Origin of the sequence: Pseudomonas sp. 2822-17 (assembly GCF_002742485.1) — a bacterium.
Lineage (GTDB): Bacteria > Pseudomonadota > Gammaproteobacteria > Pseudomonadales > Pseudomonadaceae > Aquipseudomonas > Aquipseudomonas cyclaminis.
The window spans coordinates 287,314-344,984 of record NZ_LJRZ01000300.1; the positions used below are offsets into that span (position 1 = coordinate 287,314).

Sequence of the window (57,671 nt, forward strand, 5' to 3'; positions counted from 1 at the left end):
TCAACGAATCCGGCAGCGGCAATGGCCGCATCAGCCCCACCTGGATCGACTCATCCACCAGCGACTCAGCCACTTCGGTGCTGCTCATTTCCTGAAGGTTCAGGTGCACCGCCGGGAACGCCTGGCGAAACGCAAAGATCGCCTGGGGAATACTGGCGTTGAACGGCGCGGACGAGGTGAAGCCAATCTTCAGCTCCCCCAACTCACCCAACTGTGCGCGCCGCGCTACATCCGACGCCTTATCCACTTGGGCCAGCACCAACCGTGCTTCGTGCAGGAACAGGCGCCCCGCCTCACTCAGTTCAACCCGACGATTGGTACGCTCGAACAACCGCGCCCCCACCTCCTGCTCCAGCGCCTGGATCTGCTGGCTCAGTGGCGGTTGCGAGATGCCCAGCACCTGCGCGGCGCGGCCAAAGTGCAACTCTTCGGCGACGGCGATGAAGTACCGCAGATGACGCAATTCCATGCAAACCCCATTAGGTCGTAAAAGCTATCAAACAGGTCGAGCAATATATTGGAAAGAATCATTAGCCAGCTATATTCTTTTTTGCATTGCCAGCCCTGACAGGCTTTTGCCCCCCGAGGTCCCCGTGAAATCTGCTGTCGCGCCACTCGCTCAAGACGTCCCGCCTACTGCACTGGATGAGGTGGTGGCTCAGCTCAATGACGTGTTCATCGAAAAAGGCACGCCTATGTTCATGCGCACAGTGCTGGCGCTGTTCTCTGGCGGCTTTGCCACGTTTGCCCTGCTGTACTGCGTGCAGCCGATGATGCCGGCGCTGTCCCACGAGTTTTCCATCAACGCTGCGCAAAGCAGTCTGATTCTGTCGGTGTCCACTGCGATGCTGGCGTTGGGCCTACTGATCACCGGGCCGATTTCCGACACCCTGGGGCGTAAACCGGTGATGGTCGCTGCGCTGTTCTGTGCGGCCCTGGCCACAATTGCCAGCGGCCTGATGCCGAGCTGGGAAGGGATTCTGCTGATGCGTGCGCTGGTGGGGCTGTCACTCAGCGGCCTGGCCGCCGTGGCGATGACCTACCTGAGCGAAGAGATCCACCCACAACACATTGGCCTGGCCATGGGCCTGTACATCGGCGGCAATGCCATCGGCGGCATGAGCGGTCGCCTGATCATCGGCGTGTTGATCGACTTCGTCAGCTGGCACACCGCGATGCTGATTATCGGCGCCCTGGCGCTGATCGCGGCCACGGTGTTCTGGAGAATCCTCCCCGAATCGCGCAACTTCCGCGCCAGCAGCCTAAAGCCGCGCAACCTGGTGGATGGCTTTGTCATGCACTTCAAGGACGCGGGCCTGCCGTGGCTGTTCCTGGAAGCCTTCCTGTTGATGGGCGCATTTGTGACGATGTTCAACTACATCGGCTATCGCCTGCTGGCCGCCCCGTACGACCTCAGCCAGGCCGTGGTCGGGCTGCTGTCGTTGGTGTACCTGTCGGGCATCTACAGCTCGGCGAAAATCGGCTCCCTGGCCGACCGCCTTGGCCGCCGTCGCGTGCTGTGGGCCACGATTGTGCTGATGCTCTGCGGCATGCTGCTGACCCTGTTCTCCCCACTGTGGCTGGTGGTGCCGGGCATGCTGATCTTCACCTTCGGCTTCTTCGGCGCCCACTCGGTGGCCAGCAGCTGGATCGGCCGCCGTGCGACCAAGGCCAAGGGGCAGGCGTCGTCGTTGTACCTGTTTTGCTATTACGCTGGCTCCAGCGTCGCGGGCACTACGGGTGGATTCTTCTGGCACCTTGCCGGGTGGAACGGCATTGGTGCGTTTATCGTGGCGCTGTTGATTGGCGCGTTGCTGGTGGCGTTGAGGCTGGCGAAGTTGCCGCCGTTGGCAGGTGCAAAAAGCGCGTAACACCTGCGCCTCTGGCGGTTCTGCCGGGCCAAGGTACACTGACGGCATTCGTCAGTCTTGGTAAAGGAAAGCCAGAATGCGCCTGGACCAGCTTCATATTCAGAATTTTCGTTGCTACGGAGATGTCACTTTTGACTTTCAGCCGGGGTTTAACCTCGTGGTGGGGGTTAATGGGAGTGGCAAGACTTCGTTGTTGCAGGCGGTGGCGGCAAGCTTTTTCAACATCTCCAGATGTTTAGGCCAAAGTGAAGGCCTGTTATCTGAGCTTGACGTTCGCTCAACAGTTCTGAGGTTCGAGGACCGTTATCGATTTGAAAGGGCTTACCCAATAACGTTGACAGCCACCGGTGACTTACTCGAACTTCCTACGTGGGAGGTAAGCCAAGTTCGGCAAGGTCATATACCTAATTTAGATACTGCTATGGCGGTATACATCGCAGACGAAATCAATACTTCAAGTTCAGAAACCCCTGTGGAACTTCCTCTGTTTGCTTTTTACCGAGCAAATCGTCGATGGATTTCTACTGATGTGTCGGCGGAGTCGGCGATTGCCGAGCAGCCCTCCAGACTAGCTGCCTATAAAAATTGGTATGACGCTTCTGTAAGCCTAAAAGACTTTGAAAGCTGGTTTATAGGAAAAACACTTGAGCGACTCCAAAGGATGTCTCGCGTCCAGAGCACCAATCCATTCGGTGATGAGCTCGACTGGGTTAACGCAGCCTTGAAGTTTGCCCTGCCCAATGCAAATGGCATCGAATATGACCTTGAGATTCGGAGCCTTTTGGTTAATTTGAACGACAACACCACATTACTGTTCAAAAATCTGAGCGACGGGCAACGTGGAATGATCGCGCTTATTGCCGATATAGCACGCCGCATGTGCCTTCTTAATCCGCAAAAAGGACATACCGTCTTAGCAGAAACCTCCGGAATAGTGGTGATTGACGAACTGGACATTCACCTGCACCCAGATTGGCAACGGACTATCGTCTCAGCGCTAAAAAATGCATTTCCAAAAATCCAGTTCATCGCGGCAAGCCACTCTCCCCAGATAATCGGCGGACTGCGACCTGAAGAGATTATGCTCCTGAACAACGGCGACACTTCACATCCTCGCGTTTCATACGGTCTTGACTCCAGCCGGGTTCTTGAAGAGATCATGGGAGTATCCGAACGAGAGCCCGAAATAGAAGCGCTCCTTAGCGAGCTGTTCAGCACCATCGAGGACAACGAATTGGAGAAAGCTAAAACTCAACTCCAGGCGCTCAAGGAACTGGCGCCCGACCTCCCCGAATTTGCAGGTGCTCAAGCGTTGATCCGCCGCAAGGAGATTCTCGGAAAATGAAACAAGTGTTCAAGGGAACTGAACCGGCTTCTTTTACCCAGTGGAAAACTTCAACCAATGACGACTGGGTGCCGACTTACTCAACGCTGCGACATCCGCAAAAACGTGAACTGCACGACAGTCTTTTACTGGAGCAAGGCGGCTTTTGTTGTTACTGCGGCAGAGACATTGATACTGGATCCAGCCATATCGAACACTTCCGCCCACAAGAGCATTTCGAAGAGTTGGCGCTTGAGTACCAAAACCTCCACGCCTCCTGCATCAGAGAAACCAAGCCCGGCTCTCCGTTACATTGCGGACATCTCAAAGGCAACTGGTTCGACAATGCAGCGCATATCTCACCAATGGAAGACGGTTGTGAACAGCGTTTCCGGTATCTGCTGAACGGGCAGATTCAGGCAACCGATACAAAGGACTCTCCCGCCGTAAAGATGATCGACGTCCTCGCCCTGGATATCGCCTACTTGAACAATCGCCGCCAGAACGCCCTTGAACACGTCTTTGATCCCGACTTTCTTTCCCAGGCCAGTGATGAAGACTTCAAAACTATCATGACGGCTCTGCGCGCAACCGCACTCAGTGATCAACAAGCCTTCGATCATGTCGTTGCACGATTTGCCGAGCAAATCCTCACTCCCTGATCCTCGTACTCACCGCCGGGTGTCTTTTCAAAAGACATCCGCGCCATCACCCGCTTTCCCCTGCGCTCATGCAGCACCACCGCACCAATATGCATGACCAACATCAACAACAACCCCACGCAAGACAACACATGCACGCGGGTGTACCAGGCAATGCGTGCCGGGTCGCTGTCGAACGGCATGATGGAGACCAGGTTAAAGATATTGATCGGCCGATCCATCATCAGCACCCCTGTGGCCAACACCACTGCCAACACCAGGTACATGGCCTTGTGGACCAACAACGCGATGTATTCCTGCGGTGAGCGCTTGATGGAGAAATCCAGGCCATGGGAAAACGAACAATAGACCCGCAAGGCGAAGACAGGGATGTAGAGGGTAGTCAACGACACATTGAAAAAGCCGACCCATGCCTTGACCGGCGCGGGCACCGTAAACACGGCCACGAAGAAACCCGACAACAACGCCCACAAAATGACGACGGCCGAGATCCAGTGCAGCAACTTCTGGCGTGTTGAGTAGGAAACGGTAGTCATCTGGAATCACCTGACAATTAACGCCAGTGGCTGGCGGGTGGAAGCGTCGGGTAGGATTTTTACCGAGACGAGTTACCGAGGCTGTAGGAAAAATCCCAAGTAACTCAAATTACCAAGACCGGGCTTAACGAACGCTGAAACGCAACGAGCCCCGCTTTGCCAGGCAAAACGGGGCTCGTTTTTCAGGAGGGAAGCTTACTCGTGGTATTGCGCGGACAGTTCATGCACCGCTCGCAGGAACGCGCCGGCATGCTCCGGGTTCACTTCCGGCGTAATGCCATGGCCGAGGTTGAACACGTGCCCGGTACCTTTGCCATAGCTGGCCAGGATGCGACCGACTTCGGCGCGGATCGCTTCCGGCTTGGCGTACAGCACGGTCGGGTCCATGTTGCCTTGCAGCGCGACGCGGTTGCCCACGCGCTGGCGGGCTTCGCCCAGGTCGCAGGTCCAGTCCAGGCCCAAAGCATCGGCACCGGCGTCGGCGATGCTTTCCAGCCATAGGCCGCCGCCTTTGGTGAACATGATCACCGGCACTTTGCGACCTTCGTGTTCGCGGATCAGGCCGCTGACGATTTTGCGCATATAGGCCAGGGAGAACTCCTGGTACGCCGCCGCCGACAGGTTGCCCCCCCAGGTATCGAAAATCTGTACCGCTTGCGCACCGGCCATGATCTGGCCATTGAGGTACGAGGTGACGGACTGTGCCAGCTTGTCCAGCAGCAGGTGCATGGCTTGCGGATTGTCGTAGAGCATGGCCTTGGTCTTGCGGAAGTCTTTCGACGAGCCGCCTTCGACCATATAGGTGGCCAGGGTCCATGGGCTGCCGGAGAAGCCGATCAGCGGCACGCGGCCGTTCAGCTCACGGCGGATGGTGCTCACGGCGTCCATCACGTAGCCGAGGTCTTTGTGTGGATCCGGGATCGGCAACGCTTCGATGTCGGCCAGGGTACTGACGACTTTCTTGAAGCGCGGGCCTTCGCCTGTCTCGAAGTACAGGCCTTGGCCCATGGCGTCGGGGATGGTGAGGATATCGGAGAAGAGGATGGCCGCATCCAGTTGTGGGAAGCGGTCCAGTGGCTGCATCGTGACTTCGCAGGCGAACTCCGGATTCATGCACAGGCTCATGAAATCGCCGGCTTGAGCGCGACTGGCGCGGTATTCCGGCAGGTAGCGACCGGCTTGACGCATCATCCACACAGGGGTGACGTCTACAGGTTGCTTGAGCAGGGCACGAAGGAAACGGTCGTTCTTGAGGGCAGTCATGTCGGCATCCGCAAAAAAAGTGCGGGCATTTTCTCAGAGCCAGACGCAAAAGGCACGGAATGCGCCGTGCCTTTTGTCTATCGGGTCAATTTGTCGCGGTGTCTTGAACACACCGGAAAAACAAATGTGGGAGGGGGCTTGCCCCCGATTGCAGTGTGTCAGTCTCAGTATCTTTAACTGAACCACCGCTATCGGGGCCAAGCCCCCTCCCACACTTTGATCCCATTTCAACCTGGGATCGGGGTCAGACTTGCAGGTAATCCAGGATGCCTTCGGCGGCGTTGCGGCCTTCGAAGATCGCGGTAACTACCAGGTCAGAGCCGCGCACCATATCGCCACCGGCGAAGATTTTCGGGTTACTGGTCTGGTGCTTGTACTGGCCTTGTTCCGGGGCCACAACGCGACCCTGGCTGTCGGTCTGGATCTGGAACTGCTCGAACCACGGCGCCGGGCTTGGGCGGAACCCGAAGGCGATGACCACGGCGTCGGCCGGGATGATCTCTTCGGAACCGGGGATCGGCTCGGGGCTGCGACGGCCACGGGCGTCCGGCTCGCCGAGACGGGTCTCGACCACTTTCACACCTTCGACGCGGTCTTCACCGACGATGGCGATCGGCTGGCGGTTGTAGAGGAATTTCACGCCTTCTTCCTTGGCGTTCTTCACCTCTTTGCGCGAGCCGGGCATGTTGGCTTCGTCACGACGATAGGCACAAGTCACCGACTTGGCGCCCTGGCGGATCGAGGTACGGTTGCAGTCCATCGCGGTGTCACCACCGCCCAGCACCACGACCTTCTTGCCTTTCATGTCGACGAAATCTTCCGGCGACTTTTCAAAGCCCAGGTTGCGGTTGACGTTGGCGATCAGGAAGTCGAGCGCGTCATACACGCCCGGCAGGTCCTCGCCGGCAAAGCCGCCCTTCATGTAGGTGTAGGTGCCCATGCCCATGAACACGGCATCGTATTCTTCGAGCAGTTGCTCCATGGTGATGTCTTTGCCGATTTCGGTATTGAGGCGGAACTCGATACCCATGCCGGTGAAGACTTCACGACGGTGGCTCAGCACGGTTTTTTCCAGCTTGAACTCCGGGATACCGAAGGTCAGCAGGCCACCGATTTCCGGGTTCTTGTCGAACACCACCGGAGTCACGCCGCCACGCACCAGTACGTCGGCACAGCCCAGGCCCGCCGGCCCCGCACCGATGATGGCGACGCGCTTGCCGGTCGGCTTGACCTTGGACATGTCCGGACGCCAGCCCATGGCGAAGGCGGTGTCGGTGATGTACTTCTCCACCGAACCGATGGTCACCGCGCCGAAACCGTCGTTAAGGGTACACGCGCCCTCGCACAGACGGTCCTGCGGGCACACCCGGCCGCACACTTCCGGCAAGGTGTTGGTCTGGTGCGACAGCTCGGCGGCGGCGAGGATGTTGCCCTCGGCCACCAATTTCAGCCAGTTGGGAATGAAGTTGTGCACCGGGCACTTCCATTCGCAATACGGGTTACCGCACCCCAGGCAGCGGTGGGCCTGGTCGGCCGAGTGCTGGGGTTTGAAGGGTTCGTAGATTTCCACGAACTCTTTTTTGCGTTGACGCAACAGTTTCTTCTTCGGATCTTTGCGCCCGACATCGATGAACTGGAAGTCGTTATTCAGACGTTCAGCCATGTTAAAACCTCATCAAACTCTTCAGGCGCATATCACTGCGGATTGGCACGGATGCTGGAAAGCAACGATTTCAGGTTGGCAGCCTTGGGCTTGACCAGCCAGAAACGACGCAGGTAATCATCGAGGTTTTCGGCGAGGTTACGACCCCATTCGCTGCCGGTTTCCTCAACGTACTCGTCCAGCACGTGCTGCAAGTGGTTCCGGTAGGACTCCATGGCTTCGCCGCTGATCCGCTGGATCTCGACCAACTCGTGGTTGACCTTGTCGACGAAGGTGTTGTCCTGGTCGAGCACGTAGGCGAAACCGCCGGTCATGCCCGAACCGAAGTTGTAACCGGTCTTGCCCAATACCGCGACAAAGCCACCGGTCATGTACTCGCAGCAGTGATCGCCTGTGCCTTCCACCACGGTGTGGGCACCGGAGTTACGCACGGCGAAACGCTCACCGGCAGTCCCGGCGGCGAACAGCTTGCCACCCGTTGCGCCGTACAGGCAGGTGTTGCCGATGATGGCACTTTCCTGACTCTTGTAGACGCTGCCTGTTGGAGGAACGATCACCAGCTTACCGCCGGTCATGCCCTTGCCTACGTAGTCGTTGGCGTCGCCTTCCAGGTACATGTGCAGGCCGCCGGCGTTCCACACGCCAAAGCTCTGACCCGCAGTGCCCTTGAAGCGGAAGGTGATCGGCGCTTTAGCCATCCCTTGGTTGCCGTGCTTGCGTGCGATTTCGCCGGAGATGCGTGCGCCGATGGAACGGTCGCAGTTGCAGATATCCAGGACGAACTCGCCACCGCTGGCGTCGCTGATCGAGGAACCGGCCATGTCGACCATCTTCTCGGCCAGCAGGCCTTTATCGAACGGCGGGTTGCGCTCTACGCCGCAGAACTGCGGTTTATCGGCCGGGATGTGATCGCTGCCCAACAACGGCGTCAGGTCCAAGTGGTGCTGCTTGGCGGTCTGGCCCTGCAGGATTTCCAGCAGGTCGGTACGCCCGATCAGCTCTTCCAGCGAACGCACGCCCAGCTTGGCCAGCCACTCACGGGTCTCTTCGGCGACGTAGGTGAAGAAATTCACCACCATGTCGACGGTGCCGATGTAGTGATCCTTGCGCAGTTTCTCGTTCTGCGTCGCGACGCCGGTGGCGCAGTTGTTCAGGTGGCAGATGCGCAGGTATTTGCAACCCAGGGCAATCATCGGTGCAGTGCCGAAGCCGAAGCTTTCAGCGCCGAGGATTGCAGCCTTGATCACATCGAGACCGGTTTTCAGGCCGCCGTCGGTCTGGACACGGACCTTGCCGCGCAGGTCGTTGCCACGCAGGGTCTGGTGGGTTTCGGCCAGGCCGAGTTCCCATGGCGCGCCGGCGTACTTGATCGAGGTCAGCGGCGATGCGCCGGTACCGCCGTCGTAGCCGGAGATGGTGATCAGGTCGGCATAGGCCTTGGCCACACCGGCGGCAATGGTGCCCACGCCGGCTTCCGCTACCAGTTTCACCGACACCAGGGCCTTCGGGTTGACTTGCTTGAGGTCGAAAATCAGCTGCGACAAGTCTTCAATCGAATAGATGTCGTGGTGCGGCGGTGGCGAAATCAGGGTCACGCCTGGCACTGCATAACGCAGCTTGGCGATCAGACCGTTGACCTTGCCCCCTGGCAGTTGCCCGCCTTCACCGGGCTTGGCGCCCTGGGCAACCTTGATCTGCAGCACTTCTGCGTTAACCAGGTATTCCGGGGTCACACCGAAACGACCAGTGGCCACTTGCTTGATTTTCGAGCTCTTGATAGTGCCGTAGCGCGCCGGGTCTTCGCCGCCTTCGCCGGAGTTGGAACGCGCACCCAGGCGGTTCATGGCTTCGGCCAGGGCTTCGTGCGCCTCAGGCGACAAGGCGCCCAGGGAGATACCGGCGGAGTCGAAGCGCTTGAGGATCGATCCCAGCGGCTCGACTTCACTGATGTCCATCGGCGTGTCCAGGGTCTTCACCTTGAACAGGTCGCGAATCATCGACACCGGGCGGTTATCCACCAGCGAGGTGTATTCCTTGAACTTGGCGTAGTCGCCCTGCTGCACGGCGGCTTGCAGGGTGCTGACCACGTCCGGGTTGTACGCGTGGTATTCGCCACCGTGTACGAACTTGAGCAGGCCGCCTTGCTGGATCGGCTTGCGCGCGCTCCAGGCTTCGGCTGCCAGGGCTTTCTGTTCGGCTTCGATGTCGACGAAACGCGCACCCTTGATGCGGCTTGGCACGCCACGGAAGCTCAGGTCGCAGACTTCTTCGGACAGGCCGATGGCTTCGAACAATTGAGCGCCGCGATAAGACGTGACGGTGGAGATGCCCATCTTCGACAGGATCTTCAGCAGGCCTTTGGTGATGCCTTTACGGTAGTTCTTGAACACCTCATAGAGGTCGCCCAGTACTTCACCGGTACGGATCAGGTCGCCCAGCACTTCGTAAGCCAGGAACGGGTACACCGCCGAGGCGCCGAAGCCGATCAACACCGCGAAGTGATGCGGGTCGCGGGCGGTGGCGGTTTCGACGAGGATGTTGGAGTCGCAGCGCAGGCCTTTTTCGGTCAGCCGGTGGTGCACTGCACCGGTGGCCAGTGAAGCGTGGATCGGCAGCTTGCCCGGCGCGATATGGCGGTCGGTCAGCACGATCTGGGTACGACCGGCGCGCACGGCTTCTTCGGCCTGGTCGGCGACGTTGCGCACAGCGGCTTCAAGGCCGAGGGCTTCGTCGTAGTTCAGGTCGATGATCTGGCGGTCGAAGCCCGGGCGATCCAGGGTCATCAACGAACGCCACTTGGCCGGCGAAATCACAGGCGAGCTGAGGATCACGCGGGAGGCGTGCTCAGGCGATTCCTGGAAGATGTTGCGCTCGGCACCGAGGCACACTTCCAGGGACATCACGATGGCTTCGCGCAGCGGGTCGATCGGTGGGTTGGTCACCTGGGCGAACTGCTGGCGGAAATAGTCGTACGGCGTGCGCACGCGCTGGGACAGCACGGCCATCGGCGTGTCATCGCCCATGGAACCGACCGCCTCGTAGCCTTGCTCGCCGAGTGGACGCAGCACCTGGTCGCGCTCTTCGAACGTGACCTGGTACATCTTCATGTACTGCTTGAGCTGGTCGACGTCGTAGAAAGCCGAACCGTGGTCGTTGTCTTCCATGGTCGCCTGGATGCGCAGGGCGTTCTTGCGCAGCCATTGCTTGTACGGGTGACGGGACTTCAAGCGGTTGTCGATGGCGTCGGTGTCGAGGATCTGCCCGGTTTCGGTGTCCACGGCGAGGATCTGGCCAGGGCCTACGCGGCCTTTGGCAATGACGTCTTGCGGCTTGTAGTTCCACACGCCAATTTCCGACGCGAGGGTGATGAAGCCGTTGGTGGTGGTGACCCAACGCGCCGGGCGCAGACCGTTACGGTCGAGCAGGCACACCGCGTAGCGGCCGTCGGTCATGACCACGCCGGCGGGGCCGTCCCACGGCTCCATGTGCATCGAGTTGTACTCGTAGAATGCACGCAGGTCCGGGTCCATGGTTTCGACGTTCTGCCACGCAGGCGGAATGATCATGCGCACGCCACGGAACAGGTCGATGCCGCCGGTGACCATCAGTTCGAGCATGTTGTCCATGCTGGAGGAGTCGGAACCAACGCGGTTGACCAGCGGGCCGAGTTCTTCCAGGTCCATCAGGTCATTGGCGAACTTGGTGCGACGGGCCACGGCCCAGTTGCGGTTGCCGGTGATGGTGTTGATCTCGCCGTTGTGGGCGAGGAAGCGGAACGGCTGGGCCAGCGGCCATTTCGGCAGGGTGTTGGTGGAGAAGCGCTGGTGGAACACGCAGATCGCGGTTTGCAGGCGCTCATCGCTCAGGTCTGGATAGAAGGCGGTCAAGTCCGCCGGCATCATCAGGCCTTTATAAATGATGGTCTTGTGGGAAAAGCTGCAGATGTAGTGGTCGGTATCGGCGGCGTTAAGCACCGACGAGCGGCGACGGGACGTGAACAGCTTGATCGCCATGTCCTGGTCGCTCAGGCCGTCACCTGCGATGAACACTTGTTCGATCTGCGGCAGGCGCTCCAGGGCCAGGCGGCCGAGCACGCTGGTGTCGATGGGCACTTTGCGCCAGCCGACAAGCTGCAGTCCGGCAGCGGCGATCTCGCGGTTCATGTTCTCGCGAGCAGCTTCGGCTTTGACCGGGTCCTGGTTGAAAAACACCATGCCCACGGCGTACTGCTTGGGCAGGTCGACCGCAAAATGCTGTTTGGCGACAGCGCGCAGGAATTGGTCGGGCTTTTGAATCAGCAAGCCGCAACCGTCACCGGTCTTGCCGTCGGCGTTGATCCCACCGCGGTGGGTCATGCAGGTCAGGGCCTCGATGGCCGTTTGCAAAAGGGTATGACTGGGCTCGCCCTGCATGTGGGCTATCAGGCCGAAACCGCAGTTATCCTTGAATTCATCGGGTTGGTACAGACCTGCTTTCATAGACACTTTCTCACCAGGCTGCCTCTTATATCGAGGCAAATTTCTTTTCAATTCAACCGGTTACCTTCCACGCCGAACGTACGCCGGCTTAGCGGGGGCAAAAGGGAGGTCATTGTACACACCGACACAGACGCTCACAAATTTAGCGACGAAATGTCGCAAATCTATGTCGCATTTATGAAAGGTTTAAAGCGATATGCTGTGCTAGTCAAAACTTTTTTAATTCTGACCGCTACGACTCAAAAGCTACTGTGACGCAGACACCACAAAGCGCGCGGCCTGTAAGGGCAGCACGCACTTGCGGATTTTTTTGAGGTGCCGGGAGGGCGGCCTGGGTAAGGCCGCCGAATCTTCAGCGAGTTGTTGCGAGTTCTTGTTGAACGCTGGCAACAGTGCGAGGCCAAGGTTTACCAGCCTGGACCTTCGCTGGCAAGGTTTTGATCGCAGAATCAGCTGCGGCACGGCTTGCGAAGTTGCCGTAGGTGATCACGTAGAGAGGCTTGCCGTTGAGCACTTTCTTGAAATAACGGTACTCGCCGCCCTGCTCTTTCACGAACGCCTGGGCGTTGGCTTCGGAGCTGGTGCCGAGGATCTGCACCACGAAGTTGCCGGTCGGCTGGCTGGCGTACCAGCTGCTGCCGGCGGCGCCTGCCTTGGCGACGGTGGCAGGTTTTTCCACAGGCTTGGTCACTGGCGCAGGCTTGGCTGCCGGAGCGGGCGCTACGGGCTTGGTGACAGGTGCAGGCTTGGCAGTTGCGATGGTTGGCGCCGGTGTCGGCACGGCGGCTGGCTTGGTGGCAGGCTGACCCGCTGGCACGCCCGCAGGTGGCGCGGTGGTCGTGACGGTCGGTGGTGTGGCGCTGGAGCCCTCTACCGGTACGCCGTCGTCGCCTTCGGAGATCCCACCGGCCTCTTCGGCGAGCGGGCCGCGCATCACAGGCTGACCCACCATTGGCAGGTTGGTCGGTTGGCCGGAGTTGGCGAACTCGACATTCGGCGTAGGCTTGCCCAGTGGCAACTGCGCCTGTTCGGTTGGCGCGCTGGCGGTGGTCGGCGCCTTGTTGCGACCCGGGATCAACCAGGCGGCGGCAACAGCGACCACGACAACGGCAGAAATCGCCAGTACGTGCTTCTTAGGCATAGTGAACCCCATCTTTGGACGCTTGACCGCGGAGCGGCTGGCAATCATGGCTTCGATCATTGCATCGCGGGCAACCTGGTTGATGGTGCCAGGCCAGCCGTCGGAGCTTTCGTGAATATCAGAGATCTGATTTGCCGTGAAAAGTTCGATACCGGCCCCGGCGCCTTCGAGGCGTTGAGCCAGGTATTCGCGGGTTTCCTCTTCTTCGTACGGCTGCAATTCGATGACGTGGAACAGCTCCTGATCACCGCTGATCTGCTCCAGATCGGCGATCAGCGACGACTCACCGAACAGGAACACATGGGGACGACCTTCCGGCGTACCAGCCGCCAGCGCCAACAGCGCTTCCAGGGCGGATTCGTCGAGCTGCTCGGCGTCATCCACCAGCAGGTAGACTTCCTGGCCGGTGAGGCCCAGTTGCACGATCTGCTTGAGGATCGCGCTCGGTTCGGCAGTGGACACGTCCAGGGACTGTGCAACCTGGCGCAGCACGCCAGCCGCATCGCCGTTGCCACGGGCCGACACCACCACACTCTGCACCGATTGCTTGTTGGTACTGGCAACCAGGGCTTGGCGCAGCAAGGTTTTGCCGCTGCCCAACGGGCCGGTTACAACCAACAGCAACTGGCTGTAGCGTGCGAGGTGGTGCAGTTGCCCGAGCACCGGCTTGCGCTGGGCCGGAAAGAATTTGAAACCAGGCACCCGCGGAGCAAAAGGGTCGTGGCTTAAGTGGTAATGGCCGAGGAACGCCTCGTCGGCATGCAAACTAGTCATCGGGATCTTATTAACCTTTAAGCTGGGCCAGGGCGCGGTAATCCGCTCCCAGCGTGGCCTGTAAAATCTCTTTCGGATAATCGTCGGTCACCACCGCTTCACCCATGTGGCGCAGCAGTACCAGTCGCAGTCGACCGTCGATCACTTTCTTGTCTATCGCCATATGTTCGAGGAAGTCCGCCTCGGTCATTTCCTCAGGCGGAATCACCGGCAGGCCGGCGCGCTGGAACAGGCGGATACCGCGATCACGCTCCTGGGCGCTGATCCAGCCCAGGCGTTGCGACATCTCAAGTGCCATTACCGTGCCAGCCGCTACGGCTTCACCATGCAACCACACACCATAGCCCATGTGCGTTTCGATCGCATGGCCGAAGGTATGGCCCAGGTTCAGGGTAGCCCGTACACCGGACTCCCGTTCGTCAGCATTGACCACCAACGCCTTGGCGGCGCAGGAGCGGGAAATCGCTTCGGTCAGTGCGACCTGGTCGAGGTCGCGCAGGGCGTCCACGTGTTCTTCCAGCCAGGTCAGGAACGGCTCATCGCAGATCAGCCCGTACTTGATGACTTCCGCCAGGCCCGCAGACAGCTCGCGCGGCGGCAAGGTGTTGAGGGTCGCGGTGTCGATCAGTACGGCCTGGGGCTGGTAGAACGCGCCGACCATATTCTTGCCCAGCGGGTGATTGATGCCGGTCTTGCCGCCCACCGACGAATCGACCTGGGACAACAGGGTGGTCGGCACCTGGATGAAGTCCACACCACGCTGGTAGCAGGCTGCTGCAAAGCCCGCCATGTCGCCGATCACACCGCCGCCCAGGGCAATGACAGTGGTGCGGCGATCATGGCGTGCGGTGAGCAGGCCATCAAAAATCAGTTGCAGGGTTTCCCAGTTCTTGTGGGCTTCGCCGTCGGGCAGAATCACGGAGATCACTGAGTACGCCGCCAGGCTGCGGCTCAGACGCTCAAGATACAGCGGCGCGACCGTTTCGTTGGAGATGATCGCCACTTGCCGCCCGGCAATATGCGGTGCGAGCAACTCGGGCTGGTCCAGCAGACCTTCGCCAATATGGATCGGGTAGCTGCGCTCGCCTAGATCGACCTTAAGTGTCTGCATGTGTCCCCGCGTTGAAGATTTGTTGACGATCGGCAGCGTCGAGATCCGACACCGCCTAATGGCTCTACGCCACACCCTGCAGGGTGATAGCGCGCCGCCGAGAATAGCGCATTTCGAGCTTGTCTTTAACGGGGTGGCAGCCGTTGCAGGCGCTCAAGAATGTCGAGGACCACCATCCGCGGAGGCCGCTCATCGGTTTCCACCACCAGATCGGCGATTTCCCGATACAGCGGATCGCGGAGCGTGAGCAGGTCGCGCAAGGTTTTTTCCGGGTTGGCCGTGCGCAGCAACGGGCGATTGCGATCACGAGCGGTGCGGCCCACCTGCTGCTCAACCGACGCATGCAGATAGACCACCCGACCACCGGCATGCAGCGCACGACGGTTTTCATCGCGCATCACCGCGCCACCGCCGGTGGCCAATACCACGCCATCGCAGCCGCAAAGCTCGGCGATCATCGCCTGCTCACGATCACGAAAGCCCAACTCGCCTTCCTTATCGAAGATCCATGGGATATTGGCACCCGTGCGCAATTCAATTTCCTTGTCGGAATCTTTGAATGGCAGGCGCAGCTCTTTGGCCAGCAAACGGCCGATGGTGCTTTTTCCAGCCCCCATCGGTCCTACAAGAATCAAATTTCGCACAGAATCAACGACTCACAGCAATCGCCTGGTTATTCATAATACGCGGAGTCAGGAATACCAGCAGCTCGGATTTTTTATCCGCCACCACATCGCGCCGGAAAAGGCGGCCAAGATACGGCACATCGCCCAAAAATGGCACTTTATCTACCACTTTGCTTTGGGTATTGGAGAAAACCCCGCCAATGACGATGGTCTCGCCATCCTTGACCAGCACCTTGGCGTTGACCTCGTTTTTCTTGATCGGCGGTACGTCGTTGAGTTTGTTGAGGTAGTCGGGCTCATCCTTGGTGACCTTGACCACCATGATCACGTGATCATCGGGGGTGATTTGCGGGGTGACCTCCAATGACAGGGAGGCCTCCTTGAACGACACTGACGTAGCACCCTGGGAGGTGGATTCCTGGTAGGGAATTTCGGTGCCCTTCAAAATGCGTGCGGTTTCCTTGTCGGAGGTGACCACCTTGGGCTGCGAGACGATTTCGCCATTACCGGTTTTCTCCATGGCGGTCAGTTCCAGGTCCAGTAGCAGGTTGTCGGTGATATACGCGATACCAAGACCTGAGGTACCCGTGAGCGAGCCCAGATCTACAAACGGCGAGCTGGGCGGATTTTCCGGGGCTTGGGCTCCGTCCGGAAGAGGCTTCTGGATACCTCCGGCAGCCCAATTGCCTCGATTGAGTCGCCCGCCCCAGCGCGCACCCAGGCTTTTGTCGTAATCGACATTGGCCTCGACAATCCTCGCCTCGATCATCACCTGGCGCACCGGGATGTCCAATTGCGCGACGATCCGCCTTAGCTCTTCCAGCCGCTCACCGGTCTGGTAGGCAATGATGTTATTGGTGCGGTCATCCACGGCGACTGAACCGCGCTCATCCGTCGTGCCTTCAAAGCCGCTCACCGACTGGAAAAGCTTGGCCAGGTCTGACGCCTTGGCGTAGTTGACCTGCAACAACTCACGGCGCAGCGGCGCCAGGTCGGCCATCTGCTTACGCGACTCCAGCGTCAGCAGTTCACGAGCAGCCAGTTCCTCAGCGGGCGCCACCAGCAGGACGCCGGCCTTTATGCGCTTGTCCAAGCCTTTGGTTTGCAGCACCAGATCCAATGCCTGATCCCAAGGCACGTCCCTGAGGCGTAGGGTGATGGAGCCTTGCACGTCGTCGCTGGCCACCAGATTGAGGCCTGCCACGTCTGCGATTTGCTGCAATACAGCGCGCAGGCCGATGTCCTGGAAGTTGAGACTCAGCTTGTCACCTGTATAGACACCCGACAGCGCATTGCCGGGGGGCGGTAGCTGGATGAGATCCACACGATTGGGCACAGCAGCAGCCATCGGTGCCGTGAACGCTATCCATAGCGCCACACCGAAGGACGAGAAAGTCCTTTTCATTGTTTGATTCCGTTATGTGTTGAGGTTTAGTACGAGGGTTCGCGGGCGCTCCAGCCATGCACCCTGTTCATCGGGGAACAACTCCACCAATTCTATGTGGCCGTCATGAATCGCCGTGATCCGACCGTGATCCGGCCCCAGGAAATCCCCGACCGCCAGGCGATGCACCGTCGACGCCTGGCGCAGCAGGACGAAGAGCTGCGGCCCACGAGACAATGTGCCGACCATGCTGAACTGATCCACTGCGAGGCTTTCCAGAACACCACGCGGTCGAGCGGGGTCTGGGGCGACAGCTGCCCGGCCAGGTGCATGATCGACATGCAAGGCAAGGGGCTGGAACGGATCACGAAGACCGGAGGCGTTATAGACAAAGGATTGCCCTTGCATGGCAGGCGCACGTCGTTTAACGCCTTGCTGCCTGTGCCAATAGCTCTTAACCACCAGATCAAGGCTCAGCAGCTTGCCATCTCGTCGCAGCGCAACATCATGCACCGTGGCGAAACGTGACAGGCCACTCAGGGCACTCACAAACGTCGCGAGGTCGTGATAGGCGCCGGTAACACCGAGTTGAACGGGCTGCTCGCTATAGACCGGCCGAGGCTGCTCATCCAACGGCGCAATGCTCTCTATCACCAACCCATTGGCCAATGCCAACCGCGCAATATCCTCCAGCAAACCGGGCATTTCGGACTCACCAGGCAATTGCTGCAAAAGCCCGCTGACCTGCTCCTGCATCAGTTGGAACTGGCGAGCCTGCTCTTCAAGGCTGTTGACCAAGACAGTTTTTTCCGCGTGTTGCTGCTGCAAGGCAGCTTCCTGCATCTCGACCTGATGCAGCCGCTCCCGCGACGGGCCCAGGTATACAAGGTCGCCCACCGCCAGTACCACAGCGGCCAGCGCACAGCCCAGCAGAACCCTGCCAGGTAAGGGCCATTTTGCAGCGTGGTGAGTCAGCGCGGAAAATTCGAGCCTGGGCAGGCTCATGGCTGGGCCTCGGAGGATTCTCCCTGGCGCACCATCAACTGGAATTCATTGTTACCGCGAGTGCCCTCGGTTCGCACATGCTGCAGGCGTGTGGAATGGGCGCCTTCGGAGGCTTCAAGGCGACGCATCAACTGGGCAATGTCCTGGCTGGACTCGGCACTGCCGCTGATACTCACGGTATCGCCCTTGGCCACAACCTCATGCAAGTGCACGCCATCAGGCACCGCACGGGCCAGTTGATCCAGCAACTGTGCGCCGGCAGAGCGATTATCGTGCAGGTCCTGCACAACCTTCATGCGTTCTGCCAGTTGCTGGCTTTGCATCTGCAGGTCGTCAATGGTCTTGATGCGCGAGTCCAGGACGGCGACGTCCTTGGCCGCATGATTGTTTCGTGTCACCTGCCGGTCGATGGCCTGGTCGATCACCTGATCCGCCAGCCACACCGCTGCGAGCGCCACGCAGGCAAACGCCGCCAGCAGCATCAGGAAATATTTACGCCGCCGTTCCGCCAGCGCCTGGCGCCAAGGCAAAAGATTGATTCGTGTCATCCAGCGAAACTCCTCAGGGCCAACCCGCAAGCGACTCCCATCCCTGGGGCATCCACGACCCACTGTTTACCATCGACTCGATGGCCCGGTGTGAAGCTGGCGAAATCCTGACTGCAAGCGCGCGCCAATGCAAACCCTTCGACATCGACCACACCGGCAACCAGCCCCGCCAGGGCCAAAACTGCTTCACGGGCCTCGACATGCTCCTTCAGACATGCCGCCAGCAATACTTCGACCCGAGTCGGATCCTGCTCCGACATCCCCTGCACCTGAAAGTCCAGCGCCACCTCCTCCAGCGGGTAAGGGATGTATTGATCCGCCTCCGCTTGAATCCTGCGCGCCATTTCGTCGTCGTCGAGCCCCGCCTGCACTTCGATTACCCGCGTAATGACCGAAGGGCCCGCCACGGCAACCGCCGCCTGCCTGGCAGACGTATGCAGCCTGGACACAGCCAGGTGCAGCGCCTGCCCTATGCCTTCCAGGTCCAGCAAGGTGCCGTCGACTACCGCATGAGCCGGCAGCCCTTGTGTGGCGTAGCCTTTCACGATGTAACCGCTGGCTGAACGGCTCAATTCAACCACTTTGATCGCCGTTTCATTGATGTCGACACCCAGGACGGTGTCGACTTTTCGCCTGAAAAATCCCTTTCCCATAAAACTCCCTAAAACTTTGCCTGTCATACCGCCTGATTGCTGTTGTACACCCTGCATTCGGTCGACTTGTTCAAGCGCCGCGAATGACGCCCCAAGGCGAAAAATGCTTTAATGCCCAGCGTTTTTCCCCGCTTTTATCTGCAGCTCGGGTTGATCCATCGTTTGCCATGCATGCCCCGACGCGTAACCCATTCTTTTCTCTGGAAATCCAAAAGCCTTGATTCGTCTGCTGAAGTTTTTCGGGTACTCCATTGTCGCGATCGTCTGCGGGCTGCTGCTCGTACTCAGCGGGGCCTACCTCTACCTTAGTCCGGGTTTGCCCTCCGTAGAGGCACTCAGAAGTATCCAGTTGCAGATTCCTTTGCGGGTCTACAGCAGCGATGAAAAACTGATCGCGGAGTTCGGCGAAATGCGCCGCACACCGATCCGTTTTGCCGACATTCCGCCCAATTTCATCAGCGCCCTGCTGTCTGCCGAAGACGATAATTTTGCCAATCACTATGGCGTCGACCCCAGCAGCCTGGTGCGCGCCGCCACGCAATTGGTAAAAAGCGGACACATTCAATCGGGTGGCAGCACGATCACCATGCAGGTGGCGAAGAATTTCTTCCTCACCAGCGAACGCAGCTTTTCGCGCAAAGCCACCGAGATCCTGCTGGCATTGCAGATCGAACGTCAGCTGACCAAGGACGAGATCCTTGAGCTGTACGTCAACAAGATCTACCTGGGCAACCGCGCCTACGGCATCGAAGCCGCGTCCCAGGTGTACTACGGCAAGTCCATTCGCGACGCCAGCCTGGCGCAGATGGCGATGATTGCCGGCCTGCCCAAGGCGCCTTCGCGCTTCAACCCCCTGGCCAACCCGGCGCGCAGCAAAGAGCGCCGCGACTGGATCCTGGGGCGCATGTACAAACTGGGCAAGATCGACCAAGCCGCTTATGAGAACGCGATAGCCGAGCCGCTGAACGCCAGCTATCACGTGCCGACGCCGGAAGTGAACGCCCCCTACATTGCCGAAATGGCGCGTGCCGAGATGGTAGGCCGTTATGGAAGCGAGGCCTACACCGAAGGTTTCCGCGTGACCACGACGGTTCCGAGCGACTTGCAGGACATCGCCAATGACGCAGTGCATTCGGGCCTGATCACCTACGACCAGCGCCACGGCTACCGTGGCCCTGAATCGCGCCTGCCGGGCAAAACCCTCAGCGCCTGGACCACCGAGCTGGGCAAGCAACGCGCAATCAGTGGCCTGGAGCCGGCCATCGTGACCCAGGTGAAGAAAGACGGCGTGCAGGTATTGACCCGTGCCGGCGAAGCCCATGTCGCCTGGGACAGCATGAAGTGGGCGCGCCCATTCCTGAATACCAACAGCATGGGGCCGATGCCCAAGCAGCCGTCGGACGTGGCCCAAGTGGGTGACCTGATCCGCGTGTTACGCCAAAAAGACGACAGCCTGAAATTCAGCCAGGTACCGCTGGCCCAAGGCGCGCTGGTCTCGCTGGACCCGCAGAACGGCGCAATCCGCGCCCTGGTGGGTGGCTTCGCCTTCGAGCAGAGCAACTACAACCGCGCCACACAGGCCAAGCGTCAGCCGGGCTCAAGTTTCAAGCCGTTCATCTACAGCGCCGCACTGGATAACGGCTACACCGCTGCCAGCCTGGTCAACGACGCGCCGATCGTATTTGTCGACGAGTACCTGGACAAGGTCTGGCGCCCGAAGAACGACACCAACACCTTCCTCGGCCCGATCCGTATCCGCGAGGCGCTGTACAAGTCGCGCAACCTGGTATCGATCCGCTTGCTGCAGGCGATGGGCGTTGGCAAGACCATCGACTACATCACGCGCTTTGGCTTCAACAAGTCGGACCTGCCGCCGAACCTGTCCCTGGCCCTCGGCACCGCGACGCTCACACCGATGGAAATCGCTACCGGCTGGAGCACGTTTGCCAACGGCGGCTACAAGATCACGCCGTACCTGATCGACAAGATCGAAAGCCGCAATGGCGATACCCTGTTCACCGCCAACCCGCCGCGAGTGCCGGGCGATGTGGTCAACGGTGTGGCAGCCACTGACGGGCTGGCAGCGCCGAGCAATGGCGGTATCACCATTGAGCCAACCCCAGGCGCTGCGCCAGCCGCAAATGCTGCTGCACCGGAGCCGCAGGCACCCGCCGTGGCCGAGCGCATCGTGGATGGCCGGACCACTTACATCCTTAACAGCATCCTCGAAGACGTGATCAAAAAAGGCACCGGCCGCCGTGCCCTGGCCCTGGGCCGTGCGGACATTGCGGGCAAGACCGGTACCACCAACGAATCCAAGGATGCCTGGTTCTCCGGCTATAACGCCGACTACGTGACCACCGTGTGGACCGGTTACGACCAGCCGGAAAGCCTCGGCCGCCGCGAGTTCGGCGGCACGGTCGCGCTGCCGATCTGGATGAGCTACATGGGCGCGGCGCTGAAGGACAAGCCGCTGCATACGCAGCCGGAGCCGGAAGGCATCCTCAGCCTGCGGATCGACCCGGTGAGTGGCCGTGCGGCATCGCCAAGCACGCCGAACGCGTACTTCGAGCTGTTCAAGAGCGAAGACACGCCGCCTTCGGTCAATGAGCTGGGTAACGGCGTTGCACCGGGCAGCCCGCTGCCGGCGGACGAGGCGGCGCCGATCGACCTGTTCTAACCTGGACCTCAAGCCTACGCAGAACCAAATGTGGGAGGGGGCTTGCCCCCGATAGCCGTGGACCAGCCAACTCATCGAGTGACTGACACACCGCCATCGGGGGCAAGCCCCCTCCCACATTTGATCTCCACAGACACACCCCAGCAAAAAGCCCCGACTCTCACGAGCCGGGGCTTTTTGTTGGTGCGCTACAACGGCTTAGCCGTTGAACACATCATCCACGCTTTGCAGCGGGTAGTTCTTCGGATACGGCAGGGTGGCCACACCGGTCTCGATGGCGGCTTTGGCCACGGCATCGGAGATCAGGGTGATCAGGCGCTTGTCCATTGGTTTCGGAATGATGTACTCACGGCCGAATTCCAGCTTGGCGCCGCCGTAGGCGTCGCACACGTCCTGAGGCACTGGCAGTTTGGCCAGTTCACGCAGGGCGTTGGCGGCAGCCACTTTCATCTCTTCGTTGATGCGTTTGGCGCGAACGTCCAGGGCACCACGGAAGATGAACGGGAAGCCCAGAACGTTGTTGACCTGGTTCGGGTAGTCCGAACGGCCGGTGGCCATGATCACGTCGCTACGGGTGGCGTGAGCCAGTTCCGGAGCGATTTCCGGATCAGGGTTGGAGCAGGCGAACACGATCGGGTTGGCCGCCATGGACTTCAGGCCTTCAGCGCTCAGCAGGTTCGGGCCGGACAGGCCAACGAACACGTCTGCACCGTCAAGGGCGTCAGCCAGGGTGCGCTTGGAGGACGGGTGGGCAAACATCGCCTTGTATTGGTTCAGGTCGGTACGCTCGGACTGGATCACGCCCTTGCTGTCGACCATGTAGATGTTTTCCAGCTTGGCGCCCATGCTCACGATCAGCTTCATGCAGGAGATGGCCGCAGCACCGGCGCCCAGGCAGACGATCTTGGCGTCGGACAGGGTTTTGCCAGCGATTTCCAGGGCGTTGATCATGCCGGCCGCGGTAACGATCGCGGTGCCGTGCTGGTCATCGTGGAATACCGGAATGTCGCACTGCTCGATCAGGGCCTTTTCGATCTCGAAGCACTCAGGTGCCTTGATGTCTTCCAGGTTGATGCCACCGAAAGTGATGGAGATGCGCTTGACGGTGTCGATGAAGGCCTGCGGGCTTTCGGAGTCGACTTCGATGTCGAAAACGTCAATGCCGGCGAAGCGCTTGAACAGCACGCCCTTACCTTCCATCACTGGCTTGGATGCCAATGGGCCGAGGTTGCCCAGGCCGAGAATCGCGGTGCCATCGGAAATCACTGCAACCAGGTTGCCCTTGCCGGTGTACTTGTAAGCCAGCTCAGGGTCACGAGCGATTTCACGTACGGGCTCAGCCACGCCAGGGCTGTAGGCCAACGACAGATCGCGGGCAGTGGCAGTGGCTTTGGTGAGCTCTACACTCAGCTTTCCTGGACGAGGATGGGCATGATATTCGAGAGCGGCAGTTTTCAAATCAGACATATCGGCATTCCGCTTTTACTGTTGGTCGACGGACCGCCGAGGATACTCGTGTCGTAAAGCCCCTACAAGACTGGGCAGTCACGGGTGTCAAGGCCCTGCAGCGACGTACTTTAGTCTAAAGCCACGGGATACAAGGGCTAGACTGTTCACAATCGACTTAAAAAATGTCTACAATTATTTATTCAAACGTCGTTTTAATCATGCCGGAATCGGTCAGCGGCAACAGCCAGCGCGCCTGACCGCGTTTCAGGCCGCCGCGCCTGGCGCGATTCTGCACCCAGCCACGCGCCTCGACTGTCTTGCCTTGCAGACCATTGAGCAAGCTGCTGTCGAATTGTCGGGCCAGATCGGGTGCAATGCGTAATACCAGTGAACCCTGCAATTCGATCCAGACACCGCCGCGATTGCGCTCGATCTTGCTCACACGACCACTGACCAAGGCAAAGCCGGATTGCTTGAGCTGTGCCACGGGTTGCACCGGCGATTGCCGCCAGAGGCCCAGACCTGCCTGACGGGCGCTGTTTTCCGCAGCCTGCTGGCAGGCGACGAGATCCACATTGGGCGCGACCCCCACTTGGAATCCCAGGCCCTCAGCCAGCAATTGCGCCTCCAGGTTCTCGCCGTTGGCACCATAAAGGTGGGCCAGGGTACGACCGTAATGGTCTTTGGGTTCACGCCCCGGTACCAGGCCAACGCGGCCGCCGCTGGCAGCCACCAATGCCTGCAGACGCTGGCGTGCGGCCACAGCATACGGCTCGTCGGTGCGGCCCCTTTTACCCGTCTCCGGCGCATTGAGGCCGATCATCCGCACGCTCCGGCCATCCTTGAGACGCACCGTATCGCCATCCACTACACGCTGCACGTCGACCTGGGCCGCAGACGTCGGTACAGGGCAAAACACCTGCGCGTGGGCGGCCGACAGCCAAATCCCAGGCATAAAAAAGGCGCCCGCAAGGGACGCCTTTTTTAACAGCTGGCAAAAGCCCATAAGGCTCTTGAGCCTTACTCTGCTGGAGTAGCAGGCTTCTTGCCGAAAGCACCAAAGCGATCTGCGAAGCGCTGTACGCGGCCGCCGGTGTCCAGAGTCTTCTGCTTACCGGTGTAGAACGGGTGGCACTCGTTGCATACGTCAGTACCCAGTGGCTTGCACAGGTTCGAGCGAGTTTCGAACTTGTTGCCGCAGCTGCAGGTTACTTCGATGGTTTCGTACGCTGGATGGATATCGGCTTTCATGGCACTTCCTCGGGCTAGCGTGCCGCCACTCGACACTATTGTCGAATACCGCACGTAATTAGGCCGCGGATTCTACCAGACCTTTTTAAACGCGCAAGCGGACCTTACGGCCGATTCCCCACATAAAAGCCCCTTTCATCAGAAAACCGTGGCATACCCAAGCCTTCCCCCGTCTGCTAGGCTCCCGCCCTTGCTCATCACCCTCCTTACTATGGAACCCCGCGTGCCCGACGCCATTTTGCGCCTAGCCCTGCCCTCGCCCCTGCGCCGCCTGTTCGACTACCGGGCCCCGGCCGGGGTGCTGCGAGCGCAATTGCAGCCAGGCATGCGCGTGCGCGTACCTTTTGGCCGACGGGAAATGATCGGCGTCCTGATAGAAGTCGCCGATCACAGCGAAGTCCCCGCCGAGAAGCTCAAACCGGCCCTGGCGATCCTGGACGCCACCGCGCCATTGCCACCCGCACTGTTCAAGCTGTGCCTGTGGACCGCCCAGTATTACCAACACAGCCTGGGCGACACCCTGAGCTGGGCGCTGCCGGTGCTGCTGCGCCAGGGCGAGTTGGCCGAAGCACGCCAGGAACGATTCTGGTCGACAGTGCCCGGTGCACGCCTCGACGACCCGCGCATCGCCCGCGCCCCGCGCCAACGTGAAGCCCTGGCCACGCTGGCGCAGCATCCCCACGGCGTGGCGCATCAGCTCTTGAGCAAGCTGATGCTGAGCAAGGACAGCCTCGACCTGCTGCTCGCCAAAGGCCTGGTGCAGGTGGAAATCCGCAAGCACGCCCCCGATCCACGCCACGAACACTGGCTGGCCCAGCCGGAATTGCCGCTCAACCCCGAGCAACGCGCAGCGTATGAAGCGATTCGCGCAGGTTTCGACAGTTTCCATGCGTTCCTGCTGGCCGGCGTCACCGGCAGCGGCAAGACCGAAGTCTATTTGCAGTTGATCCGCGAAACCCTGCAAGCCGGCAAGCAGGCGCTGGTATTGATCCCGGAGATCAACCTCGGCCCGCAAACCCTGGCGCGTTTCGAGCAGCGCTTCAATGCGCGCATCGCCCTGGTGCACTCGGCGGTCAACGACCGTGAACGCCTGGAGTCCTGGCTGGCGGCGCGGGATGGCGAGGCCGACATTATTATCGGCACCCGCTCGGCGCTGTTCACGCCGATGAAGAACCCGGGCCTGATCATCATCGACGAAGAGCACGACGGCTCCTATAAACAGCAGGAAGGCCTGCGCTACCACGCCCGCGACCTGGCGCTGGTTCGCGCACGCCAGGAAGGCATTCCGATTGTGCTCGGTTCTGCCACCCCGTCCCTGGAAAGCCTGCACAACGCCTACACCGGTCGGTATGGCCTCCTACGCCTGAATGAGCGTGCCGGCGGCGCCAAGCAACCACGATTCCTGCGCCTGGACGTCAAAAGCCGTCCGCTGGACAGCGGTATTTCCGGGCCGATGCAGCAAGCCATCGGCCAGACCCTCGCCGCCGGCCAGCAGGTTTTGGTATTTCTCAACCGCCGGGGCTTTGCACCGACGCTGCTGTGCCATGACTGCGGCTGGATGTCTGAATGCGAGCGCTGCGACGCACGCATGACCGTGCACCAACGCCACGGCGAACTGCGCTGCCACCACTGCGGCCATGTAGAACGGGTGCCCCGCCACTGTCCGCAGTGCGGCAAAGTCGACCTGCGACCAGTGGGCGCAGGCACCGAACGTGCCGAAGAACGCCTGGGCATTCTGTTCCCGGATTACCCGGTACTGCGGGTCGACCGCGACAGCACGTCGCGCAAGGACGCGATGAATCAGCTGTTCGCCACCATTCAGAAAGGCCAGCCGTGCATCCTGGTGGGTACGCAGATGCTCGCCAAAGGCCACCACTTTCCACGGGTGACCCTGGTGTCGATCCTCGACGCCGACGGCGGTTTGTTCTCCGGCGACTTCCGCGCCAGCGAGCGCATGGCGCAGTTGATCGTGCAGGTCGCGGGTCGCGCCGGGCGCGCAGAGGAGCCGGGCAAGGTGATTATCCAGACGCACCTGGCTGACCACCCTTTGCTGATCCAACTGACCGAGCAGGGCTATTTCGCCTTCGCCGAGCAGGCACTGAGCGAACGCCGTTCCGCCGGCCTGCCGCCGTTTGCACACTTGGCGCTGCTGCGTGCCGAAGCCCACAAACCGGGCCAGGCTGAAGGTTTTCTGGATGAAGCCTGCAGCATCGCCGAGGGTTTGCTCGGCGAACTGGGCCTCACCGGCATCGAACTGCTCGGCCCGGTGCCCGCGCCCATGGAGCGCCGTGCCGGACGGTATCGCGCTCAACTACTCTTGCAGGCAACGTCTCGCGCACCGCTGCATCGACTATTAAGTAGCTGGTTGCTTGCCCTGGAGCAAATGCCCAGCGGCCGACAGGTGCGATGGTCGTTGGATGTAGACCCGGTAGATTTGTATTAACCCACGCCACAGGTCCCGCGAAGGTTGGCAAGCCCGCCCTCGCCACGGATAATGCCCAGTTTTTCCACCTGCGCATCGCGCGCCGCCGCTTGCGGTCGAAAGAGAACACCATGAAAGACACCATTCGCCAGCTGATCCAACAAGCCCTCACCCAACTCGTCAACGAAGGTGTGTTGCCTGAAGGCCTGACGCCGGCGATCCAGGTGGAAAACACCCGCGACAAGACCCACGGCGACTTCGCCAGCAACATCGCGATGATGCTGTCCAAGCCGGCCGGCATGAAGCCACGCGACCTGGCGGAGAAAATCATCGCCGCACTGCCGGTCGACGAGAGCGTGACCAAGGCCGAAATCGCCGGCCCTGGGTTCATCAACTTCTTCCAGAACACCCAGGCATTGGCTTCGCGCCTCGATGCCGCCCTGGCCGACGCGAAGATCGGCGTGCGCAAGGCAGGTCCCGTTCAGCGCGTGGCCATCGACCTGTCGGCACCCAACCTTGCCAAAGAGATGCACGTCGGCCACTTGCGTTCGACCATCATTGGCGATGGCGTGGCACGGGTCCTGGAATTCCTCGGCGACACCGTGATCCGTCAGAACCACGTGGGCGACTGGGGCACCCAGTTCGGCATGCTGATGGCCTACCTGCAGGAAAACCCGATCACCAGCAACGAGCTGTCGGACCTGGAAAACTTCTACCGCGCCGCCAAAAAGCGCTTCGACGAGTCCGAAGAATTCGCCGACCGCGCCCGTGGCCTGGTGGTGAAACTGCAGGCCGGAGACCAGGAATGCCTGGAGCTGTGGGGTCGCTTCCGGGACATCTCGCTGTCCCACTGCCAGGAAATCTACGAACTGCTCAACGTCAAGCTGACCATGGCGGACGTGATGGGCGAAAGCGCCTACAACGACGACCTGATCAATGTAGTCAACGACCTCAAGGCCAAGGGCCTGCTGGTCGAGAGCAACGGCGCGCAGTGCGTGTTCCTCGAAGAATTCAAGACTGCCGACGGCGAGCCGCTGCCGGTGATCATCGTCAAGGCCGATGGCGGCTATCTCTATGCCACCACCGACCTGGCGGCCGTGCGCTACCGCAGTGGCGTGCTCAAGGCCGATCGAGCGCTGTATTTCGTCGACCAGCGCCAGGCGCTGCACTTCCAGCAGGTGTTCGAAGTGGCGCGCCGTGCGGGCTTCGTCACTCACCCGATGCTCATGGAACACATGGGCTTCGGTACCATGAACGGCGCCGATGGCCGTCCGTTCAAGACCCGCGACGGCGGCACCGTAAAGCTGATCGACCTGCTCAACGAAGCCCAGGACCGCGCCTACAACCTGGTGAAGGAAAAGAACCCGGAACTGGCCGAAGCTGACCTGCGCAACATCGCCCGCGTGGTGGGCATTGGCGCAGTGAAATACGCCGACCTGTCCAAACACCGCACCAGCGACTACAGCTTCAACTTCGAGCTGATGCTCAACTTCGAAGGCAACACCGCGCCGTACCTGCTGTACGCCTACACCCGCGTGGCCGGCGTATTCCGCAAGCTGGGCAAGGACTTCAGCGAAGTCGAAGGCCGGATCGTGCTGGACGCACCCCACGAACAGGAACTGGCCGCCAAACTGGCGCAATTGGGCGAAGTGCTGAACAGCGTCGGCGAAAAAGGCACGCCGCATATCCTGTGCACCTACCTGTATGAAGTCGCCGGCCTGTTCTCCAGTTTCTATGAGAACTGCCCGATCCTCAGCGCCGACGACGAAGCCCAGAAGCAAAGCCGCCTGCGCCTTGCCGCATTGGCCGGACGGACCCTCAAGCAAGGCCTGGAGCTGTTGGGCCTGGAAACTCTGGAGCGTATGTAAGTTGGCCGCCAAGAAAAAACCTGCACCCAAGCGCGGCGCCAGTCGCTACCAGGCCCCGGCAAAGAAGCCGATTCCGGGCTGGTTGTGGATGGCCATCGGCCTTTCGGTCGGTGCGTTTATCGTGTTCCTGATGAAGCTGGATCCTGGCCAGGGCGATGACGTCAAACGGGTCAAACAGGAGCAGCAGAAAGCCACGAAAATCGCTGAAGCCAATAAGACGGCGCCGAGCCCGACTGCACCCGTGAAGCCGAAGTACGACTTCTACACGCTGCTGCCCGAATCGGAAGTGATCGTACCGCCCGACGCCGTGCCGGAGAAAACCCTGCCGACGCCACAAGTGCCGACCACTCCGGTTACGCCGGCTGAAGCCGCGAAGATCGACACCGCCCGCGCTCAGGCGGCACTGGCCGGCATCACCCCGCCGCCAGCGCCGCCAGTTGCCGAGACCAAAGCGGCGCCGGTGACCAAATTCTTCCTGCAAGCGGGCTCGTTCCCGAAACAGGCGGATGCGGATCGCGTACGTGCGCAGATCATTCTGCTGGGGCAAACGGTGACGGTGGAATCCGGCACGGTAAAGGACGCGACCTGGTATCGCGTGTTGGTAGGGCCGTTCAGCAACCGCGAACAATTGACCGTAGCGCAGAAGCAATTGGCTGGCGCCGGCTTTAGCAACCTGTTGTTACAACAACGCCAGAGCCGCTGATTCAGGCTCAACAGGGGTCAAATGTGGGAGGCCCCCCCTCCCACATTGGTTTCTCGGTGTTCGCGAAAGTGTGTCAGACCCATAGACACCATTCGTCCGCCCTAACCACCCAAGGTTGAAATCACCCCCACCACCCCCATATCAGTTTCCATCAGGGCATTTTCGCCCCGCTGCGTGGAGACTCTCCCCTTGACCACCATCGTTTCAGTACGTCGCCACGGCAAAGTCGTCATGGGCGGCGACGGCCAGGTTTCCCTGGGTAATACCGTGATGAAAGGCAACGCGAAGAAAGTCCGTCGCCTGTACCACGGCCAGGTGCTTGCCGGTTTTGCTGGCGCTACCGCCGACGCCTTCACCCTCTTCGAACGCTTCGAAGGCCAGCTGGAAAAACACCAGGGCCACCTCGTACGCGCCGCCGTCGAACTCGCCAAAGAATGGCGCACCGACCGCTCCCTCAGCCGCCTGGAAGCCATGCTGGCTGTAGCCAACAAAGACGCGTCCCTGATCATCACCGGTAACGGCGATGTGGTTGAACCCGAACACGGGCTGATCGCCATGGGTTCCGGTGGTGGCTACGCTCAAGCCGCGGCCAGCGCACTGTTGAAGAAAACCGATTTGTCGGCCCGCGAAATCGTCGAGACTGCCTTGGGTATCGCCGGTGACATCTGCGTGTTCACCAACCACAACTTCACCATTGAGGAGCAGGACCTCGCCGAGTAAGCCGTAGGCTTGTTCCCGCTTGAGGCCGCCAAACACTATGTCCATGACTCCCCGCAAAATCGCCCACAAACCCAACCGCCATATCATCGGCCAGGACGATGCCAAGCGCGCCGTTGCCATCGCGCTGCGTAACCGCTGGCGCCGGATGCAACTGCCCGAAGAACTGCGCGTTGAAGTGACGCCCAAGAACATCCTGATGATCGGCCCGACCGGTGTCGGTAAAACCGAAATCGCCCGGCGCCTGGCCAAGCTGGCCAATGCCCCGTTCATCAAGGTCGAAGCGACCAAGTTCACCGAAGTCGGTTATGTGGGCCGTGACGTCGAATCGATCATCCGTGATCTGGCCGACGCTGCCCTGAAGATGCTGCGCGAGCAGGAAGTGACCAAGGTCAGCCACCGCGCCGAAGACGCTGCCGAAGAACGCATCCTCGATGCCCTGCTGCCTCCTGCGCGCATGGGTTTCAATGAAGACGCGGCGCCGTCGTCCGATTCCAACACCCGTCAGCTGTTCCGCAAGCGCCTGCGCGAAGGTCAGTTGGATGACAAGGAAATCGAGATTGAAGTCGCCGAAGTCTCCGGCGTCGACATCTCGGCACCGCCTGGCATGGAAGAAATGACCAGCCAGTTGCAGAACCTGTTTGCCAACATGGGCAAGGGCAAGAAGAAAAGCCGCAAGCTCAAGGTGAAGGACGCGCTGAAACTGGTGCGCGACGAAGAGGCCGGGCGCCTGGTGAATGAGGAAGAACTCAAGGCCAAGGCCCTGGAAGCCGTCGAGCAGCATGGCATCGTGTTTATCGACGAGATCGACAAGGTGGCCAAGCGCGGCAACTCCGGCGGCGTCGATGTGTCCCGCGAAGGCGTACAGCGCGACCTGCTGCCGTTGATCGAAGGCTGCACCGTGAACACCAAGCTGGGCATGGTCAAGACCGACCACATCCTGTTTATCGCCTCCGGTGCGTTCCACCTGAGCAAACCAAGCGACCTGGTGCCGGAGCTGCAAGGCCGACTGCCGATTCGCGTGGAACTCAAGGCACTGACCCCTGGCGACTTCGAACGCATCCTCAGCGAACCGCACGCCTCACTCACCGAGCAGTACCGTGAGCTGTTGAAAACCGAAGGGCTGGGCATCGAGTTCCAGGCGGACGGCATCAAGCGCCTGGCGGAGATCGCCTGGCAGGTCAACGAGAAGACCGAGAACATCGGTGCTCGCCGCCTGCACACGCTGCTGGAGCGCCTGCTGGAAGAAGTGTCCTTCAGCGCCGGTGACCTAGCCGGTGCGCAGAATGGCGAGGTGATCAAGATCGACGCCGAATACGTCAACAGCCACCTGGGTGAATTGGCGCAGAACGAAGACTTGTCGCGCTATATTCTGTAAGCCTCACACACAACTGCTTTGCTTCAATGTGGGAGGGGGCTTGCCCCCGATGGCGGTCTGTCAGATAGATGTATGCTGACTGACACATGGCTATCGGGGGCAAGCCCCCTCCCACATTTTTAAGCCGGTTTATTCAGGATCACCTCATATGGCTAAGTTTCCTACTGCTGTAAACCTGCACAAAACCTCCAACACTCTCGGCCTCACCTATGGGCCCGATGAGGTGTACCAACTTCCCGCCGAGTTGCTGCGCACCCACTCGCCTTCCGCTGAAGTCCAGGGCCACGGCAAACCCATCCTGCAATTCGGCAAGCTCAACGTTAAGTTGATCAAGGTAGAACCGGCCGGTCAGTACGCACTGAAATTGACCTTCGACGACGGCCATGACAGCGGACTGTTCACCTGGGACTACCTCTATCAGTTGGCCGTGCGTCAGGACGCGCTGTGGGCTGATTATCTCGCCGAGCTCAAAGCCGCCGGCAAAACCCGCGACCCGAGTGAGTCGGTCGTGCGGCTGATGCTCTAGTCCAGGCCTCTCGCTCTTTAGAGGGCATTTTCTAATTTCATCTGTTTGAATGCCCTGTCGCGTGGTCAATGATTGGCCCGCTTGCGAAAAAAATTAAACTCGGGTAACCAATGGAACTGGCAAGTTCCCTGCATTTGACGATGCGGTATCAACGGTCACCCGAGTCGCAGTACCAGGCTTGTGTTGTGTATCGAAGGTGGTGCACAGCGGTACCCGGTACTCGTCTTTCGGACAATGGAGCGTCGTAGATGAGTAACAAGAACAACGATGACTTGAAACGCCAGGCCTCGGAAAACACCCTGGGGCTGAACCCGATCATCGCGTTACGTAAAAAGGATTTATTGGCCTCAGCGAAGATGGTGCTGACCCAAGCCATCAAGCAACCGTTGCACAGCGTCAAGCACGTCGCGCATTTTGGCATTGAGTTAAAAAATGTGATGTTCGGCAAATCCGAGCTGGTACCTGAGAGCGATGACCGTCGCTTCCACGACCCGGCCTGGAGCCAGAACCCGCTCTACAAGCGCTACCTGCAAACCTACCTGGCGTGGCGCAAGGAACTGCACGACTGGATCGGCGACAGCAGCCTGTCGGACCAGGACATCAGCCGTGGCCACTTCGTGATCAACCTGATGACCGAAGCCATGGCCCCCACCAACAGCGCGGCCAACCCGGCGGCGGTCAAACGCTTTTTTGAAACCGGCGGCAAGAGCCTGCTCGATGGCTTGTCGCACCTGGCCAAGGACATGGTGCACAACGGCGGCATGCCGAGCCAGGTCAACATGGGCGCCTTTGAAGTGGGCAAGTCCCTGGGCACCACTGAAGGCGCGGTGGTGTTTCGCAACGATGTGCTGGAGCTGATCCAGTACAAGCCGATCACCGAACAGGTGCATGAACGCCCGCTGCTGGTGGTGCCGCCGCAGATCAACAAATTCTACGTATTCGACCTGAGCCCGGATAAGAGCCTGGCGCGTTTCTGCCTGCGCAACGGCCAGCAGACGTTTATTGTCAGTTGGCGCAACCCGACCAAGGCCCAGCGCGAATGGGGCCTGTCGACCTATATCGAGGCGCTCAAGGAAGCGGTCGATGTGGTCACGGCGATTACCGGCAGCAAAGACATCAACATGCTCGGCGCCTGCTCCGGCGGCATTACCTGCACCGCCCTGCTCGGCCACTACGCCGCGCTGGGGGAGAAAAAGGTCAACGCCCTGACCCTGCTGGTCAGTGTGCTGGACACCACGCTGGATACCCAGGTGGCGCTGTTCGTCGACGAGCAGACGCTGGAAGCGGCCAAGCGCCATTCCTACCAGGCCGGCGTGCTCGAAGGCCGCGACATGGCCAAGGTATTTGCCTGGATGCGGCCCAACGACCTGATCTGGAACTACTGGGTCAATAACTACCTGCTGGGCAACGAACCGCCGGTGTTCGACATCCTGTTCTGGAACAACGACACCACGCGCTTGCCGGCCGCCTTCCACGGCGACCTGATCGAGTTGTTCAAGAACAACCCACTCGTGCGGGCCAATGCTCTGGAAGTGTGCGGCACGCCGATCGATCTCAAGCAGGTTACCGCCGACATCTACTCCCTGGCCGGCACCAATGACCACATCACACCGTGGCAGTCCTGCTACAAATCGGCGCAGTTGTTTGGCGGCAAGGTGGAGTTTGTGTTGTCCAGCAGCGGGCATATCCAGAGCATTCTCAACCCACCGGGCAACCCCAAGGCGCGCTACCAGACTAGCGACAGCCTCGCGGGCAAGCCACTGGAATGGCAGGAGAACGCGACCAAGCACACTGATTCGTGGTGGTTGCATTGGCAGGCGTGGCAGGCGGAACGGGCGGGCAAGCTGAAGAAAGCACCGACGACATTAGGCAATAAAACCTACGCCGCAGCCGAAGCGGCACCGGGCACCTATGTACACGAACGCTAAATTGAAATGCGGTCAAGTGTGAGAGGGGGCAAGCCCCCTCCCACATTTGGCCTGCATTCCAACCGTCACATCTCACAGGGCTTGAGCATGCCGCAACCGTTCATCTTTCGTACCATCGACCTGGATGGCCAGACCATCCGTACGGCGGTACGCCCAGGCAAGCCTCATTTGACGCCATTGCTGATTTTCAACGGCATCGGCGCCAACCTTGAGTTGGTGTTTCCGTTCGTCCAGGCATTGGACCCGGACCTGGAAGTGATCGCCTTCGATGTACCGGGCGTGGGCGGTTCGTCGACGCCCAAGCGGCCCTATCGGTTTCCCGGCCTGGCCAAGCTCACCGCCCGCATGCTCGATTACCTGGACTACGGCCAGGTGAATGCCGTGGGGGTGTCCTGGGGCGGTGCGTTGGCGCAGCAGTTCGCCTACGACTACCCGGAACGCTGCAAGAAGCTGATCCTGGCCGCCACCGCCGCCGGGGCCTTTATGGTGCCCGGCAAGCCGAAGGTGTTGTGGCTGATGGCGAGCCCGAGACGATACATTCAACCCTCCCACGTGGTGCGAATTGCGCCAATGATCTACGGCGGCTCGTTCCGCCGCGATTCCAAGCTGGCCGCCGAACACGCCAGCAAAGTGCGCTCGGCCGGCAAGCTGGGTTACTACTGGCAGCTGTTTGCGGGGCTGGGATGGACCAGCATTCACTGGCTGCACAAGATCCGCCAGCCCACGCTGGTGCTGGCCGGGGACGACGACCCGCTGATCCCGCTGGTCAACATGCGCATGCTCGCCTGGCGCATTCCCAACGCGCAGTTGCACATCATCGATGACGGCCACCTGTTCCTGATCACCCGGGCCGAAGCCGTGGCGCCGATCATCATGAAGTTTCTGGAGGAGGAGCGCCTGCGCGCTGTGATTCATCCGCGACCGGCAGTGTAAGGACCGCACCGCCGCGCAACTTGCCAGGAACCGACTATGGTTCTGAATTGGCGTGCCTGTTGATGGCTTGACGAAGGAGTGTTGGCTCATGCGAGAAAGACCCGTGACGAACCCGGCGCCCACACCCGCCGCGTTCATCAACGCCCAAAGTGCGATCACCGGCCTGCGCGGTCGGGACTTGCTCTCCACACTGCGCAGCGTCGCTGCCCATGGCCTGCGCAACCCGGTGCATACCGCCCGGCATGCCCTGGCACTGGGCGGTCAACTCGGGCGGGTGCTGATGGGCGAGACGGTGCACGAGCCCAACCCAAGGGACAGCCGCTTCGTCGATCCGACCTGGACGCTCAACCCGTTCTATCGGCGCAGCCTGCAAGCCTACCTGAGCTGGCAGAAACAGACCCGCCACTGGATCGACGACAGCTCCCTGAACGCCGATGACCGCGCCCGTGCGCACTTCGCCTTCGCTTTGCTCAACGATGCGGTATCACCCTCCAACACCCTGCTCAACCCGCTGGCGATCAAGGAGTTGCTCAACTCCGGCGGCAACAGCGTGGTGCGCGGCGTGAGCAACCTGTTTGAAGATTTGCTGCACAACAACGGCCTGCCGCGCCAGGTCAGCAAACACGCCTTTGAAGTGGGCAAGACCGTCGCCACTACCCCAGGCTCAGTGGTGTTTCGCAATGAGCTGCTGGAGCTGATCCAGTACAAGCCCATGAGCGAAAAACAGTACGCCAAGCCGCTGCTGATCGTGCCGCCGCAGATCAACAAGTACTACATCTTCGACCTGAGCCCGGCCAACAGCTTTGTGCAGTACGCCCTCAAAAATGGCCTGCAGACCTTTATGGTCAGCTGGCGCAACCCGGATGTGCGCCACCGCGAATGGGGCCTGTCCACCTATGTGGCGGCGCTGGAAGAAGCGCTCAACGTCTGCCGCGCGATCACCGGCGCCCGCGAGGTCAACCTGATGGGCGCCTGCGCCGGTGGCCTGACCATCGCCGCCCTGCAAGGCCACTTGCAGGCCAAGCGCCAACTGCGCCGCATCTCCAGCGCCAGCTACCTGGTGAGCCTGCTGGACAGCCAGATCGACAGCCCCGCCATGCTGTTCGCCGACGAGCAAACCCTTGAAGCCGCCAAGCGTCGTTCCTACCAGCAAGGTGTGCTGGACGGCCGCGACATGGCCAGGGTCTTTGCCTGGATGCGCCCCAACGACCTGATCTGGAATTACTGGATCAACAATTACCTGCTGGGCAAGGAACCACCTGCCTTCGACATCCTGTACTGGAACAACGACAACACGCGCCTGCCCGCCGCGCTGCACGGCGACTTGCTGGACTTCTTCAAACACAACCCCCTGAGCCATCCCGGCGGCCTGGAGGTGTGCGGCACGCCCATCGACTTGCAGAAGGTGACAGTGGACAGCTTCAGCGTGGCCGGGATCAACGACCACATCACGCCGTGGGACGCGGTGTACCGCTCCACGCAATTGCTGGGCGGCGATCGGCGTTTCGTGCTGTCCAACAGCGGGCATATCCAGAGCATCCTCAACCCGCCGGGCAACCCCAAGGCCAACTACGTCGAAAACCTCAAGCTGAGCAGCGATCCACGCGCCTGGTACTACGACGCCAGTCATGTCGAAGGCAGTTGGTGGCCCCAGTGGCTGGAGTGGATCCAGCAGCGCTCGGGCGTGCAGCGCGAAACCCTCACCGCCCTGGGCAACCAGAATTACCCACCGATGGAAGCGGCACCGGGCACCTATGTGCGGGTGCGCTGAGCTCAACGATCACATTAAGAAGACTGGATGAAGACCCGCGACCGAATCCTTGAATGTGCCCTGCAATTGTTCAACCACAAGGGCGAGCCGAATGTATCGACCATGGAGGTGGCCAATGAAATGGGGATCAGCCCAGGCAACCTCTACTACCACTTCCATGGCAAGGAGCCGCTGGTCATTGGCCTGTTCGAACGCTTTCAATGTGAGCTGGCACCGTTGCTGGACCCGCCCGCAGACGCACAACTGAAGGCGGAGGATTACTGGCTGTTCCTGCACCTGATCGTCGAGCGCATGGCTCACTACCGGTTTCTGTTCCAGGACTTGTCCAACCTGGCAGGACGCCTGCCGAAACTGGCCAAGGGCATTCGCAGCCTGCTCACGGCACTCAAACGCACACTGGCCTCATTGCTGGCTCGATTGAAGGCCGCCGGGCAGGTGGTCAGTGACACCCAGGCGCTGGGCCAGTTGGTGGAGCAGATCACCATGACGTTGCTGTTCTCGCTGGATTACCAGCGGATACTTGATCGCGAAGGTGAGGTACGGGTGGTGGTGTATCAAATCATGATGCTGGTAGCGCCGCATTTGCTGTTACCGGCCCGGCTGGCGACAGAGCGGCTGGCATTGCGTTATCTGGAAGACACGGTTTGAAAACCCGTCAGCCAGGTTCGCCGAACTGCTGGGTAAACTTGAATAGTTCACTGTCGTTCTTGATGCCCAACTTTCGATAGGCCGATTGTTTTTGCGTACTGATGGTACTTGCACTGCGCGAAAACTTTGCTGCAATGGAATTCACCGACATCCCATCCAGAAAACACCGCAGTACTTCCTGTTCTTTGGGCGTGAGACACACATTCAACTGCATCGGCGTTGATACATCCTGCTTCGACTTCATATTCGCAACATGGGCAAAGGACTGCATGCCTTGCAACGCCGGCACCATACAAGGCTGCAAGTAAATGCGCCCTTGGGCGACCGTTCGGATAGCGGTCATCAGCTCAGCCAGATTCTGGGTTTTACCCAGAACGCCCCAGCAGCCTGCCTTCAAAGACAGCGATACCGTTGCAGGCGTGTAATGGGAACAGACAATCAAAGGCCTGCATTGACGGAAGCGTCTATTCAACGCCTGGATCAGGCTGAGGCCATCGCTTTGCGACGGTGCCAGGATAAAGTCCATTACCACGATATCCGCCGGCCGCCGGCCCAGGGCGTCCAGCAGATCCCTGCCGGTCCCGAAGGAACCGATCACCTCAAGATCGGGCTCCATATTCAGGCTCAACTCGATGCCCTGGCGAACCATTTCATGGTCATCCAGCAACATCACGGTACACGTATTGCCTTTTGAAGTTGGCATTCCAGACTCCCGCATAAGCAAATACAGCGCCGCACACAGCCTGTTTATTACCTCAGCCAAACACAGGCTTCAATACTGCACAGCTATATATAGCGCTGCATCTTACAGAGTTCCCTTACAGAACTTTCTTATAACAACTTTTATGCCACGCCACGCCCTCGTAAAATTTTTAAATAAAACAATACACTTTCGAACTATCTCGAACCAAAACTCGATACATCTCTATAGATGAAATTCACTTTTCGATACAAATTATGTCACCCACCACATGCCAAGCATTCAGAACACCGCGCTTTACCTGTGGCAATTACCCAAGTCATTCACAACTGGACACTCCATGAAACTCATCGCTTTATCCCACGTTGCCGCAGCTCTGACCTTGGCTGGCGCTGTCGCACACTCTGCGCATGCCGCTGATGGCGTTATCAACTTCAGCGGCCTGGTGACGGATGTGACCTGCACGGTCGAAGGGGCTGAACCGGGCGCGGGCAAGGTGGTCAAGGACGTCAACCTGGGCGGCGTGTCTGCCGCACGCCTGGCGACGGCGGGGAATCGCGCCAACCTGACGGGCTTCACCCTTCGTATTGGCGCGCCCGGCGAGGGCAGCTGCACCAACGGCCGCACCGCAATGGTTGCCTTTGACCCGACCAGCCCGGCCATCGACGTGGCCACCGGGCGCTTGAACATCGACGGTTACGACGACCCGTCCGACACCACCCACGCCAAGAATGTGCAGGTCGAAGTGACTAACCGTGATGGCTCGCCCATTAACGTCTACACCGAGAAATCGGCAGGCGTGGTGATCGCCGACAACCAGGCCGTTATCCCGCTGGCCGCGCAAATATACGCAAGCGGGCCCGCTAGCGAAGGCAAGGTCAGCACCCGCGTTGGCTTTACGATCGAATACGCCGAGTAAGGCCGGGCAAGCCTGTGTATGCAGGCCGCCTTATGCCATGAGACTTCAGACGATGAAAAAAACAGCCTGGCTTGCTGCCTTTGCGTTTGGCGTGTTGTTGCCACTGGCGCTGCCCTCCCATGCCAGCGTAATTATTCACGGCACGCGAGTGATCTACCCTGTCGGACAACCGGAGGTCGTGGTGCGCCTGGAAAACAAGGGAAACCGCCCCGCACTGGTACAACCCTGGCTGGACAGGGGCGACCGGCACTCCACACCGGCGACAACACAGGTGCCGTTCACGCTGTCGCCATCGATCTTCCGGATCGAGCCCTACCAGCAACAGGCGCTGCGCCTGCGCTACACCGGCGAACCACTGCCCAACGACCGCGAAAGCCTGTTCTGGCTGAACATTCTGGAAGTACCACCGCGCGCGCTGGATGCGGCGCAAAAAAACCAGATCGAACTGTCATTTCGCACCCGTTTGCGCGTGTTCCTCAGGCCACAGGCACTGCCCTATACCGTTGGCAACGCCCCGGAAAAATTGCAGTGGGCACTGGTGGCCCACGAACAAGGCTTTGCCCTGCAGGCTACCAACCCCACGCCCTACCATATTTCACTGGCCTCACTCGACTTGCTGAGCGACGGCAAACGGTTCAGCAAGGCGCCCAGCAAGGACGCCAACGACGGCCTGTTGCTCCCGGCCGGTGACGTGAAACTGTTTGTTATGCCGCTGCTGCGCAATCGCCCCCGTGGCGCAAGCAGCATCGAATTCACCACCGTCAGTGACTTTGGTGCCCGGGTACGCCACTCGGCGAATCTGTGCACCTCTTGCGCAGGATGACTTTTGGCATGAAGACCGCTTCCCTTTCACACCGGCTGGCCAAGCTGCTGACAGCGGTGGTTGTGCTGTTCGCCAGCCACGCCCTGTATGCGAGCGTTGTGATCAATAGCACCCGAATTGTCTACCCGCAGGCCGCCAGGGAGGTCACCGTCAGGCTCGAAAGCAAGAACCAGACACCGGTACTGGTGCAGACCTGGCTGGACGATGGAGACGAATACTCGACGCCGGACCTGGCCGGCATCCCCTTTGTGGTCACGCCGCCGATCTTTCGGATGGAGCCCGGAAAACAACAGGTTGTGCGCCTGGCCTACACCGGAGCAACGCTTGCGGCGGCGCAGGAAAGCCTGTTCTGGTTCAACCTGCTGGAAGTGCCCTCGCAGTCGCCAGACGCCCAACAAGGCAATCAGTTGCAGTTGGCTTTTCGCTCCCGGATCAAGCTGCTTTATCGCCCATCGACCCTGCCTTACGACGTCAACGCCGCGCCTGGAAAACTGCAGTGGCGCGTCGTATCGACGGGGCAGCACCAGGCATTGGAAGTCTATAACCCAAGCCCCTACCACGTGACCTTCGAGCAGATTGAAGTGCAGGTAGCCGGGCAGCGTCATCCCCGCGAAACATCGGCTTCAAGTGCCGCAAACATGGTGATTCCGGGCGGGCGCAATCGCTTTGAGCTACCCAGCCTCAAGACTCCGCCGAGCAGCGCTGCGACCGTAGCGTTCGAAACGCTCGACGATTTTGGGGTCAAGGTCCAGCACAACGCCAAGGTCTTGCCATGACGATGTAGACAGGCGGCCTTCACCGTCGCTTCCCGACGTTCAGCCATCCGGCTGGCCAGGCCACGCGCTTCATCACACACCTTCTGCTGACGCCCATTTGATGGGGCAGGGACGCCCCATGCCGCCGGTTGGACAGCGGCTGTTTTTGAGAACGTAAACATGAGTTTTAAACTTACAGCGCACTGCCTGCTGCTGGTGAGTGGCGCGCACGCCATGGGTGCCCACGGGGCTGAGCCTGTGGAATTCAACCCCGCCTTCTTTGCAACGGATGCGACCGGGGTGCGGGTTGACGTATCAAAGTTCAACCAAGGCAATGTCACCCTGCCCGGCAACTATCGCACCGACGTGCACCTCAACGGCCAGTGGACAGGCCGTGAAACCGTGCACTTCGTCGCCGTGAACGGTCAGAAAGCCGCACAACTGTGCCTGGAGCGCGATGCACTGCTCAGGTTTGGCATCAACCTGGACACGGTCGCACAGCGGCCTGTCGAAGCCGGTCAGACACCGGCCGCCCCGTTTGCCCGCTGCGCGGATATTGCGACTTACCTGCCCGGCGCCAGCAGCGAGTTCGACTCCGGCGAAAACCGCCTGGACCTGCAGGTTCCGCAGGTTTACCTGGCGCGCAAGGCACGGGGCTATGTCGACCCGCAGCAATGGGACCACGGGATCAATGCCGCCTTTGTACGCTACAACGCCAACACCTTCGCCACCCAGACGAATGGCCGCTCCATCAGCTCCCAGTATCTGGGCCTCAACACCGGGCTCAACCTGGGCGACTGGCACTGGCGCCACAACGGCAGCTACAGCCGCTCCACGCTCAGTTCCGGTTATCAAAGCAACGCCACTTACGTGCAGCGCGAATGGAGCACGTTGCGCTCACAGTTGATTGCGGGCGAGATCTACACCCCCGGCGAACTGTTCGACAGCGTGCGCCTGCGCGGCGCCAGCCTGTTCAGCGATGACCGCATGCTGCCCGACTCCCAGACCGGATTTGCGCCCGTGGTACGCGGCGTTGCCGAGACAAATGCGCGCGTCACGGTGCGCCAGCGCGGCGTGCTATTGGACGAAGTGTCGGTAGCGCCTGGCCCCTTCGTGCTCAACGACTTGTTCCCCACCGGGTACGGTGGCGACCTGAACGTCACGATCACCGAGGCCGATGGGCGCCAGCGTGAATTCATCGTGCCGTTCGCCGCCAATGCCCACCTGCTGCGCCCAGGTTTCAGCCGCTACTCGTTGAGTCTCGGGCGGCTGGATGAGATTGGCCTGCGCCACCCGCCAATGCTGGCGCAGGCCACTTATCAGCAGGGTCTGAGCAACCTGCTGACCGGGTACACCGGCGGGGTGATGGGCGATGACTACCGCTCACAATTGCTGGGCACCGCCTTCAATACGCCGCTGGGCGCACTCTCGCTTGACCTGACCTATTCCGACGCCCACTTGCCGGGGCATGGATCACGTAAGGGGCAAAGCCTGCAACTGCGCTACAGCAAGAATTTCGCCGATACCGGCACCCACTTTGCCCTCGGCGCTTACCGTTATTCCACCGAGGGCTTCCTGAACGTGGGCGATGCGGCACGCATCCGCGACTTCGCCCTCGACGGGGTGCGCCTGGACAACGTATCGCGACTGCGCGACCGAATGGACATCAGCCTCAACCAGAGCCTTAAGCAAGGCGCGGTTTACCTGACGGGCTCATCACAGAACTACTGGAACCGTAAAAGCGGCAACCTGACGTTCACCGCCGGGTACAGCGGCACCTGGAGGCGACTGCACTACACCGTGAGTGCGCAGCGCAACCGGGACCTGCTGAGTGAGCGGGTCGACCAGCAAGTAGACTTCACCCTGAGCCTGCCGCTGGGCAGCGACGCGCACGCGCCAACCTTGACCACCACGGCCTACCGCGGCGATCAAAGCAGCGGCGAACGCGTCAGCCTGGGCGGTAGTCTCGGCGAGCGCAGTGAGCTCAGTTACGGCCTGGGGGCCAGCCGAACGCTCGGCAGCGGTAACGCCACAAGCGCAGACGTGAAATACCAGGCGAACCCAGGGGTGCTGTCCGCCAGCTACGGCCAGAGCAACACGTATCGCACAACCTCGTTTGGCATGACCGGCGGTCTTGTCGCCCACCCGGACGGCGTGACCTTCGCCCCAGAACTGGGCGACACCATCGGCATCGTCCAGGCACCCGACGCCTTGGGCGCGCGGATCAACGGCAACCACAGTGCACAGGTCGGCAAAAGCGGCTTCGCCGTGGTACCTCACCTCACGCCTTATCGCCAGAACGTCGTTGAACTGGACCCCAGGGATCTGTCCGTCGACGTCGAACTCAAGACCGCCGCGCAAAACGTCGCGCCTCGCGCCGGGTCGGTGGTGAAGGTGCAGTTTGAAACCGTCAGCGGCCAGGCCCTCTTGATTACGGCGCGGCGCGAGGATGGCAGCCCGTTACCGTTCGGCGCGGATGTATTCGATGAAGACGACGCCAGCGTCGGCGTGGTCGGCCAGGGCGGCAAGGCCTTTGTCCGCGTGCCTCGCACGCAGGGGCAGTTGACGGTCAGGTGGGGATCCAGCGCCCGCGCCACCTGCAGGCTGCGCTACCACCTCGACGTTCAACCAAGCACCGAGGGCGCCAACCGATTGCGGCAATTGGACTCTGGCACTTGCCGGGCCGACAAGGCCTATTCCTCACTGCGAGACTGACGATGAAACACTCCCTGCAATTTATCTCCACACTCCTGGCCCTCGTTCTGCCGATCGCCGCTCATGCAGACTGTGACCGGTATATGAACAGCACGCTCACCCTCAATCTGCCTGACACGATCACCGTCCCGGCCGATCTACCTATAGGCGGGGAAATCATCAGTCGCGCATTCAGCGGTACCGCACCTGCCTTTTTCGCGGTCTGCAGGGACGCGCACCTGAGGATTACCGGGCGATTCCTCAACATGCCTCCGGTCCCCCCGTTCCATCGCACCGAAGCGCCAGGTGTAGGTGCACGTCTGCGCATCACCAGTGCCGGGGGATTCACCAATTTCTTTGGAATGCACACTCAACCAGGCGCGCCCTCAAGTGGAACAGCCCCCAGCCTCACCGCCGCAGAATTGAAGCTCTACAAAATCGCACCTGTCGCCGATGGGGTGGTACCAGCCGGAGAAATCTGGTCAGCCAAAAGGGACGGACGCCCAGACGGCTTTACCCTGCGCCTGGGTAACTCTGTTCGTTTTGTCACCCCTGGCGCCACCTGTGACCTGGCGACCGGTGACGTCAACCGTACGATCTCGCTCGACCCGATCAAAGTCAGCGCCCTTCAAAACGCCACCTATACCGGCGAACGCCAATTCGAGCTCACCGCCCACTGCACCAACGCATCCAATGTCACCTTTCGCTTTTCAGGCACACCCGCGCCAGGGCATGAAGCGCTTTTTGCCAATACCGGCACTGCTCGCGGAGTAGATGTGTGGCTTTACTCCCGCATAGGTGGAGGGATCCAAAACATCGGCGCCAACGGCGATAACAACACGCGCACGGTGGTGGTTGATGGCAACCGCGCCGTCTTGCCGCTGGGCGCTGCTTATCACAAAAACGGCACAGTCACCCCGGGCACTCTTGTCAGTACCGCCACCGTCAACATTACCTATAACTGAAACTCCGAGACCCCTTTGATGAGCATTCGAACACTCACCCCGCTGCTGGCAATCACGGCGAGCCTGATAACCCATACTGCACAGGCCGAGACCACGGGCACCTTGACCTTTATCGGGCAAGTCAACGCCGGCACATGCAACCTGGCTGCCGGCGATGAGAACCGCAGCATCACGCTGCCGACGGTCAAGGTCTCTGACTTCGATGCAACCCCCAGTACGGGCGCGTTTGATTTCGAGGTCTCTGCCGACTGCGAGTCGGATATACGTAACGTGACGTTTCTGTTCGCAGGAAAAGCCTCCGCCGGCAACGCCGAGCTTTTTTCCAACACGGGGACCTCCAAGGGGACCGCCCTTCAACTGGTGCACCGCGTCTCCCCAGCTTTTGTCATTCCCGCCAACGGCACCCCCGCCCAGCGCAGCCGCAAGGTGGCAACGAGCAGCCACAAAGCGGTGATCCCCCTCACGGCGGCGTACCACAAAACCGGTGCGGCGATCACCCAAGGCACCCTGGCCAGCGCGGTGACCGTTTCGATCACCTACAACTGAACAGAGGCTGGAATCACGCGCAAAAAAAAGCCCGACCTTTGCAGGCCGGGCATTTTTTGTCCCGAAAGGATCAGGACTGACTGGATGGCGTCGGGGTTGCCGGCGTTGCAGTCGGGGCAGCAGCAGGCGCTGGCGCGGACACCGAGTTGGCTGTCGAAGCGGTTGGCGCTGGCGCTGCTGGTTTTTTCGCGACTGCTGGCTTCTTCGCGGCCGCTGGCTTCTTCGCAGCGGCTGGTTTTGCAGCAGGCTTGGCCACTGCCGGTTTGGCTGCAGCTGGTTTAGCGGCTGGCTTGGCGGCTGCGGTTTTAGCAGCTGGTTTGGCTGCCGGTTTGGCGGCTGCGGTTTTAGCAGCTGGTTTGGCTGCCGGTTTGGCGACGGCCTTCACTGCAGGTTTAGCCGCAGGCTTGGCAGCGGCTTTGGCAGCCACTGGTTTGGCTTTGGCGGCTGGCTTGGCAGCGGCCTTAGCCGGCGCCTTGGCCGCAGGTTTTGCAGCAGGCTTGGCGGCGGCTTTTACCAGAGGCTTGGCGGCAGTTTTAGCGGCGGGTTTGGCAGCAGCCGTTTTAGCGACTGGCTTGGCAGCCGGCTTAGCCGCAGCGGCTTTAGCCGGGGCGACTTTGGCACCGGTGAGTTTTTCGATTTGCTTGGTCAGGGTATCGACCTTGCTGTGCAGCGTTTTCAGCTCGGCCTTGCTCGGCACACCCAGTCGCGAAATGGCACTGTTCAGGCGCTTGTCGAAAGTCTCTTCCAACTTGCCCCAAGTGTCAGAAATACTCGACTTGGCAGAACCGGCAGTTGCCTTGGCCGCTTCAACTTTTTTACCAACCGTGGTTTTGGTCAACTTCTCGGCTTTCTCGCCGTCCTTGACCAAAGTCTCGAAGTACTTGCCGCCGTCACTGCTAACCTTCGAGTACACGCCTAAACCAGCAAGCCAGATCTTACGGGAATATTTTTCAACTTCCCCGACCCACGAGCTGCCTTCTTTCTGAGTAGTCTTTTTAACAGCCATCCCGATGTCTCCTTAGTGTTTACGCGCGACACGTTCGAGCAATGCCGTCAGCTCTTCGAGCTTAGCAGAGAGTGTCTCCACGTCATGTTTAGACGCAATGCCGATTCGATTCAAGGCACTGGCTACACGAGTATCAAAAGCTTTTTCAACTTTATCCAGCTGAACTTCTACCAGACCTTTGACGGCAGAGACATTACTCTTTACTTGGTCAATCTGACTGTTGGCGGCATCAAGTTGTTCAACTGCAACTTTTTTGCCTTTGCTTTCAACATGTTGACCGCTCTTTACGAGCTCTTTGAAGTACTCGCCACCCTCACTGCCGACCTTCGCATAAGCACCGAGACCGGCCAGCCAGATCTTGCGGGCGTAGGTTTTAACGTCAGTCAGGACACCGGTCTGAACGTCGATTTTTTTCTTCAGGATAACTTTGGCCATGGTGCACCTCACGCAGATCGGGGGAGAGGAACGGCCCACAGGAGTTGAGGGCCTGGGCACAAAGTAGGCTGGAAAATTAGAATCGGCACCCTAAGAACAATCGGTCAGGCCAGCGCCTTATCCAGGGCTTTCTCGATTTCAGACTTGATCGTGCCGCTCATGGCCGACATCAACAGCCCCAACTCCACATCGATACGCAGCGAATCATCCGCCACTAATACAGTGCCTTTAACCCCGGAACGCTTGAGGTTCAAGGTGTCGCCAGACCACGAAGGCTCCAGGCCATATTGTTCCTTGAGTTTGAGCGCCAACTTCTCGGCCTTTGCCCGTGCGCCTTCTTTACCCAGGGAATGTGCACGCTCAACGGTGATACGGGCCATTGCAATGACTCCTCTTTATAGGGATTTGCCTGCCTTCAATGCGGCAAAAGGTCTCGGTGGGCAGCTATCTTACCTGCAGCCTTGCCAAGACAAAGCAGGCCTTGGGGATTATCATGTCCCGCATTCTCTTTTGGTGACAGCGATATGACTGATCAGCGCAAAGGCAGCGATGCCGAACCCACCACTCACTTCGGCTTCAAGAACGTCCCGGAAAGCCAGAAAGCGGAAAAAGTCGCAGAGGTGTTTCACTCCGTCGCCGCCAAGTACGACCTGATGAACGACGTGCTCTCCGGCGGCATGCACCGCCTGTGGAAGCGTTTCACCATCGAGTTGTCGGGCGTACGCACCGGCAACCGCGTGCTGGACATCGCCGGCGGTACGGGCGACCTGGCGGCCAAGTTCTCCAAGCTCGTCGGCCCGACGGGTCAGGTGGTACTGGCGGACATCAACGGCTCGATGCTCAAGGTTGGCCGTGACCGCCTGCTCGACAAGGGCGTGGCCGGGAATATTGAATTCGTCCAGGCCGACGCTGAAAAGCTGCCGTTCCCCGACAACCATTTCGACTGCGTGACCATCGCCTTCGGCCTGCGCAACGTGACGCACAAGGAAGACGCGATCCGCTCTATGCTGCGCGTCCTCAAGCCGGGTGGACGCCTGTTGGTGCTGGAGTTCTCCAAGCCGACCAACGCGCTGATGTCCAAGGTCTACGACACCTATTCCTTCGCCTTCATGCCATTGATGGGCAAGCTGATCACCAATGATGCCGAGAGCTACCGCTACCTGGCCGAGTCGATCCGCATGCACCCCGACCAGGAAACCCTGAAGTCGATGATGGTAGAGGCCGGTTTCGACCGCGTGACCTACCACAACATGACCTCGGGCATCGTCGCCCTGCACCGCGGCATCAAGCCCTGATGCTGTTCGCAGGCCTGCTCGCCAGCGTCGAACACGGCCTCAACCGTGTGCTGCGCCTGGACAGTACCGCCCTGGCGCGGCTCGCGCATTTGAATGGCAAGGTGATTGCCGTCGATTGCACCAGCCCCGCCTTGCAGCTGTTTATCCTGCCCAGCGACGAAGGCCTGCTGCTCGCCAGCCAATGGGCCGCCGACGCCGACTGCACCCTGCGTGCGCCGGCATCGAGCCTGTTGCACCTGGCCTTGAGCCGCAACAAGACCGCCATCCTGCACAGCCCTGAAGTGGCGTTGGAAGGTGACAGCGCGGTGCTGATGGACCTGGCCGCCGTGCTGCAAGACCTGGAGCTGGACTGGGAATACGAGCTGTCACGCTGGATCGGCCCCGTGGCCACCCAACTGATCAGCGGGCACCTGCGCAGCCGCACGCGCTGGTACCAGCAAGGGTTCGCCAGCCTCAACCAGAACCTTGCCGAATACCTGAGCGAAGAATCGCGCACCCTGGTCGGAGAACGGGAAGCGCAAGCGCGCTTTCGCGAACTCGACAAGGCCAAAATCGACCTGGAACGCCTTGAGGCCCGCTTCGAGCGCCTGAGCCGTTCCCTTGATCCAAGCGATAACGCATGAAGCTGCTCGCCGTCCGCCGTTTGTTTCGTATCCAGCGCGTCGTAATCCGCTACCGCCTTGATGACCTGCTGTTCGCCCTGCCACTCCCGTGGTTCCTGCTGGCGGTGCGCTATGTGCTGCCGTGGCGCTGGTTCCCGCGCAAGCAACTGGAGCTGAGCCGGGGTGCGCGTCTGCGTCTGGCGCTACAGGACCTGGGGCCGATCTTTATCAAGTTCGGGCAGATCCTCTCGACGCGCCGCGACCTGCTGCCCGAAGACATCGCCGACGAACTGATGCTGTTGCAGGACCGCGTGCCGCCGTTCGACTCCAAGCAATCGATGGCGTTGATCGAAGAACAGCTGGGCAAGAAGATCAGCGACGTCTTTACCCGCTTCGACGTCGAGCCGCTGGCCTCAGCCTCCGTGGCACAAGTCCACGCCGCGCAGCTCAAGACCGGCGAAGAAGTGGTCGTGAAGGTAATTCGCCCCGGTCTCAAGCCGATCATCGGCCAGGACCTGGCATGGCTGTTCATCCTCGCCCGCGCCGCCGAACGTTTCTCTGCCGATGCGCGCCTGCTGCACCCGGTGGACGTGGTCGCCGACTACGAAAAAACCATCTACGACGAACTCGACCTGCTACGCGAAGCCGCCAACGCCAGCCAGCTCAAACGTAACTTCGAAGGCTCGCCGCTGCTGTACGTGCCGCAGGTGTATTGGGACTGGTGCCGCCCCAAGGTGCTGGTGATGGAGCGCATCTACGGCGTGCAGGTCACCGACCTCGCGACCCTGGCCGACCAGCGTACCGACATGAAGATGCTCGCCGAACGCGGCGTGGAGATCTTCTTCACCCAGGTGTTCCGCGACAGCTTCTTCCACGCCGACATGCACCCGGGCAACATCTTTGTCAGCACCGTCAACCCGTGGAGCCCGCAGTATATTGCGATCGACTGCGGCATCGTCGGCAGCCTGACGCCGGAAGACCAGGACTACCTGGCGCGCAACCTGTTCGCCTTCTTCAAGCGTGACTACCGCCGAGTGGCGCAGTTGCACATTGATTCAGGTTGGGTTCCGGCGGAAACCAAACTCAACGAGTTCGAAGCCGCTATCCGCACCGTATGCGAACCGATCTTTGAAAAACCGTTGAAGGACATCTCCTTTGGCCAGGTGCTGATGCGCCTGTTCCAGACGGCGCGGCGCTTCAATATGGAAGTGCAGCCGCAGTTGGTCCTGCTGCAAAAAACCTTGCTCAACATCGAAGGCCTGGGCCGTCAGTTGTACCCGGACCTCGACCTGTGGAACACCGCCCAGCCGTTCCTGGAACGCTGGATGCGCGAGCGCATGAGCCCGAAAACCGTGCTGGGCAACCTCCACAGCCAGATGGAGCAACTGCCGCACCTGGCCAACATGACCCGCGACCTGCTGGAACGCATGTCCCAGCCCCACGCCAAGGACCCGGAACCACCATGGCGCAAGCGCAAGGACGACTGGTTCCTGCGCCTGCTCGGCGCGGCGCACCTGGTGGGCGGGGTGATGCTGGCGATTGGCGGGCCGTTGAATCAATTGGGCCATTGGCCAGCGGGGATCATGGTCGCCGTGGGTGTTTATCTGATCGTGCGTCGATAGCCAATCCGGTTATACACTGTCGCAAATTGCCGGAGCCGAACATGAAAGACTGGCTGGACGAGATCAAGTGGGACAGTGACGGCCTGGTGCCGGCCATTGCCCAGGACTACAAGACCGGGCGCGTGCTGATGATGGCCTGGATGAACCGCGAGGCCCTGAGCCTCACCGCCACTGAGCAGCGCGCCATTTACTGGTCACGTTCGCGTGGCAAACTGTGGCGCAAGGGCGAAGAGTCCGGGCACGTGCAGACCCTGCACGAGATGCGCATCGACTGTGACGCCGACGTGGTGATCCTCAAGGTCGAGCAGATTGGCGATATCGCCTGCCACACCGGCCGTCACAGCTGCTTCTACCGCGTATTCGAGAACGGCGAATGGAAGGTTGTAGAGCCGGTGCTCAAAGACCCGCACGCCATTTACTCCGCAGGACACTGATCATGAGCGATACCCTGAACCGCGTGGCCCAGGTGCTGGAAGACCGCAAAGGTGCGGACGCCGACAGCTCCTACGTCGCCAGCCTGTACCACAAGGGCCTGAACAAGATTCTGGAAAAGCTCGGCGAAGAGTCCGTCGAGACGATCATCGCCGCCAAGGACGCACAAATCAGCGGCGACTGCAGCGATGTCATCTATGAGACCGCTGACTTGTGGTTCCATAGCCTGGTCATGCTCGCCCAACTGGGGCAGCATCCACAGGCCGTACTGGATGAACTGGACCGTCGCTTCGGCTTGTCCGGGCATGCCGAAAAGGCCTCGCGCCCGTCCGCTTGAATAACTAAGACTAGAGGATTTGCAGCATGGGCATTTTTGACTGGAAACACTGGATCGTCATTCTGGTGGTCGTGGTACTGGTGTTCGGCACCAAGAAACTCAAGAACCTGGGCACCGACGTGGGCGAGTCGATCAAGGGCTTTCGCAAAGCCATGAACGACGACGAAAAGCCTGCCGACCCAGCCGCCAATCCGGTGCCGCCGGCCCAGCCGGTGCATCCGCAGGCCGCCCAGCCGATCACCGAGCGTCGCACCTTCGACGTGCAGGCTGAGAAAGTCGAAGAGCCGACCCGCAAAGACTCGTGAGCACTGACTAATGTTTGGTATCAGCTTCTCTGAACTGCTGCTCGTCGGCCTCGTGGCCCTGTTGGTACTGGGGCCGGAACGCCTACCCGGTGCCGCGCGCACGGCCGGCCTGTGGATCGGGCGCCTGAAACGCAGTTTCAACGCGATCAAACAGGAAGTTGAACGGGAAATCGGCGCCGACGAGATCCGCCGGCAACTGCACAACGAGCACATTCTGTCGCTGGAGCAGGAAGCCCGGAAGATTCTGTCCCCCGTCCAGGAACCCGCCAGACCGGTGGAACCCGTGGCCGAGCACAGCATCGCGCCCGCCGTTGAGCCTGCGCCCGCTGCCCCGATTCCGACCGCGCCAACCGAGCCTGCGCCGACGCCTGCCGCGTCGCCCGCGCCCCATGACCCTACATTGCCGCCGCGAGCCCCATGAGCGCTGATAAACCGGAAAACGACCAGCACATGCCGCTGGTCTCGCACCTCACCGAGCTGCGTACCCGCCTGCTGCGTTGCGTAGCGGCCATCTTCATCATCTTTGCCGGGTTGTTCGCCTTTACCCAGCAGATCTACACCTTCGTCTCCACGCCCTTGCGCCAGTACCTGCCGGCCGGCGCGACGATGATCGCCACCGACGTGTCATCGCCGTTCCTCACGCCGCTGAAACTGACGATGATGGTCTCGCTGTTCCTGGCGATCCCGGTGATCCTGCATCAGATCTGGGGCTTTATTGCGCCGGGCCTGTACAAGCACGAAAAACGCATCGCCGTGCCGCTGCTGGTGTCGAGCATCCTGTTGTTCTACACCGGCATGGCGTTCGCCTACTTCCTGGTGTTCCCGTTGATCTTCAAGTTCTTCGCCGCTGCCACTCCGGCCGGCGTGGAGATGATGACCGACATCACCAGCTACCTCGACTTCGTGATGACGCTGTTCTTCGCCTTTGGCGTGGCCTTCGAAATCCCGGTGGCGGTGGTGTTGCTGGTGTGGATCGGCGTGGTCAACGTGGCCTATCTGAAGAAGATCCGCCCGTACGTGATCATCGGCTGCTTCGTGGTCGGCATGATCCTGACGCCGCCGGACATCTTCTCCCAGACCCTGCTGGCCGTGCCGATGTGGATGCTGTTCGAGATCGGCATCCTGTTCAGCGGTTTGATCAGCAAGCGTGGCGAACACCCGGATGACCAACCCGCCGACGACGACCAGCCGCCAGCGACCCAGCCGTGAACCTGCTGCTGCTTGAAGAGGCCGACTTTATCGCGGCCGACCGGGTGATCCTGCGTGATCGACGCCTGGTGCATATGCAGGAAGTCCACCGCGCCGCCGTAGGCGACAGCCTGCGCGTGGGGCGCATCGGCGGGTTGATGGGCGCCGCGCAATTGCTGCGCCTGGAAGCCAGTGAAGCCGAACTGCAAGTGAGCTTCGACCAACCGCCGCCGACCAAGCTGCCCCTGACCCTGCTGCTGGCCCTGCCGCGCCCGAAAATGCTGCGCCGGGTGCTGCAAACCGTGGCCGCCATGGGTGTGCCGAAGGTGGTGCTGGTCAACAGCTACCGGGTGGAAAAGAGCTTCTGGCAAACCCCGTTCCTGGAGCCCGAAGCGATTCGCGAGCAACTGATCCTCGGCCTGGAACAGGCGCGGGACACGGTGTTGCCCGAGATCATCATCGAAAAACGCTTCAAGCCGTTCGTCGAAGACCGCCTGCCGGCCCTGACCGAAGGCACCCTGGGCCTGATTGGCCATCCCGGTGATTATCCAGCGTGCCCCCGCGGGCTGGATGAGCCGGTGACCCTCGCCATCGGCCCCGAAGGCGGTTGGATTCCCTACGAAGTCGACCTGCTGGCCAAGGCCGGCTTGCAGCCGGTGCAACTCGGCGCCCGGATCCTGCGGGTCGAAACCGCCGTGACGGCCCTCCTCGCCCGCCTGTTCTAAACACACCACACATCCAATGTGGGAGAGGGCTTGCCCCCCTCCCACATTGGTCTGCATCGCTACAGAATCCCGGAACCGTGCCGATAACTCCTGAATAAGTCCAAGCCTTGTTCCACGGGAGTTCGCAGCATGTATCGTTGGTTAGCCGAAAAGCTGGGGAATGTCAGCGTCAAAACCAAACTGGGCGTAGGCTTCGGCCTGGTATTACTGCTCACAGTGATGATCACCCTCACCGGCTGGAAAGGCCTGGGCGATGTGATCAGTCGCGGTGACAAGCTGGGCTTTATCTCCAGCCTCAATGGGTTGACCAAGGACTTGCGTCTCGCACGCCTGGACTATGACATGCGTCGTGGCGAACAAGGCCCGGGCGCGGTCAGCGAGTTACTGAACAAGCTCGACAGCGGCCTCAAGACCGCCCGCACGCTGATTGAACAACCCGCCGACACGGCCCTGGTCGATGAACAGTTGGCCGCTGTGGACCAGTACAAGCGCGCTTTCAGCGACATGGTGCAGGCTGGCGCCAACCGCGAAAACGCCCGCAGCAAGCTGGGCGATACCGCCGACAATGCGGTCGTCAAAATCAACGAGATCGAAAAGTCGTTGCTGCAAGGCGACAGCGTCAGCCTGTTCAACAGCGTGGTGGACGTGAGCAAGCTGATCCAGCAGGCGCGCTTCCAGGTGCGCGGCTACACCTACAGCGGCAAGGTCGAAGCCGAGCAGCCGGCACTGGATGCCATCGACAACGCCCTGAAAAAAATCGCCAGCCTCAACGGCCAACTGCCCGAGCAATATTCGACCAATCTGCAACAGGCCAGCGTTTCGCTGCAAGCCTACCGCGCCGCTGTCAGCCAGTACCGTGACTCGCAGGTGGCCAACGCAGCTGCCCTCAAGATCATGACCGCACAAGGCGATCTACTGCTGGGTCACAGCGACAAGCTGACCATTTCCCAAACGGTGGTGCGCGATACCGACGCCGCACAAGCCAAGTACCTTCTGCTGCTGGCTACCGTGCTGGCGTTGATCTTTGGCCTGGTGGCTGCCTGGGCGATCACCCGCCAGATCATCATCCCGTTGGACCAGACCCTCCAGGTCGCCGAGCGCGTTGCCTCCGGCGACCTGAGCCATAACCTGACCTCGTTGCGCCAGGACGAACTCGGCCAGTTGCAACGGGCCATGCAGAGCATGACCGTAGGCCTGCGCGAGTTGATCGGCGGCATCAGCGAAGGCGTGACCCAGATCGCCAGCGCTGCCGAGCAACTGTCGGCCGTCACCGAACAGACCAGCGCCGGGGTCAACAGCCAGAAAGTCGAGACCGACCAGGTGGCCACCGCGATGAACGAGATGGCCGCCACCGTGCAGGAAGTCGCACGCAATGCCGAAGAAGCCTCCGAAGCCGCCGCAGCAGCTGACCAGCAGGCCCGCGAAGGCGACAAGGTGGTCGGTGAAGCCATCGCCCAGATCGAGCGCCTGGCCACTGAGGTTGGCAACTCCACGGTCGCCATGGGCGACCTGAAACGCGAAAGCGACAAGATCGGCAGCGTGCTCGACGTGATCAAGTCCGTGGCCCAGCAAACCAACCTGCTGGCGCTCAACGCGGCGATTGAAGCCGCCCGCGCCGGTGAAGCCGGACGTGGCTTCGCCGTGGTGGCCGATGAAGTGCGCAGCCTGGCCCAGCGCACCCAGAAGTCCACCGAAGAGATCGAAGAGCTGATTGCCGGCCTGCAGAGCGGCACGCAACAGGTCGCGACCATCATGGACAACAGCCGCAACCTCACCGACAGCAGCGTCGAACTGACCCGCCGCGCCGGCAGCGCGCTGGAGAACATCACCCGTACCGTCTCGACCATCCAGGCGATGAACTCCCAGATCGCCACCGCCGCCGAACAGCAAAGCGCCGTGGCGGAAGAAATCAACCGCAGTGTGCTGAACGTGCGCGACGTCTCGGAGCAGACGGCTGCAGCCAGTGAAGAAACCGCCGCGTCAAGCACCGAACTGGCGCGCCTGGGCACCCACCTGCAAGCACTGGTCGGTCGCTTCCGCGTCTGACCCACCTCCCCGCGCGGCGACCTGCCCTGGGTCGCCGCCTGCAATCTGTGAAATTTCCTACACGTTTTTCAGGCCCACCCGACCTTCAAAGTCACTAGCGTTCAAGTGAGTTCATCGAACTACACCCGTTAGCTCGCTTGTCGGAGGTCAATCATGTTTGGTCGAATGACTCACCTGCTGGGTAACGCCAGTGTCACCCTCAAACTGGTCCTGGGTTTCGCCCTGGTACTGGCCCTGAGCCTTGTCATTGCCGTGACCGGCTGGCAAGCATTGGCAGCGTCCCTTTACCGCTCACAAACCTTGACCGTGCTGGCGCAACTGGCGGTGGCTGGCGAAGAACTGCGCGCCGACAGAATCCTCTACCGCACTCTGGACGAGGGCAACAGCCTCAGTCGATTGAGCGCCAGCATGGAGAAAGTCGACGGGACCCTGACGGAGCTGTCCAACCGACTCAAGGTGCCAAAGTCCCTTCAATACTTGCAGGAGATGACGCGGATTTCCGCCACCTTCAAATCCACCCTCAAGGGCGTGCCTGCGCTGGTGGAAAAACGCGAAAATGCCCGCGGACAACTGACACAGAGCACCACTCGTGCTGGCGATGTCCTGGCACAGCTGACCAGCGACTTGCCTGATCAGGACGACGAAAAAGCCCTGGAGGCCGTCGAAAACCTGCGCCAGGCCATGGAGCAGGCCGAAGACCGTGCCAAGAGTCCAGCCTGGGCGTCCAGCTCACTGGACGCGTATGACCAAGCCGTGGTTGACGCTGAGCGAGGCCTTGAACTCGCCCAAGCTGACGTGGCGAAGCTGTCGGTCGACAGCGGGGCGCTCAAAAATGCCGTACTGAGTGTGCGCACCCACCTAACCCGGCTCAAGGACATCCAACTCACGACCGAACGTGCACATAACCAGTTGGAGCAGCAGTTGGATCAGTTGCTCACACAAAGTGACCTCTTGAGCCAGGACCAGACCCAACGACGCGACCGCGAAGCCGAACAAGCGCGCATTCAGACCTTGGGCATCGCCGCGGCTGCCCTGCTCTTGGGCGCCTTGGCCGCCTGGGTGATCGCCGGGCAAATCGTGCACCCGCTGCGCAAGGCGCTGTCGCTGGCCAATCGCATTGCCGAGGGCGATCTGAGCCACGATGTGCAGACACAGCGTCGCGACGAGCTAGGCCAGCTACAACGCAGCATGAGCCAAATGACGCTGAACCTGCGTGGGCTGATCGGCAACATCAGCGACAACGCGCGGCAAATCGCCAGCGCCGCCGAGGAACTCTCTACCGTCACCGAACAGACCCGCGCCGGAGTGAATAACCAGCGCGATGAAACCGAGCAGGTGGCGACGGCCATGAACCAGATGCTGGCCACCGCCCAGGAAGTCGCGCGCCACGCAGAGCAAGCGTCGATCGCCGCCAGCCAGGCCACTCAACAGGCGGAACTGGGCGATCAGGTGGTGATGGATGCCGTGGCGCAAATTGAACACCTGGCCCACGAGATGGCCCGTTCCAGCGAAGCCATGCTGGGCCTGCAACGCGAAAGCCAGAAGATCGGCAGCGTGCTGGATGTGATCAAGTCGGTGTCGCAGCAGACCAACCTGTTGGCGCTCAACGCCGCGATAGAAGCGGCACGGGCCGGTGAAGCCGGCCAAGGCTTCGCGGTGGTCGCCGATGAGGTGCGCAGCCTCGCCCAGCGGACCCAGCAGTCGGCTGAGGAAATCGAAGAGTTGATTGGTGGCTTGCACAGCGGCACGCAACAGGCTGCCGACATCATGGACTACAGCCGAACGCTCACTGACAACAGCGTCGGCCTGACCCGCAACGCCGGGGACGCCCTGACGGAGATCGCCAGAACCGTGGCGCTCATCCAGGAAATGAACCCGCAGATTGCCGCAGCGGCCGAGGAGCAAAGCCTGGTCGCCGAAGAGATCAATCGCAGCGTATTGAAAGTGCGCGACGTCTCGGAACAAACCGCTGCCGCCAGTGAGCAAACGGCGGCAGCGAGTATCGAGTTGGCGCGACTGGGAACGGATCTGCAGCAGTGTGTAGGAAGGTTCAAGGTCTGAACGGCGTGTGCCTACAGCACCTGACGCAGGAACGCCTGGGCACGTGGGTCTTTTGGCGCATCAAAGAACTCGGCCGGCGCTGCATCTTCCAGCAACTTGCCATGATCGAAGAACAGCACGCGGTCCGCTACCTCGCGGGCAAAGCCCATCTCGTGGGTGACGCAGACCATGGTCATGCCTTCCAGGGCCAGGGTCTTCATCACGTCCAGCACTTCGCCGACCATTTCCGGGTCCAGGGCCGAGGTGGGCTCGTCGAACAGCATCACCTTGGGTTCCATCGCCAACGCCCGGGCAATCGCCACGCGCTGTTGCTGGCCGCCGGAAAGCCGGGATGGGAATTCGTTGGCCTTTTGCGCAATGCCGACCTTTTCCAGCAGGGCCAGGGCCTTGGCTTCACGCTCCTGCTTGCCGCGCTTGCGCACGACTTTTTGCGCCAGGCACAGGTTTTCCAAGACCGTCATGTGGGGGAACAGATTGAAGTGCTGGAACACCATGCCGACTTCACGGCGATAGGCGTTCACGTCGGTTTTCGGGTCGGCCAACTGCAGGCCGTCGATGCTCACCGAACCCGAGTCGAACTCCTCCAGGCCATTGAGGCAGCGCAGGAAGGTGGACTTGCCAGAGCCGGACGGGCCGATCACCACCAGCACTTCGCCCTTGGCCACCTGGGTGGTCACGTGGTCCACCGCGCGTACCACATGGCCACGGGTGTCGAAGACTTTTACCAGATCGCGGACTTCAATCACTTTGGGCGAGCCTCCGCTCAAGCCGGCTGGCCATTTTCGACAGCGGCAGGTTGATCAGCAGGTACAGGCCTGCGACGCAGAACAGGATTTCAAACGGCGAGAACGAGGTAGTGATTACCTCACGACCGCTCTTGAGCAGTTCGGTAATGGCGATCA

The 57,671-nt window shown here is 60.6% G+C and carries 52 protein-coding genes (2 of these 52 only partly in view); 31 read left to right on the forward strand and 21 right to left on the reverse strand.

Translation table 11 applies throughout. From position 1 onward, the window contains the following. Positions 1-469: the 5' portion of a LysR family transcriptional regulator gene (locus AOA60_RS06875; protein ID WP_099583775.1), read on the reverse strand. It extends 425 nt beyond the left edge of the window; only the first 469 of its 894 coding nucleotides appear in the window; its start codon is at positions 467-469; the stop codon falls past the left edge of the window. Between the two features lie 124 nt (positions 470-593). On the opposite strand from AOA60_RS06875, the gene AOA60_RS06880 reads away from it, so the two are divergent. The 3 genes from AOA60_RS06880 to AOA60_RS06890 all read left to right on the forward strand — a co-directional run bounded on the left by AOA60_RS06880 (position 594) and on the right by AOA60_RS06890 (position 3,857). Beyond that, complete coding sequence (locus AOA60_RS06880; RefSeq protein ID WP_099583777.1) at positions 594-1,871, forward strand: MFS transporter; 1,278 nt, start codon at positions 594-596, stop codon at positions 1,869-1,871. A 76-nt stretch (positions 1,872-1,947) separates the two neighbouring features. Beyond that, on the forward strand, positions 1,948-3,216 hold the full coding sequence (locus AOA60_RS06885) for an AAA family ATPase (RefSeq protein WP_099583778.1): 1,269 nt from the start codon (positions 1,948-1,950) through the stop codon (positions 3,214-3,216). Continuing rightward, entirely contained in the window at positions 3,213-3,857 is a 645-nt protein-coding gene (locus tag AOA60_RS06890) for a retron system putative HNH endonuclease (RefSeq protein ID WP_099583780.1), read from the forward strand. Before AOA60_RS06885 ends, AOA60_RS06890 begins: the two co-directional genes overlap by 4 nt. Here AOA60_RS06890 and AOA60_RS06895 read toward each other — a convergent pair. From AOA60_RS06895 to pilM, 11 genes are all read right to left on the reverse strand, one after another. Continuing rightward, positions 3,815-4,393: a cytochrome b/b6 domain-containing protein gene (locus AOA60_RS06895; protein ID WP_099583781.1), complete on the reverse strand. Its 579-nt coding sequence runs from the start codon at positions 4,391-4,393 to the stop codon at positions 3,815-3,817. The two genes, AOA60_RS06890 and AOA60_RS06895, sit on opposite strands and share 43 nt — an antisense overlap. Positions 4,394-4,588: 195 nt before the next feature. After that, positions 4,589-5,656, reverse strand: a complete 1,068-nt coding sequence (gene hemE / locus AOA60_RS06900; RefSeq protein WP_099583783.1) for a uroporphyrinogen decarboxylase — start codon at positions 5,654-5,656, stop codon at positions 4,589-4,591. Between the two features lie 244 nt (positions 5,657-5,900). Then, complete coding sequence (locus AOA60_RS06905; protein ID WP_016979195.1) at positions 5,901-7,319, reverse strand: FAD-dependent oxidoreductase; 1,419 nt, start codon at positions 7,317-7,319, stop codon at positions 5,901-5,903. 32 nt (positions 7,320-7,351) lie between these two features. Further along, positions 7,352-11,797: a glutamate synthase large subunit gene (gene gltB / locus AOA60_RS06910; RefSeq protein ID WP_099583784.1), complete on the reverse strand. Its 4,446-nt coding sequence runs from the start codon at positions 11,795-11,797 to the stop codon at positions 7,352-7,354. Between the two features lie 352 nt (positions 11,798-12,149). Continuing rightward, a complete protein-coding gene (locus tag AOA60_RS06920) occupies positions 12,150-13,712 on the reverse strand; it encodes an SPOR domain-containing protein (protein WP_099583785.1) in 1,563 nt (520 codons plus the stop codon). A gap of 10 nt (positions 13,713-13,722) precedes the next feature. After that, positions 13,723-14,823, reverse strand: coding sequence for a 3-dehydroquinate synthase (gene aroB / locus AOA60_RS06925; RefSeq protein WP_099583787.1), 1,101 nt, complete (start codon positions 14,821-14,823; stop codon positions 13,723-13,725). A gap of 125 nt (positions 14,824-14,948) precedes the next feature. Then, positions 14,949-15,467, reverse strand: coding sequence for a shikimate kinase AroK (gene aroK / locus AOA60_RS06930; RefSeq protein WP_010213757.1), 519 nt, complete (start codon positions 15,465-15,467; stop codon positions 14,949-14,951). Positions 15,468-15,471: 4 nt separating this feature from the next. After that, positions 15,472-16,797 (reverse strand): type IV pilus secretin PilQ, encoded by a 1,326-nt coding sequence (locus tag AOA60_RS06935; RefSeq protein ID WP_099583788.1) that lies wholly within the window; start codon positions 16,795-16,797, stop codon positions 15,472-15,474. A 69-nt stretch (positions 16,798-16,866) separates the two neighbouring features. Further along, entirely contained in the window at positions 16,867-17,838 is a 972-nt protein-coding gene (locus AOA60_RS06940; protein ID WP_099583790.1) for a pilus assembly protein PilP, read from the reverse strand. Further along, positions 17,835-18,386, reverse strand: coding sequence for a PilN domain-containing protein (locus tag AOA60_RS06945; RefSeq protein ID WP_099583791.1), 552 nt, complete (start codon positions 18,384-18,386; stop codon positions 17,835-17,837). The genes AOA60_RS06940 and AOA60_RS06945 overlap by 4 nt, the downstream gene beginning before the upstream one ends. Then, positions 18,383-19,039, reverse strand: a complete 657-nt coding sequence (gene pilM, locus AOA60_RS06950; RefSeq protein ID WP_099583792.1) for a type IV pilus biogenesis protein PilM — start codon at positions 19,037-19,039, stop codon at positions 18,383-18,385. The genes AOA60_RS06945 and pilM overlap by 4 nt, the downstream gene beginning before the upstream one ends. A 217-nt stretch (positions 19,040-19,256) precedes the next feature. Here pilM and AOA60_RS06955 point away from each other — a divergent pair, with 217 nt between their 5' ends. After that, positions 19,257-21,719, forward strand: a complete 2,463-nt coding sequence (locus AOA60_RS06955) for a penicillin-binding protein 1A (protein WP_099583794.1) — start codon at positions 19,257-19,259, stop codon at positions 21,717-21,719. 198 nt (positions 21,720-21,917) lie between these two features. Here AOA60_RS06955 and AOA60_RS06960 read toward each other — a convergent pair whose 3' ends face one another. The 3 genes from AOA60_RS06960 to rpmE form a co-directional block, all read right to left on the reverse strand. Next, positions 21,918-23,186: a malic enzyme-like NAD(P)-binding protein gene (locus AOA60_RS06960; protein ID WP_099583795.1), complete on the reverse strand. Its 1,269-nt coding sequence runs from the start codon at positions 23,184-23,186 to the stop codon at positions 21,918-21,920. A gap of 178 nt (positions 23,187-23,364) precedes the next feature. Then, the gene (locus tag AOA60_RS06965) at positions 23,365-24,174 is read right to left on the reverse strand and encodes a thermonuclease family protein (protein ID WP_099583797.1); all 810 of its coding nucleotides are present in this window, start codon (positions 24,172-24,174) and stop codon (positions 23,365-23,367) included. A gap of 14 nt (positions 24,175-24,188) precedes the next feature. Next, a complete protein-coding gene (gene rpmE / locus AOA60_RS06970; protein ID WP_049710411.1) occupies positions 24,189-24,419 on the reverse strand; it encodes a 50S ribosomal protein L31 in 231 nt (76 codons plus the stop codon). Positions 24,420-24,642: 223 nt separating this feature from the next. On the opposite strand from rpmE, the gene AOA60_RS06975 reads away from it, so the two are divergent. The 10 genes from AOA60_RS06975 to AOA60_RS07020 all read left to right on the forward strand — a co-directional run bounded on the left by AOA60_RS06975 (position 24,643) and on the right by AOA60_RS07020 (position 37,313). After that, complete coding sequence (locus AOA60_RS06975) at positions 24,643-26,862, forward strand: primosomal protein N' (RefSeq protein WP_099583798.1); 2,220 nt, start codon at positions 24,643-24,645, stop codon at positions 26,860-26,862. A 110-nt stretch (positions 26,863-26,972) separates the two neighbouring features. Continuing rightward, the gene (gene argS, locus AOA60_RS06980) at positions 26,973-28,709 is read left to right on the forward strand and encodes an arginine--tRNA ligase (protein ID WP_099583800.1); all 1,737 of its coding nucleotides are present in this window, start codon (positions 26,973-26,975) and stop codon (positions 28,707-28,709) included. A 1-nt stretch (position 28,710) separates the two neighbouring features. Further along, the gene (locus AOA60_RS06985; RefSeq protein ID WP_099583801.1) at positions 28,711-29,412 is read left to right on the forward strand and encodes an SPOR domain-containing protein; all 702 of its coding nucleotides are present in this window, start codon (positions 28,711-28,713) and stop codon (positions 29,410-29,412) included. Between the two features lie 189 nt (positions 29,413-29,601). Further along, positions 29,602-30,132, forward strand: a complete 531-nt coding sequence (gene hslV / locus AOA60_RS06990; protein WP_010563201.1) for an ATP-dependent protease subunit HslV — start codon at positions 29,602-29,604, stop codon at positions 30,130-30,132. Between the two features lie 37 nt (positions 30,133-30,169). Then, positions 30,170-31,507, forward strand: coding sequence for an ATP-dependent protease ATPase subunit HslU (gene hslU / locus AOA60_RS06995; RefSeq protein ID WP_099583802.1), 1,338 nt, complete (start codon positions 30,170-30,172; stop codon positions 31,505-31,507). A 148-nt stretch (positions 31,508-31,655) separates the two neighbouring features. Then, positions 31,656-32,033, forward strand: a complete 378-nt coding sequence (locus AOA60_RS07000; protein WP_099583804.1) for a gamma-butyrobetaine hydroxylase-like domain-containing protein — start codon at positions 31,656-31,658, stop codon at positions 32,031-32,033. A 248-nt stretch (positions 32,034-32,281) separates the two neighbouring features. Continuing rightward, on the forward strand, positions 32,282-33,961 hold the full coding sequence (gene phaC, locus AOA60_RS07005) for a class II poly(R)-hydroxyalkanoic acid synthase (protein WP_099583805.1): 1,680 nt from the start codon (positions 32,282-32,284) through the stop codon (positions 33,959-33,961). Positions 33,962-34,048: 87 nt separating this feature from the next. Further along, positions 34,049-34,894 (forward strand): poly(3-hydroxyalkanoate) depolymerase, encoded by an 846-nt coding sequence (phaZ, locus tag AOA60_RS07010; protein WP_017526534.1) that lies wholly within the window; start codon positions 34,049-34,051, stop codon positions 34,892-34,894. Between the two features lie 88 nt (positions 34,895-34,982). Next, positions 34,983-36,665 (forward strand): class II poly(R)-hydroxyalkanoic acid synthase, encoded by a 1,683-nt coding sequence (gene phaC, locus AOA60_RS07015; RefSeq protein WP_099583806.1) that lies wholly within the window; start codon positions 34,983-34,985, stop codon positions 36,663-36,665. A 27-nt stretch (positions 36,666-36,692) separates the two neighbouring features. Further along, the gene (locus AOA60_RS07020) at positions 36,693-37,313 is read left to right on the forward strand and encodes a TetR/AcrR family transcriptional regulator (RefSeq protein ID WP_099583808.1); all 621 of its coding nucleotides are present in this window, start codon (positions 36,693-36,695) and stop codon (positions 37,311-37,313) included. Positions 37,314-37,320: 7 nt separating this feature from the next. On the opposite strand, the gene AOA60_RS07025 is transcribed toward AOA60_RS07020, so the two are convergent. Continuing rightward, positions 37,321-37,983 carry a response regulator transcription factor gene (locus AOA60_RS07025; protein WP_099583809.1) on the reverse strand — a complete coding sequence of 221 codons (663 nt, stop codon included), beginning with the start codon at positions 37,981-37,983 and terminating at the stop codon, positions 37,321-37,323. Between the two features lie 370 nt (positions 37,984-38,353). On the opposite strand from AOA60_RS07025, the gene AOA60_RS07030 reads away from it, so the two are divergent. The 6 genes from AOA60_RS07030 (at position 38,354) to AOA60_RS07055 (ending at position 44,715) form a co-directional block, all read left to right on the forward strand. Further along, positions 38,354-38,932: a fimbrial protein gene (locus AOA60_RS07030; protein ID WP_143522391.1), complete on the forward strand. Its 579-nt coding sequence runs from the start codon at positions 38,354-38,356 to the stop codon at positions 38,930-38,932. A gap of 52 nt (positions 38,933-38,984) precedes the next feature. Continuing rightward, positions 38,985-39,755 (forward strand): fimbria/pilus periplasmic chaperone, encoded by a 771-nt coding sequence (locus AOA60_RS07035; protein WP_099583811.1) that lies wholly within the window; start codon positions 38,985-38,987, stop codon positions 39,753-39,755. An 8-nt stretch (positions 39,756-39,763) separates the two neighbouring features. Next, entirely contained in the window at positions 39,764-40,531 is a 768-nt protein-coding gene (locus AOA60_RS07040) for a molecular chaperone (protein WP_099583812.1), read from the forward strand. A gap of 159 nt (positions 40,532-40,690) precedes the next feature. Further along, positions 40,691-43,225, forward strand: a complete 2,535-nt coding sequence (locus AOA60_RS07045; protein ID WP_099583813.1) for a fimbria/pilus outer membrane usher protein — start codon at positions 40,691-40,693, stop codon at positions 43,223-43,225. A gap of 2 nt (positions 43,226-43,227) precedes the next feature. Further along, positions 43,228-44,169 (forward strand): fimbrial protein, encoded by a 942-nt coding sequence (locus AOA60_RS07050; protein WP_099583815.1) that lies wholly within the window; start codon positions 43,228-43,230, stop codon positions 44,167-44,169. Between the two features lie 18 nt (positions 44,170-44,187). Then, positions 44,188-44,715, forward strand: coding sequence for a fimbrial protein (locus AOA60_RS07055; protein WP_099583817.1), 528 nt, complete (start codon positions 44,188-44,190; stop codon positions 44,713-44,715). A gap of 70 nt (positions 44,716-44,785) precedes the next feature. Here the strand turns inward: AOA60_RS07055 and AOA60_RS07060 are convergent, their stop codons facing one another. The 3 genes from AOA60_RS07060 to AOA60_RS07070 all read right to left on the reverse strand — a co-directional run bounded on the left by AOA60_RS07060 (position 44,786) and on the right by AOA60_RS07070 (position 46,536). Further along, on the reverse strand, positions 44,786-45,721 hold the full coding sequence (locus AOA60_RS07060) for a phasin family protein (RefSeq protein ID WP_099583818.1): 936 nt from the start codon (positions 45,719-45,721) through the stop codon (positions 44,786-44,788). 12 nt (positions 45,722-45,733) lie between these two features. Then, entirely contained in the window at positions 45,734-46,156 is a 423-nt protein-coding gene (locus AOA60_RS07065; RefSeq protein WP_099583819.1) for a phasin family protein, read from the reverse strand. Between the two features lie 104 nt (positions 46,157-46,260). Further along, positions 46,261-46,536 (reverse strand): polyhydroxyalkanoic acid system family protein, encoded by a 276-nt coding sequence (locus AOA60_RS07070; protein ID WP_099583821.1) that lies wholly within the window; start codon positions 46,534-46,536, stop codon positions 46,261-46,263. A gap of 144 nt (positions 46,537-46,680) precedes the next feature. Here AOA60_RS07070 and ubiE point away from each other — a divergent pair, with 144 nt between their 5' ends. From ubiE to AOA60_RS07125, 11 genes are all read left to right on the forward strand, one after another. After that, entirely contained in the window at positions 46,681-47,451 is a 771-nt protein-coding gene (ubiE, locus tag AOA60_RS07075) for a bifunctional demethylmenaquinone methyltransferase/2-methoxy-6-polyprenyl-1,4-benzoquinol methylase UbiE (protein WP_003171186.1), read from the forward strand. After that, positions 47,451-48,074: an SCP2 domain-containing protein gene (locus AOA60_RS07080; RefSeq protein ID WP_099583823.1), complete on the forward strand. Its 624-nt coding sequence runs from the start codon at positions 47,451-47,453 to the stop codon at positions 48,072-48,074. Before ubiE ends, AOA60_RS07080 begins: the two co-directional genes overlap by 1 nt. Then, complete coding sequence (gene ubiB, locus AOA60_RS07085; protein WP_099583824.1) at positions 48,071-49,675, forward strand: ubiquinone biosynthesis regulatory protein kinase UbiB; 1,605 nt, start codon at positions 48,071-48,073, stop codon at positions 49,673-49,675. The genes AOA60_RS07080 and ubiB overlap by 4 nt, the downstream gene beginning before the upstream one ends. A gap of 41 nt (positions 49,676-49,716) precedes the next feature. Beyond that, on the forward strand, positions 49,717-50,109 hold the full coding sequence (gene hisI / locus AOA60_RS07090) for a phosphoribosyl-AMP cyclohydrolase (protein WP_012721796.1): 393 nt from the start codon (positions 49,717-49,719) through the stop codon (positions 50,107-50,109). 2 nt (positions 50,110-50,111) lie between these two features. Further along, positions 50,112-50,444: a phosphoribosyl-ATP diphosphatase gene (locus AOA60_RS07095; RefSeq protein WP_003209299.1), complete on the forward strand. Its 333-nt coding sequence runs from the start codon at positions 50,112-50,114 to the stop codon at positions 50,442-50,444. A 26-nt stretch (positions 50,445-50,470) separates the two neighbouring features. Next, entirely contained in the window at positions 50,471-50,749 is a 279-nt protein-coding gene (locus tag AOA60_RS07100; RefSeq protein WP_017738835.1) for a twin-arginine translocase TatA/TatE family subunit, read from the forward strand. 10 nt (positions 50,750-50,759) lie between these two features. Next, a complete protein-coding gene (tatB, locus tag AOA60_RS07105) occupies positions 50,760-51,170 on the forward strand; it encodes a Sec-independent protein translocase protein TatB (protein WP_099583826.1) in 411 nt (136 codons plus the stop codon). Then, the gene (gene tatC, locus AOA60_RS07110; RefSeq protein WP_049710428.1) at positions 51,167-51,958 is read left to right on the forward strand and encodes a twin-arginine translocase subunit TatC; all 792 of its coding nucleotides are present in this window, start codon (positions 51,167-51,169) and stop codon (positions 51,956-51,958) included. The genes tatB and tatC overlap by 4 nt, the downstream gene beginning before the upstream one ends. Next, complete coding sequence (locus AOA60_RS07115; protein WP_099583827.1) at positions 51,955-52,662, forward strand: 16S rRNA (uracil(1498)-N(3))-methyltransferase; 708 nt, start codon at positions 51,955-51,957, stop codon at positions 52,660-52,662. Before tatC ends, AOA60_RS07115 begins: the two co-directional genes overlap by 4 nt. 129 nt (positions 52,663-52,791) lie before the next feature. After that, on the forward strand, positions 52,792-54,708 hold the full coding sequence (locus tag AOA60_RS07120; RefSeq protein WP_099583829.1) for a methyl-accepting chemotaxis protein: 1,917 nt from the start codon (positions 52,792-52,794) through the stop codon (positions 54,706-54,708). 153 nt (positions 54,709-54,861) lie between these two features. Next, a complete protein-coding gene (locus tag AOA60_RS07125; RefSeq protein ID WP_099583830.1) occupies positions 54,862-56,769 on the forward strand; it encodes a methyl-accepting chemotaxis protein in 1,908 nt (635 codons plus the stop codon). Positions 56,770-56,780: 11 nt separating this feature from the next. Here the strand turns inward: AOA60_RS07125 and AOA60_RS07130 are convergent, their stop codons facing one another. Together AOA60_RS07130 and AOA60_RS07135 are read right to left on the reverse strand one after the other, a co-directional pair. After that, entirely contained in the window at positions 56,781-57,515 is a 735-nt protein-coding gene (locus AOA60_RS07130) for an amino acid ABC transporter ATP-binding protein (RefSeq protein ID WP_057724449.1), read from the reverse strand. Beyond that, positions 57,508-57,671, reverse strand: the 3' portion of a protein-coding gene (locus AOA60_RS07135) for an amino acid ABC transporter permease (RefSeq protein ID WP_099583832.1). The gene runs 796 nt beyond the window's last position; the window shows 164 of its 960 coding nt (coding positions 797-960); its start codon lies beyond the right edge, outside the window — the gene reads right to left on this strand; it ends in the stop codon at positions 57,508-57,510. Before AOA60_RS07135 ends, AOA60_RS07130 begins: the two co-directional genes overlap by 8 nt.

Excerpts from the sequence above, each read along its gene's own strand:
- hslU (WP_099583802.1), top strand. The coding sequence starts at position 30,170 with ATGTCCATGACTCCCCGCAAAATCGCCCACAAACCCAACCGCCATATC.
- aroB (WP_099583787.1), bottom strand. The coding sequence starts at position 14,823 with ATGCAGACACTTAAGGTCGATCTAGGCGAGCGCAGCTACCCGATCCAT.
- AOA60_RS06960 (WP_099583795.1), bottom strand. The coding sequence starts at position 23,186 with ATGTCTGATTTGAAAACTGCCGCTCTCGAATATCATGCCCATCCTCGT.
- hisI (WP_012721796.1), top strand. The coding sequence starts at position 49,717 with ATGAAAGACTGGCTGGACGAGATCAAGTGGGACAGTGACGGCCTGGTG.
- AOA60_RS06935 (WP_099583788.1), bottom strand. The coding sequence starts at position 16,797 with ATGGCTGCTGCTGTGCCCAATCGTGTGGATCTCATCCAGCTACCGCCC.
- AOA60_RS07055 (WP_099583817.1), top strand. The coding sequence starts at position 44,188 with ATGAGCATTCGAACACTCACCCCGCTGCTGGCAATCACGGCGAGCCTG.
- phaZ (WP_017526534.1), top strand. The coding sequence starts at position 34,049 with ATGCCGCAACCGTTCATCTTTCGTACCATCGACCTGGATGGCCAGACC.
- AOA60_RS07100 (WP_017738835.1), top strand. The coding sequence starts at position 50,471 with ATGGGCATTTTTGACTGGAAACACTGGATCGTCATTCTGGTGGTCGTG.
- ubiE (WP_003171186.1), top strand. The coding sequence starts at position 46,681 with ATGACTGATCAGCGCAAAGGCAGCGATGCCGAACCCACCACTCACTTC.
- AOA60_RS07095 (WP_003209299.1), top strand. The coding sequence starts at position 50,112 with ATGAGCGATACCCTGAACCGCGTGGCCCAGGTGCTGGAAGACCGCAAA.
- AOA60_RS07050 (WP_099583815.1), top strand. The coding sequence starts at position 43,228 with ATGAAACACTCCCTGCAATTTATCTCCACACTCCTGGCCCTCGTTCTG.
- AOA60_RS06945 (WP_099583791.1), bottom strand. The coding sequence starts at position 18,386 with ATGACACGAATCAATCTTTTGCCTTGGCGCCAGGCGCTGGCGGAACGG.
- AOA60_RS07030 (WP_143522391.1), top strand. The coding sequence starts at position 38,354 with ATGAAACTCATCGCTTTATCCCACGTTGCCGCAGCTCTGACCTTGGCT.
- ubiB (WP_099583824.1), top strand. The coding sequence starts at position 48,071 with ATGAAGCTGCTCGCCGTCCGCCGTTTGTTTCGTATCCAGCGCGTCGTA.
- phaC (WP_099583806.1), top strand. The coding sequence starts at position 34,983 with ATGCGAGAAAGACCCGTGACGAACCCGGCGCCCACACCCGCCGCGTTC.
- AOA60_RS07035 (WP_099583811.1), top strand. The coding sequence starts at position 38,985 with ATGAAAAAAACAGCCTGGCTTGCTGCCTTTGCGTTTGGCGTGTTGTTG.
- AOA60_RS07060 (WP_099583818.1), bottom strand. The coding sequence starts at position 45,721 with ATGGCTGTTAAAAAGACTACTCAGAAAGAAGGCAGCTCGTGGGTCGGG.
- AOA60_RS07040 (WP_099583812.1), top strand. The coding sequence starts at position 39,764 with ATGAAGACCGCTTCCCTTTCACACCGGCTGGCCAAGCTGCTGACAGCG.
- AOA60_RS06905 (WP_016979195.1), bottom strand. The coding sequence starts at position 7,319 with ATGGCTGAACGTCTGAATAACGACTTCCAGTTCATCGATGTCGGGCGC.
- AOA60_RS06895 (WP_099583781.1), bottom strand. The coding sequence starts at position 4,393 with ATGACTACCGTTTCCTACTCAACACGCCAGAAGTTGCTGCACTGGATC.
- AOA60_RS07065 (WP_099583819.1), bottom strand. The coding sequence starts at position 46,156 with ATGGCCAAAGTTATCCTGAAGAAAAAAATCGACGTTCAGACCGGTGTC.
- AOA60_RS07025 (WP_099583809.1), bottom strand. The coding sequence starts at position 37,983 with ATGTTGCTGGATGACCATGAAATGGTTCGCCAGGGCATCGAGTTGAGC.
- rpmE (WP_049710411.1), bottom strand. The coding sequence starts at position 24,419 with ATGAAAGCCGATATCCATCCAGCGTACGAAACCATCGAAGTAACCTGC.
- AOA60_RS07020 (WP_099583808.1), top strand. The coding sequence starts at position 36,693 with ATGAAGACCCGCGACCGAATCCTTGAATGTGCCCTGCAATTGTTCAAC.
- AOA60_RS06885 (WP_099583778.1), top strand. The coding sequence starts at position 1,948 with ATGCGCCTGGACCAGCTTCATATTCAGAATTTTCGTTGCTACGGAGAT.
- AOA60_RS06890 (WP_099583780.1), top strand. The coding sequence starts at position 3,213 with ATGAAACAAGTGTTCAAGGGAACTGAACCGGCTTCTTTTACCCAGTGG.
- AOA60_RS07080 (WP_099583823.1), top strand. The coding sequence starts at position 47,451 with ATGCTGTTCGCAGGCCTGCTCGCCAGCGTCGAACACGGCCTCAACCGT.
- tatC (WP_049710428.1), top strand. The coding sequence starts at position 51,167 with ATGAGCGCTGATAAACCGGAAAACGACCAGCACATGCCGCTGGTCTCG.
- tatB (WP_099583826.1), top strand. The coding sequence starts at position 50,760 with ATGTTTGGTATCAGCTTCTCTGAACTGCTGCTCGTCGGCCTCGTGGCC.
- AOA60_RS07070 (WP_099583821.1), bottom strand. The coding sequence starts at position 46,536 with ATGGCCCGTATCACCGTTGAGCGTGCACATTCCCTGGGTAAAGAAGGC.
- hemE (WP_099583783.1), bottom strand. The coding sequence starts at position 5,656 with ATGACTGCCCTCAAGAACGACCGTTTCCTTCGTGCCCTGCTCAAGCAA.
- AOA60_RS07000 (WP_099583804.1), top strand. The coding sequence starts at position 31,656 with ATGGCTAAGTTTCCTACTGCTGTAAACCTGCACAAAACCTCCAACACT.
- AOA60_RS06920 (WP_099583785.1), bottom strand. The coding sequence starts at position 13,712 with ATGACTAGTTTGCATGCCGACGAGGCGTTCCTCGGCCATTACCACTTA.
- AOA60_RS06965 (WP_099583797.1), bottom strand. The coding sequence starts at position 24,174 with ATGGGCTTTTGCCAGCTGTTAAAAAAGGCGTCCCTTGCGGGCGCCTTT.
- phaC (WP_099583805.1), top strand. The coding sequence starts at position 32,282 with ATGAGTAACAAGAACAACGATGACTTGAAACGCCAGGCCTCGGAAAAC.
- pilM (WP_099583792.1), bottom strand. The coding sequence starts at position 19,039 with ATGGGAAAGGGATTTTTCAGGCGAAAAGTCGACACCGTCCTGGGTGTC.
- argS (WP_099583800.1), top strand. The coding sequence starts at position 26,973 with ATGAAAGACACCATTCGCCAGCTGATCCAACAAGCCCTCACCCAACTC.
- AOA60_RS06940 (WP_099583790.1), bottom strand. The coding sequence starts at position 17,838 with ATGAGCCTGCCCAGGCTCGAATTTTCCGCGCTGACTCACCACGCTGCA.
- AOA60_RS07045 (WP_099583813.1), top strand. The coding sequence starts at position 40,691 with ATGAGTTTTAAACTTACAGCGCACTGCCTGCTGCTGGTGAGTGGCGCG.
- AOA60_RS07125 (WP_099583830.1), top strand. The coding sequence starts at position 54,862 with ATGTTTGGTCGAATGACTCACCTGCTGGGTAACGCCAGTGTCACCCTC.
- gltB (WP_099583784.1), bottom strand. The coding sequence starts at position 11,797 with ATGAAAGCAGGTCTGTACCAACCCGATGAATTCAAGGATAACTGCGGT.
- AOA60_RS07120 (WP_099583829.1), top strand. The coding sequence starts at position 52,792 with ATGTATCGTTGGTTAGCCGAAAAGCTGGGGAATGTCAGCGTCAAAACC.